Here is a 57,465-nt window from a genome sequence, read left to right on the forward strand (position 1 = left end):
CTCCTATCCATCTCTTACATGTTAGCGAAATCATAAATATTTGACAAATGTTTAAGACTCAGTTTGCTTGTTTCTCTCCCATACCATATAATATTATCGCTGTCTAAGCAAAAAAAGGAGTGATCTCTTGCTAAAAGAAATTCGTCTTAAAAATATCGTATTTATTTTAATAGGATCTGCGATTTTTTCTTTCGGTCTTGTTCATTTTAATATGCAGAACAATTTGGCGGAAGGCGGATTTACAGGTATTACACTGCTTTTATATTTTCTATTTCACATTGACCCATCTATTTCAAACCTTGTCTTAAACATTCCGATCTTTTTTATTGGCTGGAAAATGCTCGGCAGAACGATGTTTACTTATACAATTGTAGGCACAGTCAGTCTTTCTGTCTTTCTTGCCATCTTCCAGCGCTTTCAAATACATATGCCTCTCCAGCACGATTTAGCCTTAGCCGCCCTCTTTGCAGGTGTGTTTATCGGAACAGGCCTCGGGATCATCTTTAAATTCGGCGGTACAACAGGCGGTGTAGACATCATTGCAAGGCTGATCAACAAGCATTATCAGGTGGCCATGGGACGAACAATGTTCATCTTCGACGCATGCGTCATTACCATTTCTCTTACCTACTTAAACTATAAAGAAGCGATGTATACACTTGTCGCAGTATTTGTTGCTGCGAAGGTCATTGACTTCATGCAAGAAGGCGCTTACGCTGCCAAAGGCGCCATGATTATCTCTGAAAAAGATGACATCATTCAAAAGAAAATCACGGATGAAATGGAGCGCGGTGTCACCATCTTAAAAGGGGTCGGTTCCTATACGAAGCAGGAGCGCAACGTCCTTTATTGCGTCGTTCCGAAAAACGAGCTTGTCCACCTCAAAAGCGTCGTAACCTCAGTCGATCCTCATGCGTTCGTATCAGTCAGTGACGTGCATGATGTACTCGGTGAAGGCTTTACATTAGATGAACACAAAAAGCCGCTCAATCCACATTAAAAAAGAAGCACCAGTTTTGGGCTTCTTTTTTTATGATTTAGGATAATCAGCCTGACGTTTTTGCTTCTTTTCTTTTTCAGCACGATATTTCCGAAATCCAACATACGTTAACGTTAGTAAAATGATACTCCCAGTTGTTAAGATGACCCATAAAAGGGATGGATCAGCTTCATCTTCATCGACGTGAGCAAACACACTCGATAAATCCTCTTCCAGCTTCGTGAGACGTTCAAGCTTTGTCCCACTTGATGCTTTTAAAAATTCACCTTGCTCAATCACTTCCATATGCTGCTTAATCGTCTGGAGCTTTTCAGGCGAAATATCAATGGTTAAGCTCGGATAGATCATATCGTATAAAGAAACCAGCTCATTCCAAGTTTCATAAAATGTCGTCGATTCTGGATCTTTCACTTCTTTTTTCAAAGTAGGAAAAGACCCCATAATGGGCTTCTCGAGCGAACCCCAAAGAGGCTCAGAATCCGACTGGATCGCATCAAGCAGCATTCTAAATTGAGAAGCATAACGAAGCTTTTCGCGCTCATTCAATTCTTCCTGCGGCAGCCCTTTTATCATATCTTGATAGCCAAGTGTAATTTGCCGAATCTGCGTATTCGTCAAAGTTCCACGCCAATTCTCAGCTTTAAATGTCTTTTCAACATACAATGCGACTTGTAATGCCTCATCATATTTAGCTTGTCTCGTTAATTGAAAGATGGAATCTGATAGTTCCGTTAATTCTTGCAGCGTGTTAGCAGCTGTTTCCTCACCTTTGGCAACAGCCGGATGTAATACGAGAAAAAATAATAGAATCATCGCGATTGGCTTTCGTTTCATGCAAGTCCCTCCTAGCCCTTCTCCTTACAGCGTATGAAGAAAAGGACAAGGTTAGACCAACATTGTTAAGGGAGTTCCAGCTTGACCGATTTTTTCGATAGAACGAGATAATACGAAACAAGAAGAACCGCGATACTTAACCAAAACGTCGCATAGCCGATCTCGTTTGAATAGGCAGACAGCATAGAATAACGCGGCATCATACCAAATACATAATCAATCACATCGTTATGTAAAATCCAAATTCCCGCTACCACGAGATGACGCATTTGAAAACGATAATACGGCGCAAACAATACAGCCTGAACCGCCATCGCAAAGTGAGACCCAATCAGCATGTAGCCTTCCCACGGAAAATCATCAACAGATAAAAGCACAAAGATATTCATTCCTACCGCCCATAACCCATATTTAATCAAGGTCACAAGAGCAAGTGCTTCAAAATAAGGAGCATTTCGTTTCATCAAAAACGCAAGTAATACAAATAAAAAGAAAAAGCTGGCCGTTGGACTGTCTGGTACAAAAGCTAAAAAGACAGCCGGCGTCTCTACGAGCTGCGGAATATACCAATAGTATCCGTACACAGTGCCAAGGAAATTGATCATAAGCACCAGCACAAGCAGGTAGCGCGTCGCTAGCAAATATTGAATCCATCTCATATGTCTCTTCACTCACGATCTGTTAAAATCAGAAAAAAGCTGACAGCGCCAGCTTTTTCTCTTTTGAGTATATCCTTGTACTTGCATTTAAACAACTGAATTATTTTGATTTGACCTCAGATAAATATTTAGAGAGCTTCTCGAGTTCTTCATCACTGCCTTTAAAGACACCCTTAGGCATGTTGCCTTTTCCTTCTACAGCGATTTTAGCGATCTCCTCAGGCGAAAGACCGTTGTCAACGAGTGACGGTCCGGCTGCTCCGCCCTGCATGTTATCCCCGTGACAGGAGATACATGTCTGCTCTTGATAAATTTTATACTCTTCAGCTGAAGTATCAATCTCTGCTTCTTTCTTAATCTCACCTTGTTTTGCCGCTGCTTCCCAATCATGGGTTGCAACAGACTCCCACGTTAAATATGTTGCTGCGCCGACTGCAAGGATCATCATCCCGACTGCAATTGGTCTTCTATACGGTCTGCGTTCTGGACCTGAATCAAGAAATGGTGCGAGCAAAAGTGCACCAAACGCGATTCCAGGCATAATCATCGCGCCAACGACAGTGAAGCTACCTGCAGCAAATTCATATTTTAATAACTGGTACAAAAATAGGAAATACCAGTCTGGCAGCGGAATATAGCCAGTATCTGTTGGATCGGCCATCCGCTCAAGCGGAGGCGCATGAACAACAGTTAGGACAAGAAATCCAATTAAAAAAACGGCACCTACAAGCCATTCCTTTAAAAGAAAGTTCGGCCAAAAGGCTTCTGTTTTTCCCGGATATTCGGAATAGTCTTTAGGTATGTTAGGTTTTCTTTCTGCCGGTATTCTGGAATCTCCGACAAACTTCATCCCTTTTCCCCTATGCAAAGTCATCCCCTCCTCATTGAACATTCATCAAACGCAACATTTTATAGCGGTCCAGAAATTCCTTGCTTACGAATCATAATAAAGTGGGCAGCCATCAGCCCAAATAATGCCGCTGGCAAGAAAAAGACGTGGATAGCGAAGAATCTCGTCAGCGTTTGTGCCCCTACAATGTCAGGATGACCTGCAAGCAGCGTTTTGATCTCTTTACCAATGAAAGGTGTTGCTTCTGCTATTTGAAGACCAACCTTCGTCGCAAACAGCGCCTTCATATCCCATGGTAAAAGATAACCTGTAAAACCAAGTCCAAGCATCACAAAGAAAATGAGCACACCAACAATCCAGTTCAGCTCTCTAGGCTTTTTATACGCCCCTTGGAAAAAGACCCTTAGCGTATGTAAAAACATCATCACAATGACTAAACTCGCACCCCAGTGATGCATCCCTCTGACAATCTGGCCAAATGCCACTTCATTTTGCAAATAATAGACAGATTCCCAGGCATTTTTAATATCCGGCACGTAATACATCGTTAAAAACATGCCCGACAGGACTTGTATGACTGTCACAAAAAACGTTAAACCGCCAAAACAATACACAAAAGCGGAGAAATGATGTGCTGGATTGACGTGCTCTGGCACCTCGTGATCCGCAATATCTCTCCATATCGGTGTAATGTCTAGCCGCTCATCTACCCAATCGTAAATCTTGTTAAGCATCGTTACCCTTCCCCTTTCGGCACAGCTTTTCCAAGATAGAGGTATCCGTCCTTCACTTGCTGCTTATAATGGTCAAGCGGTGCAAGCGGTGGAGTTCCGGGTACGTTTGTACCATCCTTGTCGTACAGCCCATAATGGCACGGGCAGAAAAATTTGTTTGGATTTTTCGGATCACTGTTCCAGTTCACTGTACATCCTAAATGTTTACAGATTGGCGATAAAGCGACAATTTCATCCCCTTCTTTGTACACCCATGCTGACCTAGATTCCTTTGACTCATACCATGCATCTACTTGATCAATTTTAAAGTCAAAGCGCTTCGGTTCCTTTGTCAGTTCATCTACACTGACAACTTGAACCATATCCTGATCCTCTGTTCCTTTTAGCACAGGGTCAAGCGCAAAGCGAACCATAGGCATGAGCATTCCAGCGGCCATAAATCCCCCCACGCCGGTCAACGTGTAATTCAAAAATTGACGCCTGGACACTCCATGTCTCTTCTCGCTCATTTTTTTCTCCCCCCCTCAGGTCGTCAGCTACTTTATAACTGAATTAGAAAAAATTTCATAAAACTAGGACACCCTCATAATATATCAATCTATTCACAAGGTCAACATCCTAAAAAGCTATGTACAATGCAAATGTAAGGGTTTTTATGAAGGGTTCCATTTTTGTAACAAAAAGTTCAAAATTTGTTCTACACTGTCTTGAATGACTTTTTGCTTTAATTCAACCTTCAAATGCTCCAGCGGAACCGGCTTGAGCAATAATAGCGATTCGCTAATCTCAGCATGCTCTTTCCACTGGTGATCAGATGTGATCAGTGCGACATGCTGAAAATGATCTTTGAGCGACTGCTTCATTGTGAATATGTCTTCTTGTTTCCGGTCACTCACTTCTAAATATGTATGTGGTGGAAAAAGAAAAACCCGCCCTTTTAATTGTCTTTCAAGTTCCTCTGCTACAAGAATAGTAAACTCTCCTAAAGACACGGTTTGTTTCATTTGATCTGCGTTAATCCCAACTAATGGAATGATAGCGGTATCAATGTAAGCTTTAGATTGCAAAAAGCGATCTGCGTCCTCTGCTTGAAACTTCATCAATTTCCCCTCTTTCATGACATAAGCCCTGCCTGTATAGGGCAAGGCTTATTCGTTCAGTTTATGACAATAGGCTTAATTCTTTTGCCAGCTTATTAAATGTTTCTTGATCATGACGGTCGAGTGCTTCATCTATCTCTTTCATGAGCCGTTCTTTTTGGAAAGTTGCGATTGAGTGCTCAAGCACTTTTTCAGCAAGATCCTTATCTTTTTCGTTCTCATAAAGATCCTTTGGAATATGGGGATTTGTTTCAAGAACAGCTGCATATTCCGGCGAACGATAAGCAGAACGGAAATTCAATTGAATAAACAAATCCTGCTGTTTATTCAAACGAATATCATGAAATGACTTTTCAGCATCTGTCGTCATGATGTTTTCTTTATAAAATCTAAAGGGAACTTCATCCACACAGTGTGTTGACATGATGATTCCCCTTGGGCAAAATTCTGCTTGCTCTACAAAATGAACCTTTTCCATCAAAGAGTCGTGACTCATTAAATAATTTAATATCCAAACACACTCTCTTCGCTTCAGCTGATAATGGTTTAAGAACCACCGGATAAATTCCTTCTTTTCATTGACAGAAACAGGGGTCTGCATGTTATTCCCTCCTCTATCGTAAATTAAATTGCTATACATGAATTATTCAACAAACCAGTTCTTCATTCCTGCAAACTATAAGGAAATTTCGTCTTCAATTCTTAAAATCGTTTCTTCAATTTCTTCATTCGTGCCATCTTTCTCTAGAACTTTGCGTAATAACGGCAGTGCTTCTTTTTGTCTGCCCTCTTCTAAAAGGAACGAAGCGTATTCATATAAAAAGTCACGTTCCTCATCAAAATCAGGCAGGGCAAGCTTGAAATACTCGGCAGCTTCTTTGTATTCTTCTCGCCCGACAGAAGCAGATGCAGCATACCAATTCCATTTTGGATCATCTTCCCCAAAGCTTTTAACCTCTTTAATAACATCTAGAATTTCATCAAACAGCTCTTCATTTAAATAGATCGCCAGCAATGTTTGAACTGCTTCAATATAACCCGGATCGAGAGCAAGTGCTTCTTGAAGCAGTTTTTTCGCATCTTCTGAATCCCCATTTTTCAAATCAATCTTGGCACCATATAAATATAATTCTTTGTTATACTCATCAACTTTAATACCCTCTTTTACTACCTCTAAAGCCTCGTGATATAGTCCTTCTTCCTCATAACTTTTCGCTAAAGGCATATAAAGTGACGAATAGGATGGATCAATATCTTTCAGTTCTGTAAGCTGCTGAATGGCTGTTTTTGTTCTGCCAGCCCTCATCGCTGTAAATCCGTAGCCAAAAAGAGTGTTCGGGTCTGCTTGATCTTTTACTGCCTTTTCGTACCATTCAAGTGCATCCTCAAATTCTCCAGCTGTACTGAGTGATTCAGCAAGCCGCTGATACACATTGACCCCGCCAACCTCATGCTGTTGATCTGCCACTTTGTAGAAAAAATCAGCCGCTTTCTTTGAAAGACCTTGAGAAAAATACAACTCACCTAATGCAAAATCGATGATAGCTTCATTCGGAAGTAGTTCTTTCGCTTTTAAAAGCTTTTGTTCACTGACTTCAAATAGTCCTTGCATTTGATACAAATCTGCCATTAACAATAAACTCTCTGGGTACGCATCATCATCTTCAGGAATCGTTTCTAATACTGCAATCGCCTTCTCTTCTTCATCAGAGTCAATCAGCAGCTCTGCATAAAAACACGTTAAACCTGTTTCCTCTGGATATAAATCATGTAAATCACTGATGAGATTCCGTGCTTTATCGATATCTCCCCAATCATAATATAATTGAGCCGCTTGCGCCTTTTCTTCATCATGCAAATGCTTCTCTGCTTGAGCAAGTGTTTGGAGTCCTTTTTCAGTCTCACCCGCCTCAACTAATTTTATGGCTTCTTGTAATGAACTATTCAAATCAAACCGTTCCTTTCTGTTTCCAAAAACCTAAACTATTGTTACTTCATATCATAATCGACAGGTGCACATCCAGCAAATATGTTGCTCTTTTAAAATGAACCCATTTTTGTGTTTTAAAGACTGTTTTTCATTTCATCCTATACGAAACTGATGATTTGTAAACTGCAGACACTATTTTTATCGGACAAAATGTTTTTTTCAAGGTTTCACCTTGAGACAAGCTATGCTATATTTCTGACAAATATGCAGAAGGAAAGAAAAAGCCTGAGGACATCCTCAGACTGTTTTCGTTAAATATTCAATGTGTTCAAAGAAATTTGGGTATGAGACACGAACAGCTTCCGTATCTTCAATCTCAATTGCTTGCTTTGTCACACATGCGGCAATTCCCAGCATCATACCGATACGGTGATCTCCGTAGCTTGAAACGACTGCGCCGCCTTGAAGCGTAGTTTTACCATGAATCTTCATACCATCATCTGTTGCTTCAATATCAGCACCGAGTTTTTTAAGTTCTGATACGACTGTATCAATTCGATTGGTTTCTTTTACTTTTAACTCAGCGGCATCTTTAATGATTGTTGTTCCTTCTGCTTGGGTCGCAAGAAGCGCAATAATCGGAATTTCATCGATGAGTCTTGAAATCATGTCACCAGAAATTTCAATCCCTTTTAATGATGAAGTAGAAATGGTTAAATCACCGTACGGTTCTCCGCCTTTGGCATCTACTTCATTGATCTCAAGATTTGCCCCCATAAGTTTCAGTACATCAATAATACCTGTTCTTGTTTTGTTTAGCCCGACATTCTTTAAGACAATCTGGCTATTAGGAACGATTGATCCAGCTACAAGGAAAAATGCAGCTGAAGAGATGTCCCCAGGAACAAATATATCTGTTGCTGTTAATGTTTGGCCGCCTTCAATGGAAACACTTTGTTTATCTTCATCTAGTTTTACACCAAACATTGAGAGCATTCTTTCTGTATGATCTCTTGATTTATGTGGTTCAATTAATGTCGTTGTGCCCTCTGCTTGCAGCCCAGCTAAAAGGACAGCGGACTTAATTTGTGCACTTGCCACTGGAGATTCATAAGTTATGCCTTTTAAATGACCGCCACGTATAGATAGTGGTGTATACTCGCCATTTGCTCTGCCGTCTATTTTGGCTCCTAGTTGTTTAAGCGGACCCGTCACACGTTTCATTGGTCTTTTGGCAATACTCTCATCACCAATTAGTGTACTGTGGAACTCACAACCAGCTAATATTCCCATCAGTAATCGAATGGTTGTACCAGAGTTGCCAACATCGAGAATGTCAGACGGCTCCTTGAGCTCTTTCAGTCCCTTACCATGAATGACAACATCTGTCCCTTTTTGTTCAATTTCAACGCCCATCTTTCTAAAGCAATCAATCGTACTTAAACAATCAGCTCCAGGAAGAAAGTTTTTCACTACTGTGGTTCCATCAGCAATTGCACCAAACATCACTGATCTATGTGAAATAGATTTATCACCTGGGATATGAATTTCTCCATTCATAGGAGCATTTTTATGAATTTTCATGTTTGTCACCTCAGTCAGCATAAAATGTATCGTAATTCGCTCTATTTTTTATACAGATTTCTGCACGCTTGCGGTCGTCATCTGTTTGAAAACTAATGCGTAAAATCCCATTAATGTCTTCCCGCGTCTCAATAATACGGATATTTGTAATACTAATGTTTTCACTTGCTAGATGCCCTGTAATCTCCGAAATGACCCCAGGGTGATCCGGAACATCGACATACAGATCATAAAAAGAAGGAATAGCTCCTTTTTTCCTTAGAGGAAGTCCATCGCGATATTCCTTTGCATCTTGAAAATAAGAGAACAATCCTTCAGCATCTTCTTGCTGTACGAAGGTCTCAATGCGGTTAATCTCTTTTTTCCATTCATGAAAACGGTCTAAAATCTTGTGTTTATTGTGCAGCAGGATATCCCGCCACATTGCAGGATTACTTGAAGCAATTCGTGTGATATCACGAAAGCCTCCAGCAGCAAACCGTTTAACAAGTGGGAATTGTTCTTCAAAATGATGCGCTTGATGCACAAGGCTGGCTGCAACAATATGAGGAAAATGGCTAATGACACTTGTCACAGCATCATGTTCTTCTGGTGTCATCTCGATGAAATGAGCATTTGTCCCCTTTAACAAATCCATCAACCGATCAACAGCTTGACGGTTTGTTTCCTTTGCAGGCGTTAAAATGTAGAACGCATTTTCAAATAAAAAGTCTTTTGCTGCAATAACACCTGACTTATGAGAGCCTGCCATTGGATGTCCACCAATAAATTGGTAATGCTCAGGCAGCGCTTTTTCAGCAAAATGGACGACCTTTTGCTTTGTGCTGCCGACATCAGTGATTGTGAGCTCTCTTTCAATTCCAGAGTCTGCAATATCACTAAGCATCTTTACTGTTTGCTGGACAGGTGTTGCCAAAATAATGGTCGAAGATTCTTCTAAACCCGCTAGAAACGAATCAGCTGTTGCATCAATAATTCCCAGCTTTGTTGCAGCAACCATTTGCTCTTTGGAAACATCAAATCCTACAATTTTTTTATGAGGATACTCTTTTTTAATCGAGAGTGCAATGGACCCACCGATTAAACCGAGTCCAGCGATTAATATTGTTTCGTTTGCATCGTTCATATTCATCACCTGATTTTTCACGAAAATTAAACAACCTATTTCAACAGCTTATATGTATAGGAGGTTGGTACAATGAAAGCCATATCCTGCATTAGGATATGACTTTATGGTTATGCTACGCACGAATGCCTTGCAGTAAATCGGCAAGTGTACTTAGAATTTCTTCATTTTGCTCTTTTGTTCCGACGGTAATACGTAAAGAAGTCGGAAAACCAAGTGCTTTACCGGAACGAACAATGTAACCTTTTTTCAATAATGCATTGAACAATTCATCTGCATCTCGTTTAAAATCAATCAGCACAAAGTTTGTTTGAGATGGATAGATATATAGTCCAAAACGGTCAGCGAAATCTTGGTATTGCTTGAGACCTGCTTCATTTTTCTGTCTGCATGATTGAATGAAGTCTTGGTCTTTTATCGCTGCACGCGCAGCTGCCTGAGCGATACGGCTAGTATTAAACGGCTCTCTCGCTGGTTCAATGGCAGTAATCAGCTCTTCTGATGCAATCCCGTAGCCTACTCGAAGTGCTGCAAGTCCATACGCTTTAGAAAACGTTCGAAGTACAATGACATTTTGATAGGATTGTAATAAAGATAAACTGTCTGGAAAATCTTCTGCACGAACGTATTCAACATACGCTTCATCTAGTACAACAAGCACGTGAGCCGGCACTTCGTCTAAAAACGCCACAAGCTCAGATTCTGACAAATGATTTCCTGTCGGGTTATTTGGATTACATACCCAGACAACCTTCGTGTTTTCATTGATCGCATCCAGCATGCCCTTCAGATCGTGAGCTCCTCCGTCTAAAAGAGGCACTTCTCGAATTTCAGCATGTTCAATCACTGCATTGTGACGGTATTGCGGAAAAGATGGAGATGGGATGACGGTATTTGTATGTTGATCAAGGAATGCTCTTGCAATAATTTGCACAAGTTCATCTGAGCCATTCCCGAAAATTAATTGTTTTTCACTTACTTGAAGAAATTCAGCCAGCTCCGTTCTTAAACTTGCGCTGTATCCATCTGGATAAATCGCTAAATGTTCGAGCTCGGCCTGTATCGCCTCTCTTGCATGTACGGAACATCCAAAAGGGTTTTCATTTGAAGCCAATTTCACAATTTTGTCTAATTGATATTCTTTTTTGACCTCTTCAATTGGTTTCCCAGGTTGATACGGTTTAAGCTGTTTTAATTGATCTTTGATTTGCAAAATGTTTCACCTCATTTGAATGAATAGAGGGGACTAAATGTTTTTGCATATGTTTCAAATTCTCTTAAAGCCTCTTGACGTGTATCACTTGCCAGCAATTGTTCTTGAAGCTCTTCAATTTTTTTCACAAGTGCACTGCCGACAACGACGCCGTCACTCAGTTTATTCATTGAGTCTACCTGCTCTCTTGTTGAGATGCCAAAACCGACCGCAACCGGTATGTGACTCAGCTGTTTCACTTGTTGAATAAAATCTGTAATTGACGCGTCAAAGGATTGTCTGACACCTGTTACACCAAGAGATGAAACACAATACACAAAACCTTCTGCCTGCTCTACAATGTTTACTAATCGTTCCTTGCTTGTTGGTGCAACGAGTGAAATATATGAAATGTCATGTGTTTGACAGTTCTTTTGCAGCTCGCTGCTCTCTTCAAACGGCAAGTCGGGTGTTAGGAGTCCCGAAATATGATTTTTGCGCAGTAAAGCGAAAAAGTATTCTGTGTCTAATTGTAACACAGGATTATAATACGTAAATAGAATTACAGGAATTTTTACACCGTTTTTTTTCATCTTCCCTGCTAATTCTATCGCTTTTACGATATTCATGCCATGATTTAGAGCTCTTTTGGAGGCTCTTTGAATGACAGGACCGTCCGCTAGTGGATCGGAATAAGGAACACCGAGTTCAATCGCATGTGCACCGGCTGCTTGAAGGGAGATAGCTAAATCAATCGTGATATCTTCTGACGGATCTCCTGCTGTGATAAATGGGATGAATAATTTTTCGCCTTGCTCTAATTGAAATCTAATCATTTTGTTTTCCCTCACTTTCAAGCACGTTCATTAATGTATGCACATCCTTATCGCCTCTTCCTGACAGGCAGACAAGGACGATTTCATCTTCATTCATCGTCTTGCTTACCTCAAACGCCTTGACGAGCGCATGTGCAGATTCAATTGCTGGAAGTATTCCTTCTTTTTCAGTCAGCAGTTTTAGGGCATCTAGTGCTTCTTCATCTGTCGCACTCACATATTGAACCCGTCCGCTCGCATGTAAATAGGCGTGCTCTGGTCCAATTCCTGGATAATCTAAACCAGCGGAAATCGAATATGGCTCAATAATCTGGCCAAATTCGTCTTGGATTAAATAGGTCAAAGACCCGTGGATCACTCCTTTGGTTCCTTTCGTGATGGTTGCAGCATGGAGCGGCGTATCGATTCCTTTTCCAGCAGCCTCTACACCAATGATATCTACCTCTTCATCTAAAAATGCCCGGTACATTCCAATGGCATTACTTCCGCCGCCGACACAAGCAATCACTTTATGTGGAAGCCTTCCTTCTTTTTCAAGCAGCTGCTCTTTTGCTTCATCACCAATCATGCGCTGGAACTCGCTGACGATTTGAGGATACGGATGAGGGCCTACAACGGAGCCGATCATATAAAAATGATCACTGCAGTGCTGAACCCAATAGCGAATGGCTTCGTTTGTTGCATCTTTTAATGTACCATTTCCGCTTGTGACAGGTATGACTTCAGCGCCAAGCAGTTTCATTCGGAAGACATTGAGTGATTGTCTTTCCACATCTTCTTTTCCCATAAAGACCGTGCAGGATAACCCGAACTTTGCGGCCACCGTTGCAGCAGCTACTCCGTGCTGACCTGCGCCAGTTTCCGCGATGATGTTTGATTTCCCCATTTTTTTTGCAAGCAGAGCCTGCCCAAGCGCATTGTTAATTTTATGAGCACCTGTGTGGTTTAAATCTTCTCTTTTTAAATAGATCTTTGCGCCGCCGAGGTATGCTGATATTTGATCAGCATATGTAAGCGCAGTTGGTCTGCCTGAATAGTTTCGAAGTAGTGATACATATTCTGCTTGAAAAGCAGGATCTTCTTTTAATTCACGAAATGCCTGTTCAATTTCTGCAAGTGGCTGCATGAGCGTTTCCGGGACAAATTTCCCTCCGAATTCTCCGTATCTGCCAATTTCATTTGGATATGCGTACATCATTAAACATCCTTTCTTCGAGCGCTTCGATCTTAGCGCTGCTTTTCTTTCCGTTTTCTTCTATTCCGCTTGAAAGATCGATCGCTTCTGGACCATAGGCGAGCAGATCTGCTATCGTTTCTGGTGTGATGCCGCCTGCAATTATGCAAGTTTTCTCCAGCCGTTTTGCATGTTTAACGTATAGAGGCACTGCTTCCCAAGCAAAAGCTGTTCCAGAGCCGCCTCTCATCCCTTTTACTTTCGCGTCAATAAGGAAGCCATCGACAACAGGCGCAAATGCCGTCATTTTTTCAAGCGTTCTTGTTACATCAGACTCGTGATGGAACACTTTCCAAACGACAGCCCCTGTTTGTTGTTTGATTTCTTTTACGTCATCCTGCGTTTCATCTCCATGAAGCTGTACGATATCTAAAGGTATCTGTTTTGTGATCTCGCGCACTCTTTGAATCTTTTCATTTACAAATACACCGGCAATCTTTTTCTCACACTTTGTTTGGGTGAGCCATTGTTTCACTTGATCTGGAAGGACTTGTCTTTTACTTGGAGCAAAAATAAATCCGATGGCATCTGCGTGAGATTGCGCAATACATTCCACATCTTCTTGTGATACTGCCCCGCAATATTTTACATAATGCTTCATCCTGTTTATTCTCCAAACAATGTCTGAACGGCTTTTTCTTGTGATTGTTCTCTCATTAATGATTCTCCTACAAGGACTGCACCCGCTCCATGATTCTTCACAAAGGTTAGATCATCAAATGTTTGAATCCCGCTCTCACTCACTAGTAAGACCTCTTTTGGAACGAGGGGGGCGATCTCTTTTGTTTGTTCAACTGTTGTTGTAAATGTATTTAAATTCCGGTTGTTCACTCCAATGATTTCAGGAGTGAACAACTTTAAAATATTTTCCAGTGTATCTGCTGCATGTACTTCGACAAGGACATCAAGTCCATTCTCTTTCGCTTCAGCATAGAGCTCGTGCAGCTTTTGCGGCTCAAGTACTTCTCCAATTAATAAAATGGCATCTGCTCCTATACGTCTTGACTCTTCTACCTGTATGGAGTCAATGATGAAATCTTTTCTTAAAATTGGACGATCTACGTGTTTTTTAATGAGGGATAAGTATTCATTTTTTCCTTGAAAGAATGGTTCATCCGTTAAAACAGATAAGCAATCAGCGTTGGATTTTTCGTAAGCTTTTGCTGTTTGTAAAGGATCAAAATTTGGTTGAATGATTCCTTTGGAAGGAGACGCCTTTTTCACCTCAGCAATTAGACCAATTGAGCGATGAGGATTCATGAGTGCTTCTTTAAATGATCGTCTTTCAAAGTGTTCATCTACTGGTAACTGCAATGTTTGGACATGTTCTTTTTTGCGGGCAATGATTTGATTAAGCATAAATCTCTTCCTCTCTCGTTTTTTGTTTTAAACGAGCCAATTGTTCTTTGGCTGCGCCGTTTTTAATCGTTTCAATCGCTTTTAATGTTCCTGCCATGAGGCTTTCTGACTTCCCTGCGACATATAAAGCCGCTCCAGCATTCAGGGCTGTAATATGAAGCGGCGCTCCTACTGTTTGATGATTCAATATATTCTGAATCAATTTAGCACTCTCTTCCGGTGATTGGACCTGAATATCTGATAAATATCCTTTTTGCAGCCCAAAGTCTTCTGGATTGAGTGTATATTCTGTCATGACATCTTTTTTGAGTTCAATCACATATGAATTTGCTGTAATCGTTAATTCATCAAGCCCATCTTCTCCGCAAACAAACAGCACATGTTCTGGCTCTAATGGCGCAAGGGCTTTTGCCATTAATTTTGCCTTTTCCTTTGAGTAGACGCCGATGATTTGCTTTTTGGCTTGCATTGGATGGCAAAGCGGGCCTAATAGATTAAATACCGTCCGGAAGCCGAGCTGCTTGCGGACTGTGGCTACTTGTTTCATAGATGAATGATACAATGGTGCAAATAAAAAGCCCATGTTTTTCTCTTGTATTTGTCTTCTTGTTTCTTCCGGTGTGGATTGAATGTGAATCCCAAGACACTCTAGTACATCGGCACTCCCGCTTTTAGAAGAAACTGATCGATTTCCGTGTTTGGCGATTTTGGCTCCAGCAGCGGAAGCGACAATCGCAGCGGCAGTTGATATATTAAAGGTTGAGAGTCCATCGCCTCCCGTGCCGCAAGTATCAACAACATCAAGCGATCGTTCCATTGGTGCTGCATTTTGCCGCATGGCTTTCACAAAACCCGTCATTTCTTCAGCGGTTTCTCCTCTATGCGCTAAAATCGAGAGACTTGCAGCGACTTCAGCATCTGTTAAAAAGCCGCTCATCATATCTTGCATGAGTTTATTTGCTTCATTTTCTGATAGAAAGCCTCCATTAACAAGAGCTGATAGTCGGTGATTCATCCTGCACACTCTCCTTTTCTGAGAAAATATGTTCCGCAAGCTGAATGGCTTTCAGAAGTGCTCCTGCCTTGTTACAAGTCTCTTCCCACTCGTTTTCTGGGACAGAATCAGCCACAATGCCGGCGCCTGCTTGTATAGAAGCGGTCTGATTTTTGACGCTCATCGTACGAATGGTAATACAGGAGTCGATATTACCGTCGAATCCAATATAGGCAATACAGCCGCCATACGTTTCCCTTGGCTCAGGCTCCATTTCATTTAATAATTGCATCGCCCTTATTTTCGGGGCACCTGTTAATGTGCCTGCTGGGAAAGCGGACATGAGCGCATCGACTGGATGTGTATCCCGCTTTAGCTTTCCTGTCACAATGGAGATAATGTGCATGACATGTGAAAAATTCACTACTTTTGTAAAGGTCGGTACGGACACACTGCCGTATTCTGCCACACGGCCTACATCATTTCTGGCAAGATCCACTAACATGTAATGCTCCGCTTTTTCCTTTTCATCTTCAAGCAGCTCTTTTGCTAGCTCAGCATCCTCTTCTCTTGTTCTTCCTCTTTTTCTTGTGCCTGCAATAGGATGGATTTCTAGATGCCCGTTTTTGGCATGGATTAATCGTTCTGGCGAGCTGCCGACTAAATCACGATCTTTTAATTTCATAAAATACATATATGGAGATGGATTCACAATCCGAAGCACGCGGTATAACTCAAATGAACTCACTGATACAGGGATATCAAATCGCTGCGAGAGGACACCTTGGAAAATGTCACCCGCTCGAATGTATTCTTTGATTTTTTCTACGTCCTTTAAAAATTGCGCTTTTTCATAGGTTGACGTCACATGTTCAAAAGATGGCGGCTCGTTCATATTCCCTGTTAAAATCAGTTCTTTCATATCAGTCTTTGAATGGAGCTTGTGAATCATCTGTTCAAGCTGTTTTTGATTTTCTTTGTAAGCGCGTATTTTTTCGTCTTCTGCTTCATGTCCGGTTAGCTGGGTGTACTGGATAAAATGAACATGATTCGTTTCATGATCAAAGGCGATCATCGTTTGGCAGACAAATAATGTGCAATTATCTGCCAGCGATGCGTTTCGATGAGGCCTGACAGAAGGTTCAATGTTTGGAATCAGATCGTAGCTTAAGTACCCAACTGCCCCACCTGTAAATGGGATATCAATATTTGGCGCTTTGATTTGATATTGCTCTTTCATCCAATCCAGCAGTTCTTTCAGCTCTTGCTTTTGCATGACTTCCTGCCCCGAAGCGTCACGTGCAATGTATTTGTTTTGGTCATCATGCAAGGTTAAAAACGGGTGCAATCCAATGAAAGAATATCTCGACCAGCTGGAAGACTCATCTTTGCTTTCTAGCAAATACACAATATCTTGTTTGAGTTTTTCAACAATTTGAATCGGTGAGAGCGTATCGACTGTAATGGTTTCAACAATTGGGATTGTTTTGTAGGACTCACTGTCCTTTAAAAATTGGGTCAGGTTTGATTGGGAATTCATAAGCACACTCCTTAAATGGGATTAAGGAGAATGAGGGGACATATAGAGGGTTTGTATGAGTATACGAAATAAGCCTAAAAGAGGGTTTCTCTTTTAGGCAGCATGATTAAATAGAAGTATCGTATCTCTGCTCAACTCTACTCATCTCAACTACCCTAGTCTCATTCTCATCTTCTCTAAGCTTGCAATGCCGTTTACACCTGTGTGTAAACTTCGGCTGTTCATATCGTATTATAATTCCTTGTTTTTTGTCAACTGTAAATCAGGGCGAAGCGTCACAGCTTCTTCCAAGTACACATGCTGTATGTCTTCCTGCTTTGTATCTGTCTGGACAGTCATTAAGACACGAATACATTGCTTTAAACCGCCATCAATGTCTAGTTCCTGCATGCAAGTAACCGGTACATATGTCCATCCTTCAAACTGACGAAGTGCTTTTGCCGGAAAAACGGAGTGAATATCTTGTGTAGCTGAAATCAAGATCTGCACGACACGTTCTGGATCTACTTGGTTTCTTGAAATAATCGCTTCTAACAGCTGTTTCGTTTTGTTTAACACTTCAGTTTCTGTATCTTCTATCACAGTTGTAGCCCCACGTATCCCGCGAAACATCATAGACATCCCTCCTCCCGTTTCCATTCTTCGAGCCAGTAGTGCAGCTCATCTTTTGTGAAAGACTGTAAAGTGACGTCTCCAATCTGTTTTAATAAAACAAATTGAACACTGCCGCCTCTTGCTTTTTTATCACCAATCATCCGGTCAACAAATGTTTTCGTTGAAATATCTGGTGTGACTTGTACAGGGAATCCAAGCTCTTGCATCCACTCTTTTAGTTCCAAACGATTAAGGCTGAGCCCCAGCTGCTTTTCGCTCACATACAGCGCAAACTGCATGCCGATTGCAATGGCATCTCCATGCGTGATGACGCCGTATCCGTATTCTGCTTCAATGGCATGCCCCAGTGTATGGCCTAAATTCAAAAATGCACGCACACCTTGTTCTTTTTCATCTTCTTGAACAATTGACGCTTTGACTTGAATGCCTTGATACAGCATATGTGCCAGCTCACTCTTTGATAAATCCGACAAAGAACGAATGGACATTAGTTCTGCTAAAAAGTCTTCACTAGAAATCAATGCATGTTTGATGACTTCTGCAAAGCCTGATCTTCGTTCAATTTGAGATAGAGTCTCAAGCATACTAGTATCATAGATCACAGCTTTCGGCTGATGAAACGCACCGATTAAATTTTTACCGAGCGGATGGTTGATCCCTGTTTTCCCGCCAACTGCACTGTCATGTGCCAGCAGCGTCGTCGGAACTTGGATAAAGTCAATGCCCCTCATATAAGTGGCAGCAGCAAAGCCAGCCAAATCTCCAATCACACCGCCTCCCAGCGCAATAATGCAGGAGGAACGATCAAGCTGAAATTGAATGGCTTTCGTATGAATATGCTCAAATTCGGCAAAGGATTTTGACTGCTCTCCGCTTGGCACAACCACTTTGTTCACAGGCCACTTCTCTTGAAGTAAGCGAACCATCTCATCACCATAAATGGCATCAACAGCTGTATCTGTGACGATTAAGAGCTTCGTATAGGAATGCCCAGTGGAAGTTATCAAGTCGACGATATTGCGTTTAATCCCATCACCGATAAATACAGGATAAGTGGCTGAAGACGTCTTAACTTCCAGTGTTTTCATTAAAATTCCCTCTGAAGCTGGCGCATTTTTTCAACATTTTCTTTAATGCGGTCGATTTGGTCAAGGCCAAACTGCTCCACAACTGCATTGGCAATTTCCCATGCCACAACTGCTTCTGCAACAACACTTGCGGCAGGAACAGCGCAGCTGTCAGAACGTTCAATACTTGCTGAGAAAGGTTCTTTTGTTTCAATATCAACGCTTTGAAGCGGCTTATAAAGCGTTGGGATTGGTTTCATAACCCCTCTTACGACAATTGGCATTCCAGTTGACATTCCGCCTTCAAGACCACCTAGGCGGTTTGTTTTTCTCGTATAGCCCTTTTCTTCATCCCAGATGATTTCATCATGGACCTCACTGCCATTTTTAGAGGCTGCCTCGAAGCCAATACCGAATTCAACCCCTTTAAAAGCGTTGATACTAAGTACAGCGCCTGCAAGCTTGCTGTCCAATTTACGGTCGTAATGAACATAGCTGCCAACCCCAACCGGCATTCCTTCAACGATGACTTCAACAATTCCGCCAATTGAATCGCCATTTTTCTTCGCTTCATCAATTGCATCCATCATTTTCTGACCTGCTTCACTGTCATAGCAGCGAACAGGTGATTCTTCTGTTACCTTTTTCAAATCTTCAATAGACTCATATGCTGTATGAGCTGCTTTCACTCCGCCAATTTCAAGGACGTGGCCAGCTACTTTAATCCCTAGATGCGCCAAGATTTGTTTGGCAACTGCGCCTGCTGCTACGCGAACAGTTGTCTCGCGGGCTGACGAGCGCTCTAATACGTTTCTCATATCACGGTGTCCGTATTTAATCGCACCATTTAAATCCGCATGTCCTGGTCTTGGACGAGAGATTTGACGCTTCATTTCACTTTCTTCTTCTTCTGTGATCGGCTCTGCCCCCATCACCTTTGTCCAGTGCTTCCAGTCGTTATTTTCAACAACAAGAGCGATTGGCGAACCTAATGTTCTCCCATGGCGAACGCCACTTAACACTTTTGCCTGGTCTTTTTCGATCTGCATTCTTCTTCCTCGGCCATGACCTTTTTGTCTTCTAGCCAATTCATAATTGATGTCATCCTGCTCTATGTAAAGTCCTGCTGGAACTCCTTCAATAATTGTGGTCAATTGTGGACCATGTGATTCACCTGCTGTTAAGTACCTCATTGACTTAATCTCCCTTCATCGCATTAACGCTTTTAAGTAAAAATATAATAACACACTTACTACTAAAAAGTCAGCTACATACCCTTCTTTTGATAAAAGAAAGTATCAGCAGATGTCAGTCCAAACTTTTCAGGATGAAAAATTTGCTCTGTAGAACCAACAAATAATACGCCATTTTGTTTTAAACTACTGCTCATTTTCAAGTAAATTTCTTCTTTCGCCTCTTCAGTAAAATAAATCAGTACATTTCGGCAAACGATAAGGTCAAGCTGTTTTTCATATGGATCAGCTAAAAGGTTGTGCTTCTTAAATTGAATATGCTTTCGAACCTCATTTTTCACAGTGTAAAATGAGGAATCTTCTTTTGTGAAATACTTTTGCTTGATATGATCTGGTACCTCTTGCAGAGAGCGTTCATGATATCTGCCTTTTTGAGCTGACTGCAGAACTTTATCATCAATGTCAGTTGCAATAATTTGAAAATCTTTCACAAGAGGATGGCTTGACAGCAGCATAGAGAGTGTATATGGCTCTTCTCCTGTCGAACATGCTGCGCTCCAAATCTTTAAGGTGCCGCCATTTTTCGAAAGCAGCGGCAGGATTTTTTGATCAAGTACTTCCCAGCGCTGATAGTTTCGGTAAAATTCTGACACATTAATCGTCATGCGGTCCATCGTCTCATCTAATAGTGCTCTGTCCTTTTCAAGCGCGGCCGCGAATGCTTCGAAATCTTTAAATCCTTTTTTATCATAAAGTGATGTTAATCTTCGTTTCATTTGTGCTTCTTTATATAAATTCAGATCAACCCCGGTTAGTTTTTTCCATTTTCCAACAAATACTTGATATGGATCCATCAATGTCCTCTCCTGTCTCATCTATCTTTGTCCTAGTATAGCTGTTTTTATCGAAAATTTGTATCTTCTCATACGAAATTTCGTGTAGAAAGTTCAATATAAAAAAAGCCAAAGTGCTCATTGAATGAACACCTTGGCTTGAACCTTAATAAATCCAGCTTGAGATGGTTTGATCCCAGCTTGTGAGTTCTTCTTGTTTGAAGAATAAGTTAATTTCTCTTTCAGCACTTTCTGGTGAGTCTGACCCATGAATAATGTTTTTCCCAACAGTCAATCCATAGTCTCCTCTTATTGTTCCTGGAAGCGCTTCCTTTGGATTTGTTTTGCCGATAATTTGTCTTGTTACGTCTACTACCTGTTCACCTTGCCATACCATGGCAAATACAGGTCCTGATGTAATAAAGTCAACCAATTCCCCGAAAAATGGTTTTTCTTTATGCTCTCCGTAATGTGTTTCTGCTACTTCCTTTGGTATACTCATTAGTTTTGCACCAACAAGCTGAAGCCCCTTTTTTTCGAATCTTGACACAATGTCACCGATTAATTGTCTTTCTACACCATCAGGTTTGACCATAAGAAATGTTTTGTCCATATACGTTTTCCACCCCGTCGTTATGTATGTATAGGCTTACATTGTTACAAAGTGATCGTATCATTTTTTTTTATAATAATCAATTTTTGACAAAAAATTTCACAAAAAAACCAATCAACATAACGTTGATTAGAATTTTCGTTTCCCAATATATTTTGCAATGGAGGCGAGTGACGTTCTCGCTCGTCCTCGAGGAAGTTTGTCGAGCTGTTCAAAAGCTTTTTTCAAATACATTTCACTCACTCGAATCGAGCGGTCGATCGCATCTGTTTGTTTGAGGCTTTCAATGACAGGCTTCAGCTGCTTCTCCGTCGTTTCACTATTGATCAGCTTCAATTGACCTTCTAGTGTCGGATTTTTCAGTGCATATAAAACTGGGAGTGTGACATTCCCTTGTAAAAGGTCTCCTCCAACAGGCTTGCCCAGCTCTTCTTCTGTTGATGTGAAATCAAGGACATCATCAATGATCTGATAAGACATGCCGACATAGTATCCAAACCAATAAAGGGCTTTATGTGTTTTTTCATCTGTACCTGCTGCAATGGCGCCTAATTGACAGCTGCCCGCAATAAGCAAGGCTGTTTTTCGTTTGATTCTTCTTAAATATGTACGCAGGTTCTGTTCCATATTATATTTATCTTTCACTTGCTCTATTTCACCAAGACAGAGCTCAACGACCATTTTTGACAAAATTTCATGTGCCATTGGGTGATTGATTTTTGTCATGTATTCAAGTGATCTCGCAAACATATAATCCCCTGTGTACATGGCAATTCTGTTATCCCATTTTGCCTTTATCGTTGGTTTACCTCTTCTCAGCTCTGCATCATCAATCACATCATCGTGAACGAGTGATGCCATATGAATCAGCTCGAGAGCAACGGCAACATATTTAATTTTATTAATGTCATAGTCACCAAACATGCCTGAAAGGAGAACAAAAACGGGGCGGATTCGTTTTCCGCCCGCTTGCAGCAAATGAAGACCTGCTTCACTTAATAATGCATAATCAGAGCGAACTGTTTGTTCAAGCTCTTTTTCAATTATATCGATATCATGATTTAAAAAAGAGATCATTGCTTTTAGTTTCATTATCTTCACCCAAATATCGTTTATTCAAAGCTTCTTTCCGATATGTGTTGCTGCTACACCGCCTGTAAATGGATGATACGAGACATCAGACAACCCGGCCTCTTCAAACAGAGCCGCCAGCTCTTTCATGCCAGGGAATGTTTTGGCTGATTCTTGAAGCCATGAATATTCCTGATAACTTTTGGCAAACAGTTTACCAAAGAGCGGCATAATGTATTTGAAATAGATGTAGTAGCCCTGCTTAAAGCCGATCATCTCAGGCTGTGATGTCTCAAGACAAACAACCATTCCGCCGGGCTTCACTACTCGTGTCATTTCCTTTAGCACCGTTAAATAATCAGGGACGTTTCGAAGTCCAAAACCGATGGTGACATAATCAAATGAGTTGTCCTCAAAAGGAAGCTCCATCGCATTGCCGTGAAGCAATTCAATCTGTTTGTAGCCCCCAGTTTTCACCTTCGTTTCTCCAACACTCAGCATGTTTTTACTGAAATCAAGGCCTTTGACCTCGCCTTTTTCTCCAACAGCATCTGCAAGCGCAATTGTCCAATCGGCTGTCCCGCAGCATACATCTAATGCTTTAGAGCCTTTTTGCACATTCATGAGCTTCATTGTTTTATCACGCCATTTTTTATGCTGTTTAAAGCTGATGACAGAGTTCATTTGATCATAGTTTTTATAAATTTTTTCAAATACACCGTGTACTCGCTGTTCTTTTGATTGCTGCATGACTTACCCTTCTTCCACTTTCTGATGGTACGCAGGCTCATTTTTCATATGATCCAAGCGATTTAATAGCTCTTTTTGAACGACCGGAGATGAAACAAGATGCTCCTTGATCGGCCGTTTGGCCTTTTCATAGCCTTCATTCTCAAAGTTGTCAAAACATGAATAGGCGTCCGTATAACTATCGTTCAAAAAAAGTTTTAAATGTTTGTCATTTTCTGCTTGTTTCATGAAACGTTTATAAACAAGAAAACGACTTGCAATCTCATTCCAATGCGTTAATTGAAAATGCTCAGAAATCCTTTGGAAAAGCGCAGATTCAACTGTAGCTACACTTTTGTAAAAGTGCGCTGCATCTTGAATGGACCGGTCATACAGTCTAATTTTATGTTCATTGATCTCTTTGATCGCCGTAGCGAGCGTGCGGATCATATAAATGTCTTTCATGTCAGAGAGAAGAGAATAGTAGAGACCGCTGAAATAGTCTCCTGCCAGGATGGTCAGCTGACGATTTTTAAATTCGTCTTGCTTGATGGCTGCAGCAGTTGTGACTTCGTCATGGGTATCAAGGGCAATTTGCACAAGCATCGCCGTTAAAATATAATTTTCTTTTTTCTCTGCATCAATTTGAGCTTCATCAAACATTGCATGAAAAAGAAGGAGCTTATCTTCATCGATGAGTGGCGCGCGTAAATGCTTCGCCAAATAAGGATGAGAAAGCTTTTTATTTAATTTTATATTTAGATTAGATAAAATTCCGTAGATGTCTTGCAAAGATATCACCCTTGTCCCAAAAATTACAGTTTCATATGTAGACCTGCACATTGTATAGAGATTTATTATACCATATCAGCTCTCACTTTTATGCTATCAAGTGCATACAAGTTCTTTATTTCTTTGCTTCGCTTTGAATTTCACCGAAGCTTGTTTGAATGACAGCATCGCCTCTTACTTTGATCGCTGACGTATGCTCAGTAAATTGTGCAATGATCACTTCACCTTTATCGAGCTTCTCGGAATGGTGAAATCTTGTATCAGAGCCTCTTGTTAGGCCGATGACGTTTACACCATTATCAATGGCTTTAATCACCACAAAATCAGATGCTTTATTTTCACTCATTTTGTTCACCGTCCATCTATTGAATTAGTCGTTTTTAATAAAGGAAAGCACTTCTGCTCTTGCGGCTGCATCATTTGCAAATGTGCCGCGTACTGCTGAGGTCACTGTTTTAGCGCCTGGCTTTTTCACTCCGCGCATCGTCATACACATATGCTCTGCTTCAACGACAATCATCACGCCATGCGGATTAAGTGTTTCCACCATACTATCTGCAATGGTTGATGTAATGCGTTCCTGAAGCTGCGGGCGTTTTGCCACGGCTTCGACTGCTCTTGCCAGCTTGCTAAGTCCCGTTACTTTTCCGCCGCGCGGAATATAAGCAACATGGGCTTTCCCGTAGAAAGGCACGAGGTGGTGTTCACACATTGAATGGAAAGCAATATCTTTTACAAGGACGAGTTCTTCGTGGTCTTCGCCAAAAATGGTTTTAAAATGTTCTTTTGGATCTTCATTTAAACCTGAAAACACTTCTTCATACATTTTTGCGACTCGTTTTGGGGTATCGAGAAGTCCTTCACGATCTGGATCTTCTCCGATTGCTTTTAATATATCGCGTACTGCGTGTTCAATTAATTCTTTATTTATTTCACTCATGTATTATATCCTCCAAAGGCGATTACATTTCATTCAGATTCTAGCACACTTCAGATCCTAAAAGCAAAGGAGAGCGTTCTAAACGAACCTTTTGATTCAAAAGGAAAAGCCCCTTATGAAAGGGGCTTTTCTAGACCAGTGTGAAACTGTATATGTATAACTCCTTCAACAGGATCATTACACATAACGATTATTTACCTGCCACCGCGTCTTTAAGTGCTTTACCTGGTTTGAAAGCAGGTACTTTGCTTGCAGGGATTTCGATCTCTGCACCAGTTTGTGGGTTACGTCCTTTACGAGCTGAACGCTCACGTACTTCAAAGTTACCAAAACCAATTAGTTGGATTTTGTCACCATTTTTAAGTGCATCTAAAATTGTATCAAAAACAGAATCAACTGCTTTTGTCGCGTCTTTTTTAGATAACTCGCTTGCTTCAGCAACCGCGTTAATAAGTTCTGTCTTGTTCATGCCTTTCACCTCCTCCCAAAAATATGCATTCAATAGATTGTTATCATTTCTTCACAATTCATCTTCTTTCTATACCCTTTTTTAGAAAAAAAGAGCGTCCTAGAAAGCGTTATACATGGCTTTTCATTAGAAAACATCTCTTTGAAGGAATGTTTGTCCAACAAAGTGAAGATTTTCTGTAAGTAGATTAACACATATGAAATACCATATCAAGCATTTTAAAGGGAAGAATCCTTATTCGTCAAGGATTAAGGGCACTTTTGCGAACGAATATTCCTAATTTCAACCTGAATCTGACTAATCTTTATACAATTGTCTTTTTATGACTCATTCAATACGCAAAAAAAGACCCCTATCAATGAGAGGTCTCACTTGCTATAAAATAATCGCAATCAAACCGCCTGATCCTTCGTTGATGATTCTTTCAAGTGTTTCCTTCAGCTTATATCTTGCGTTTTCCGGCATGAGAGACAGCTTTGCTTGAATGCCTTCTCTGACAAGGGAGCTGAGGGAGCGGCCAAATATATCTGAATTCCAGATCGAAAGCGGATCATCTTCAAAGTCTTGCATTAAGTAGCGGACGAGCTCTTCACTTTGTTTTTCTGTTCCGATAATCGGTGCAAATTCGCTCTCTACATCTACTTTGATCATGTGAATAGATGGCGCTACCGCTTTTAATCTCACGCCGAATCTTGATCCCTGCCTAATAATTTCTGGCTCATCTAAACTCATATCTGACAACGCTGGCGCTGCAATCCCATAACCAGTCTGCTTCACCATTTTTAATGCGTCTGATACTTGATCATATTCTGTCTTAGCATGAGCAAAATCTTGCATGAGCTCTAGTAGATGGTCTTTACCTCTAATTTCTACACCAACGACTTCTTTTAAAATATGATCATATAGATCATCTGGCGCATACAGGTCAATCTCCGCAATCCCCTGACCCATTTCAATTCCTGCTAACCCCGCTCTTTCAATAAAATCAAATTCACTGAATTGACCAACGACACGGTCGACATCTCTTAATCTTTTAATATCCTTTACGGTTTCCTTCACTGAATCCTGATAACTCTCTCTCAGCCAGTGATCTTCTTTCAGCACCATCACCCAGCTTGGCAGGTTCACATTCACCTCTAGAACTGGGAATTCATATAATGCTTCACGAAGTACACTGAGTACATCTTGCTCTCTCATACTTTCTACGCTCATGGCGAGTACTGGAATATCATACTTTTGGCTAAGTTCCTGCCGGAGCGCTTCTGTTTCAGGATGATATGGCCTCACTGAGTTGATGACCATAATAAATGGCTTTCCAACCTCTTTGAGTTCATCAATCACTCGTTCTTCAGATTCAATATAATCATGTCTTGGGATTTCTCCAATGGACCCATCTGTTGTAATCACTACACCTATTGTTGAATGCTCTTGAATGACCTTGCGTGTACCAATTTCCGCTGCTTCATGAAACGGGATTGGCTCTTCATACCACGGCGTATTGATCATTCTTGGGCCATTTTCATCTTCATACCCGCGCGCACCAGGGACAGTGTATCCCACACAATCGACAAGCCTGATGTTGACATCAAGACCGTCACTCACATGAATAGATGCTGCTTGATTCGGTACAAATTTTGGCTCTGTGGTCATAATGGTTTTTCCTGCTGCGCTTTGCGGCAATTCATCCTGTGCTCTTGCACGATCTGCCTCATTATTGATATTCGGGAGCACCACGAGCTCCATAAACTTTTTAATAAACGTAGATTTCCCTGTACGAACAGCGCCAACGACTCCTAAATATATATCGCCTCCTGTTCGTTCAGCGATATCCTTGAAAATATCGACTTTTTCCAAGTGATCCCCTCCCGGACTTGCTATCCTCGTTTTCAAATTAAATACTCTATTCTTCAATCAAACTGTGCTTGAAAGGTGTCTGGACAATATATGTGTATGACGTTGTCCTATTTGAATATGACACCTTTTTGTTTTGAGAGTATGTTTAGCCATAAAAAAACCTTTCTCCTCATTTATATGCAGAGGAAAAAGGTTCATTCTTGTTTATGACGTCTTTTTTTCTAAAAAGGAAGGCTCACCTTTTTTGTTGATGGTATATGGGACAGAAAACGCGGGTACAAACGGGGTTTCCTGCCAATATACATCTTGAATGTTTTCACCTGGTTTCAGCTTTTGCTTCGAATTCTTCAAAATATGAGCAAAATCACTGCGGTAGTCCACATAGATGTCACCGTTTGATGAAATTAGTAATGGGAGGGAATTCCCTGTCACAGGACTCATGACCGCAGGCGGCGATTTTAATCCTAATTTTTTTTCATTTAACGTATATAAATTGGCTGATACGACTTTGCCGTATGGCGGATATGTATGTTCATCTTGATACATCTTGATCCTAAGACGTAATTCATTGATGGTCTGCGTCATTTTGACATCAAGCAGTTTCACAGTTGGTTTCTTTTCGACGTCTGTGAGGACATAAATATATTCGCCCCCGCCTTCATAAGATGTAGACGGTACGTCGTGTAAATATCTTGGTGACAAGCGCTTAAAGTCGATGACATATTTCTGATAAACCGGCGTGTCTGCTTCTTTCGTTTCTATAGGCAGAAGACCATTTGTTGCTTTTTGAAATTCCTCAATCGCTGTCTGGACACTTTGCAGCTGCTCTTCGTATGGCACCCGGTTTTCAGCTTTGCGATTCTCTGGATACAGACATCCTGTTAATAACATAAGTGCTAACAGCGTGACACTGACTTTTGCTCTGATCATCACATTCTTCCTTTTTCTTTATTCATTGACCGGCCCGCTAAAGACAACTAAAAACACAATGATACCTGATATCAGCATCAAGCTGTATGCGACGGTTGAGGCCGTTATTTTAAGAAATTTGCTTTTCAGCTTAAACCTGCTGAAATAAATGGTTACTACGGCTAAAAACATGAGCCCCATTGAACCAAGCGCAAACCACATCTTGATTAAAGCAAAACTCATCGTGCCTGTCCCCCTTCAAAACGAACGAATTGTAAGCGTTTATATTTCATTCTAAACCAAAAATAAGGTAAATATCAATCATTTTTCCAATCATTCAGAAAAAGCGCATAAAAAAACTGAAGCAAAGAGGGGGACTCTGCTTCAGTCATTGGATCGACTATTTTCCTCATTCTGTAGAGGCAAAGCTCTATTCAAACTTCATTGCTATGTTATGCAAGTCTTCCCCTTCTTGCATCCTCTACATGCCTAAGTTCAGTCTTTCCATTTATTTTGTTTGGTTTTCAAACATGTTCACAAGGTCTTCCATCTCATGTGTTTTCACACGTGCCATTAAAGATTCTACAGCATCGTCAACCTTTTTCCCTTCAAACAGGACGCCGTAAAGAGCCTCTGTAATCGGCATGCTGACCTTGTATTCTTTAGAAAGCTGATAAGCGCCTTTTGTTGTGCGGACGCCTTCGACAACCATCCCCATTTTTTCAAGCACTTCTTCGAGCTTATATCCTTTACCGAGTAAATTCCCGCAGCGCCAGTTACGTGAATGAACACTTGTACATGTCACAATCAAATCGCCAACACCTGTTAATCCGGCAAATGTAAGGGGATTCCCTCCCATTTTTGTGCCAAGACGTGCGATTTCAGCAAGTCCTCTAGTGATAAGCGCCGCTTTTGCATTGTCACCATATCCAAGTCCGTCTGTGATACCAGCCGCAAGAGCAATGATATTTTTCAATGCGCCGCCAATCTCTACCCCAATCACATCAGGGTTGGTGTACACTCTAAAATGATTGTTCATGAACAAATCTTGAACAAATTGAGCTGCTTCAACATTTTCTGATGAGACAGTAACAGTTGTCGGATGACGCAGACCTACTTCTTCTGCATGACTTGGCCCTGATAGGACAACGACAGCTTCTCTTTTCTCAGATGGGACTTCTTGTTCAATCATTTGAGAAATTCTAAGAAGTGTATCTGGTTCGATTCCCTTACTCACATGGACAAACGGCACCTTTGATGAAATCAGCTCATTTGCCTGCTTCAATACCTCACGAATGGCCTTTGTTGGCACAGCGACAATAATCGCCTCTGTTCCCTCTAAAGCCTGCTTCATATCAGTTGTCGCCTGAATAGACGCTGGCAGTTCGACATTTGGCAAGTAATCATGATTTTCATGTTTCTCATTGATTTGATCAATGAGCTCTTGTCTATGTCCCCACATGTGTACATCATGATGATTATCAGCTAATACAAGCGCAAGAGCTGTTCCCCAGCTGCCTGCTCCAAGTACGGAAATTTTCTTCATCCTGCTCACCCTTTTTATTTTCTCGCTCTCGCAAATATTTTAATTGGTGTTCCTTCAAAACCAAATGCATCTCGAATGCGGTTTTCTAGGAAACGCTCATAAGAAAAGTGCATAAGCTCTGGATCGTTTACAAACACAACGAAGGACGGAGGCTTAATGGCCACCTGTGTTGCATAGTAAATTTTGAGGCGCTGTCCGTTATGGGTCGGCGTTGGATTCATCGCCACCGCATCCATGATGATATCATTTAAAATATTGGTTTGAACGCGCATTGCATGGTTTTCGCTCGCTGTGATAATCGACGGCATTAATGTATGAATTCTCTTTTTCGTAAGAGCAGACATAAACAAGACAGGTGCATAATCAAGGAATTGAAAATGCTCACGGATGTTTTGCTCAAATTCCTTCATCGTACGCTCATCTTTTTCAACAGCATCCCATTTGTTCACAATGATGACTACAGCTTTACCAGCTTCGTGCGCATAGCCCGCAATTCGTTTATCCTGCTCAATAATGCCTTCCTCGCCGTCAAGTACAACAGCGACAACATCAGAGCGATCAATGGCTTTTAATGCACGAAGCACACTGTATTTCTCTGTTGTTTCATATACTTTCCCTTTTTTCCTCATACCTGCTGTATCAACAATGACAAAGTCACGCTGATTGTACGTAAACATCGTATCGACAGCATCTCTTGTTGTACCAGCGATGTTGCTGACAATGACGCGGTCTTCTCCCAGCATGGCATTCACTAAAGAAGATTTCCCTACATTCGGGCGGCCAATTAAGCAGAACTGAACAACTTCTTCATCATATTGCGTATCCGGTAAATTCTTAAAATGTTCTGCAACTGCATCAAGCAGATCACCAAGACCTAACCCATGTGTTCCAGAAATCGGAAACGGCTCGCCAAATCCGAGCGCATAAAAGTCATACACGTCGCTTCTCATTTCAGGGTTGTCCAGTTTATTGACAGCAAGTACGACTGGCTTTTTCGTGCGATATAAAATTTTTGCAACTTCTTCATCCGCAGATGTCACGCCATCTCGGCCATTCACCATAAAGATAATGACATCCGCTTCGTCCATTGCGATTTCTGCCTGATGGCGAATTTGCGCCAAGAATGGCTCATCTCCAATATCAATTCCACCAGTATCTATTAAATTAAAGTCATAATTTAACCATTCCGCAGAGCTATAGATTCGATCTCTTGTTACACCAGGTGTGTCTTCTACAATCGATATTCTTTCGCCTGCGATTCGATTAAAAATTGTAGATTTTCCAACGTTGGGCCTTCCAACAATGGCTACGACAGGTTTACCCATAGTACCCTTCCTTTCAATCCAGCCGCGATTCAATATGTTCATCATCATGTTTCAACCGGGATTTATAATTTTCATTCAGTTTTATGAAATAAACCCTTCAAACATGAAGGGTTCAACTTATATATTATATCAATTTTTAATCAGACCACAATGAATAACTTAAAAATGTTTGACAATCAAGTAGAGATCTTCTCCAATGCCGTGTGCAATTCCATCTAAAATGGCCTCTAAATTCATGGCATACATGTCGAGTTCTTCTTTATTTTCACAGAAAAAAACGGCTGTTCCGCCAATGACCCGCTCTTTATTTGTTGTCGCCACAGCCAATATAAATTGTTCAATGGTGTTCGCCATGCCCTATTACCTCACTTTCTTTTTAATGAAATCTGTCGGCATTCGAATGGCATTTTCTAAAATAGGCACCTCTTCTAATACACGGACAGCCAAATCTTCACGATACCATTGCGGTAAAATGAACACGCCAAGTGTGCCGTTATTCAGATCACGTTTTGCGAGCGGACAGAGCGATGGTTCCCCAGAATCGCGATACACGCCAAGCACGTTCGATAAATCAAATAAAATGGCTTGCCGCTGTCCAAGGTTGGCAATCGTTGTAGCAGAGTTGAAATTTTTCGGCGTCAAAATAAAGCCCATCCCATGCTCTAAAATGAGCTTTTGCTTTTCAGGCAGCCCGATATTCATAATGTATATATCATTCACATAAAGCCCTGCCCCATCAAAGCGAAGTTCCCCTTTTTGAATATTGACGATATCCTTTAATTGACTGCCTGACATTAATAGCTTTGCCATGAAAAAACAAAGAATACCGACCACTGTTCCAACAACAAGCGAGAAGAAAATACAGGCTGTCGTTGTAATAAGTGCAGTGAGAATCGCAATATAATTTCGACTTTCAAAGGCAATGGCAATGCCTTCTATATATGTACTGCCTCGTGAGACAAGCTCGTACGAATCCATTTGGGTTAACGTATTTCTTTCCATATTTCTGACATCGCGAAATTGCGTGGCTGCCAAAGTGAGAAAGGTAATCGCCGTAAATTCCTCCTGAATCAGTGCAGGCATAATGATCGCACCTAATCCTGATGCAATAAAACCAAGCGCAATGTGAATCACTTGTCCATGAATATACGTAGGGTATTGCCGGTAATCGGTTCTTAACATGTAAAGTCTGGCCGCCATCCCAAAGATGACACCAATAATCACAGGAAACGTATAGTCTGTCATGTTGATTTTGCAGCCCCTTTTACTGATTTTCTTGATGAACGGGCGTTGAAGAGCTTTTCAAGCTGATCGACACCTAATAGGAAGACCGCTCCTTGCACAACGAAGGAAAGAAAAGAGAGATCCCCTATGACAATTGATGATGTGAGGCGGTGAATCGTCAGCGCATAAAGGGCTTCGCCGAGACATACTGACATCATCCATAGGGTGATTCTTTCCGTTAACGGCTGTCCATATGTCATACACATTAAGATCAGCAAGGCAAATACGACCCAATCCACCTTTATTATCGTGAACCAAACAGGGTCATATAATGCAAACATCATAAAAAAGGCATACGCGCTCACCATTGAGCCCAATTGCATGATCCTCATGAATCGATAACCAGGCCTGAATATGACGAAAGCGGCACATGCATATAAAAGAGTCATCAAGAATCCCGCATTCATGCTCATATCTAAAACGGATATCATGAAATGACTGGATATAATATGGACAAGTACACAGATACCTAGCACGCTGCGCCACAAACTTTTTTCCATGATAAATGTCACCATAATCCAAACGAACCATATAGACCAATAATAGTACAAAGCCTCCAACGCCTCATCACCTCAATTACATTATGGGAAAATCTCCAATTTTTAAACATGCGGATCGTTACCGGCTCTGTATGAAATAAACGAGAGGTGACACCCTAATGATTGAGGAGGGATGAGTGATGGGAAAAGATAGACAGGAAAAGCGTTTAAAGGCGTCAAAAAGAGTAGAATCTGACCGTGATCAATCCATTCATCATAAAGGTGCAACAGCATTAGAAGGTCCAGAAAGCGCTCGAAAAAGAAATCAATAAAAAAAGGCATGTGATATCACATGCCTCTCTTACTATAGTACGTTGTGTCAACGCCTCTTTCTTTGAGCCAATGACTTGTTTCCCCTGAGATCACAACTGGAGCTTGTCTCAGTTCTTCAATCGTCTTCACACCAAGCACTGTCATCATCATCTTGATATCTTCTTGAAGATCCATGATATCTGCGATGAGGCCGCTTTCTCCTCCACTGGTCAATGATTTTAAGAAAAATCCAGCAAGACCAGCAGCAGATGCGCCAAGAGCTAATGATTTGGTTACATCAAGAGCATCTTTGATACCTCCGGAGGCTAAAATCGTTTGATTCTGAAAGGCTGTATGTACTTCAGCAAGACTCGCTGCAGTTGGAATCCCCCATTGATCAAAATAACGAAGGGCTTTTTGGCGGCGGAGATTTTCAATCTTAGAAAAGTTCGTCCCACCAAATCCGCCTACATCAACGGCTGCAACCCCAGCATGGAATAACTTTCTTGCCGTCTCCTTGCTCATGCCAAATCCGACTTCCTTCACGACAACAGGCACACCAACAGATTGAGCGATAGCTGCAATCCGCTCAAGCGCCCCCCTGAAATCGCGATCCCCTTCAGGCATGACAATCTCTTGGATGACATTCAGGTGAATCTGGAGCATATTTGCCTCGAGCATGCTGACTGCTTCTTGAGCATGCTTAATCGTTGCTTCACTGCCTAAATTCGCAAATACAATTCCATCCGGATTGACTTTACGAACGATTTCATATGTTCGTCTTTCTTCTTTATCTTTCAGTGCAGCCATTTGTGATCCAACTGCTACTGGGATATTGGTCTCCTTCGCTGCGATCGATAAAGAGCGGTTGATCTCATAGGTAGATTCTCCGCCCCCGCCAGTCATTGCATTGATAAAAATTGGCGAACCGAAAGTCAGTCCGCCAATTGTCGTATGTGTATCAATTTGTGATGTTGCAAGATCTGGTAAACTGGCGTGAACGAAGGAAACATCTTCTAAACCTGTTGCTGCATGCTGGCCAGTGGACAACGCATGCTCAATATGCTGTTTCTTTCTTTCTGCTCGCGTCAATTTTGATCACCAAATTATTTTAGTTTATTGAGTTTATCGCCGATCAGGTCACCAAGCTGGAATCCGCTTGTGTTTTCTTCTTTCGCCTGATATTGACGATAATCCTCTTCGATTTGTTTTTCAGGATTTTCTTCTAAATCACGAATGCTTAGTGAGATGCGCTCTTCGTCTTCATTCACATCAAGCACTTTCACTTTGACAGTCTGCCCTTCTTCAAGGACTTCTTGCGGCGTGCCGATATGTTTATGAGAGATTTGGGAAATATGCACAAGCCCTTCTACACCTGGCAGAATTTCAACAAATGCACCAAAGCTCACAAGACGTTGAACAGTTCCTTCAAGCACATCACCTTGTTTTACCTTTTCACCAATTTGGCTCCAAGGTCCTGGTAATGTTTCTTTAATAGAAAGTGAGATACGTTCGTTATCACGATCAACAGCAAGTACTTTGACCTGGACTTCCTGTCCTTCTTCTACTACGTCAGATGGCTTTTCAACATGCGCATGGGATAGTTGAGAAATGTGAACTAATCCATCAATGCCGCCAATGTCAACAAATGCACCAAAATCAGTAAGTCTCTGCACTTTACCATCAATCACACTGCCTACTTCAAGCTTTTGCAGGAAGTCTTGCTTTTTGTCTAACTGCTCTTGCTCAACCACTGCACGGTGCGAGAGAATCACGCGATTTTTTTCGCGGTCAAGTTCTACCACGACAAGTGAGAGTGTTTTCCCTTTGTAATCTGTGAAGTCTTCTACATAGTGTGCTTCTACTAGAGATGCAGGAATAAATCCACGCACACCAATGTCAACGACAAGACCACCTTTTACAACGTCTTTTACTTCAGCTTCAAATACTTCTTTTGTTTCAAACTTTTTCTCTAGGTCTTCCCAAGCGCGGTCTGCATCAACAGCACGTTTAGATAAAATCAAAGCATCGTCTTCGACCTTTGTTACTTTAAGCTCTAACTCGTCGCCATCTTTCACGACATCTGATGCTTTTTCAACGTGAAGACTTGATAATTCACTGATTGGGATGATACCAGGTTGTTTCACATTGACGATATCTACATTGACATGCTTGTCCTCAACTTTAGAAACAATCCCTTTCACTACATCTCCAACCTCTGGTACCTGAACATCGATTTGATTCATTTCCTCTGTCATTTCGATAACCTCCTTGGTCCAAACCTACACAGCTTAGTTAAAACGACTGGGCGAATATGTGTCTTAAGCATGATGAATGCCAGCCGAATATGTATTATAGAAACATTCAAATCAATATAATTGCTTGAATGATCAATAAAAATAGTATTAGTATAAACTTCTAATAAAAGACCTTGTTTGTCAAGAGATAAACCTCTAACTTATTAAAGTTTTCTAAAATTTCTTACTGTTTCTCTACGCGGTCTGCTGCATCTAAAATTTTCCCTGCCACCTCTTGTATAGAAAGGGAGGTTGTGTCAATTTCAATGGCGTCGTCCGCTTTCTTTAAAGGTGAAACTTCGCGCTCAGAATCAAGCTTGTCACGTCTTGTAATCTCTTCAATCAGCTGATCGTAATTGACATCGTAGCCTTTTTTCTGATTCTCTTCAAAGCGGCGTTTTGCTCTTTCTTCTACTGATGCAAGCAAGAAAATTTTCACTTCGGCATCCGGAAGTACGTGAGTGCCTATGTCTCTTCCATCCATAACGACACCGCCTCGTTTGCCAAGCTCTTGCTGCCTGCGGACCATTTCTTCCCGAACAGCTCTGTGCTTTGCAACAACCGATACTTGGTTGCTTACGCGGTCTGTGCGAATATCCTCTGTGACATCCTTATTGTTTAGATGGACTTTTTGACCCTCGCCTGTTGTTACTAGTTCAATGACTGTTTTTTTCAGTAATGAATCAAGTGCCTGTTCGTCTTCAAGGTCTACACCTTGATTAAGTGCCGCAAGTGTAATCGCGCGGTACATGGCACCTGTATCAATATAAATATATGATTTTTTGGCTGCGACTATTTTTGCCACAGTGCTTTTGCCTGCTGCTGCAGGACCATCAATTGCAATAGATAATTTCTTTTTCATAATACCTCTCCTTGATTGAATCTCCCTTATGAATTGTAACACGATCACCGCTCAAACGGGGGAATTTTCTATCAATCCTTCTGCTTAAACGTCTCAATCCATTCTTCAATACTCATGTTATTCACACCCTCATACTGCACGACTTTTGACAAAAAAAGTTCTCCTTTCGTCAAATGAAGTGTGATCTGAACAGTTAGCAATAAAATAAGCTGAATGAACACCACTTTCAATAACCATCTTTCCATTGTCTTCATACAAAAAGCCTCCACGCTAGATTCTTTCCTCTCTAGTATGGAAGCTTTTTACACCCTTTATTCTTATGCTTTTTTCACACGTGTTAAAAGCTGCTGCTGGAAGCAGTATTTCATAATGTGCTGTTGGTGGTCATTTGTGATCTCTGAAAACTCCATGATCGCTCTTGTTTTGCCAGACTGTTCATCTTGATATACTCGATTCATCTCTGCAACCGCTTTAATTTTCACGGGCTCTTTTAAGGGAAGTTCAAACTCTGTGGCCACTTCTCCATAATCTTTCAATGACACGCCCTCAGGAACAGCAATCGCCACGCCGCCAGCACTTATATTCACAATAAACGTGTCAAAGGGCTCTTCGTCCGTTTGCATGATGGTGGCTTTGATCATCGTATCCACTCTCAAATATTCTCTTCGCTGAAGCCGGATCATTTTTTCTTTTGGCGGAATGGAAATAACAATCATCGGAATATCTTCTTTTCTTTTTCCAATGACTTCGCTTGTACATTTGTATGGAATTTGATTTTCGTCAAAAAAGAAGACGGTGATTTCTGTTTGCTGATTTAAGTAGATGGTGCGGCCCGTTTCTTTATCTGCTGGATAATTAATGCAAATATCATCGTTATTATTTTCCAAAACCTTCGATTTTGCTGTTTTCACTTCTTTGTTCTCATTGACATATTCAATTGTGATTGCATCCCCTATTTGTAACATTCCTCATCACTCTTTTCATCTGTGAAATCGTATCCTCTCCTATATTAAACCATGTCTAAAACAAAAGGAAAAGACTTATTAGCCTTTTCCTCGCTTCCTTTTCTATAGGTCTTTATATATAGGTTCTGCGTTTTTCAGTTTATCTACCCGTTCTTCTTTTCCAGTATCTGCATTAATGAACATGCGGTACGTATCGTTTTTTATCGTTCCGAGGAACTCATAGCACAGAACTTCCTCTGACATATCATTTTGCACAATCGCCAAATGAGTATCTTCGATCTTTACATGCTGATTCAATGTTTTCTGCGCTTCTTTTTGAGAGATTTTCGGTGCTTTGATGTCTCGAGTTTTATGATTCGTTAAGTAGTCCTTCGCTGAAAACCCAACAACCTCGCCATCATCCAATGCGACTTTCATGCGTATACTATCTGGATAAAGCAATACATTTTTTTGAAGAGGCACATAGGTAAATACACCGATATTATCAAATTGTGCACTTTCATCTAAATGGAACAATTCTGTGTCAAATCCGTGCTTCTTTAAAAAGCTGAGTGCTTTTTCTGATGCAGCATTCAAACTGATTTTTTGTTTTTTCACGTCACGATTCTGAAGAAGGTAGACTGGGTGCCCTCCTTTTTCAGTTAAGTCTAAGTAAAAGTTAGCATGGCTGTCTGGATCAGACATCGATAAGCTATACACGTCACGATTGGTTTTGCTGCCGCTTTTTCTCACTTTAAAATGTTGATTATGGTCAGGTGTGAATTGCTGTGCAATGCGGATCGCTTCTTTTTTTGAAATCTTATCGCCTTTTAGATGATTGTAGCCTTGTGTTTCTTTTTCTGTCGACACATTTGTAGGCCCAAGATCGACATCTGCAAACGCATCTGCATTTCTCTCGACTGTTTTCAGCCCGTCAATGATGGTGTTGTCGTTCTTTCGATCGCCGTCAGCCAGCGCCATTTCAACATCCATCCATTTTAAGTTTTTATTAAGGACGAGGTGCTGCACTTGTCTAAGTTCGTTTTGGATATCTGATGCTTGATTATAAAGGGCTGTAATGGTTTTGTGTGTATCTTTATTTAATGGTTCGTCTGATAAAGTTTTGACTGATGATTTGTAGCTAAAGTCTCCGACATTCGCCAGAAATTCTTCCGTTTTATTAAAAGGCATCAATGTGAGCGGGAGCTGGCTGACATTGTTATGCGCTTCTGATGACATTCTCCATACATCTGCAAGTGCTGGTGAGATGGATGTTTGGCTGTTCATCGCAAGTGTTGCGCCCAGTTTGTCATGCAGCTGATCCACCTGATACGTTAAATCGTGGAAGGCTCTTTGGTAGTTGTTCTCAGCATGAAGCAGCACGGCGTCTTTTTCTTGATGTTCTTTATAGCCCCAGTAACCTGTTGAGATGACAGCAATTCCTAAAATAGCAATCAATATTCCTCTGATCATTTATTTACACCTCTTTTTATTCGCAGAATATATGTTTCCCGATTCGTTTAATTTGTGGTCTTCCCCAAATCCATGGACTTGTTGCTGTATCAGGATTAAAGTAATAAATGGCGCTCTCAGATGGGTCCCAGCCATTGATTGCATCAAACACAGCCTTTTTTGCCGTTTCATCTGGCGTCATATAAAATTGCCCATCTGCTACAGCGGTAAACGCAAGCGGTTCAAAAATAACTCCTGCGATCGTATTTGGAAAGGTCGGATTGTTCAAACGGTTTAAGATGACGGCCGCGATGGCCACCTGTCCTTCATATGGCTCACCTCTTGCTTCACTGTAAACAGCTTGCGACAAGAGCTGAATGTCATTACTAGAAAAACCACCAGGCATGTTGGCTGCTGTTTGTTTCGGTGTTTGATTTCCCTGCTGGCTGCCTGACTGATTGCCAGACTTCGCAGATGATCCACTTTGACTTTTTTGATTTTCTTTTGTACCTTGAGCTGTCTTTTTTTGCGAGCTTCTTTTCGGAGCCTTTGTTTGCTGATCAAGAGGCTTTCCGCCATAATGGGTAAACTGGTTCCCTTGCTGCAGCTGCTTTTGAACAAATTCTTTGTAGTATTTCGTCTTTTGAACTAATAAGCTTTTTGTTTTCTCGCCTACAAGTCCATCGACCTTCTTGATGCCAAATTGGCTTTGAAAGTTACGAACGGCCCAGTACGTCCCCCAGCCATAGACGCCATCAATTTTGCCATTGTAAAAACCATTGTATTGGAGACGCGCTTGCAGTTCGACTACATCTTCTCCTGTTGCGCCCCGCTGGATGACTTGGCTGGTGAAGGCTTCACTTTTACTCTCTGTCAAAAGAGAAGACGCAAGAAGAACGATTGAGAAGATAAGAACGATTTGTTTTATGAAACGAGCTTTATCCATATTTGATCCTCCTGTACTTTTGATGTTTGAATATATGTTTCTTCCGATCCCTATTTTTATACATTCAACACAGGAGAGAATTGGATGGAAAAGACAAAAAACGCCCTATCAACAAATAGGACGTTTTCAAAAATTAAATTTGCACCATTTTTACCGCACGGGCTTTTTTTGCTTTCCTTAAACCAAACCACCATAAAAAAATCATGAACGGCACCATGATATATCCCCAGTTTTTCATCCCTAATAGAATGAAATCATACAGGCCGTGAAACAGCACAGGGAGCGTTAAAGAAAGGATCAGCCATTTGCGCTGTTCTTTTTTATCAGAGAAGCGGGCTTTTCCGATATAAAATCCCATCACAACACCAAATAATGCGTGACTTGATACAGGTAATAAAGCACGGGTAAACGCATATTCGACCCCATGACCGACTAAGTAAAGAATATTTTCAAGTGTTGCAAAACCAAGTGAGACACTCGTTCCATACACAATCCCGTCATAATGTTCGTCAAACTGAGCATGCGCATAAACGCTGACCATTAAAATAAACCATTTTAATGATTCCTCTAAAAAGCCCGACGTCACAAATGAAATCAAGATAGGGTTTGTTGCGATATTTTCCTCTTGAAGGACATATTGAATAAACATGGTTGGAAACACAAGTATGACACCTAGCATAAAAGATCTGATGACCATATGAACCGGCTCATTGTCGTACTGATCTTTCAAATAAAAATAACTTAAAAGTGCGATGCCGGGAGCTAAACCTGCTGAGATGATTGCGATCATAACCAGACCTCTTTCCCTACATTATCCTTCATTATCGTACCATGATTTACCCTTTTTTTATATGACTCGGGCCCATTTTTCTAAAAATAACTTTCTATATAATCCCAATTTATATAAAAAAGAACCGAACCCCTTTTGAAGGATCCAGTTCTTTTTTTATCCGTTGATTCTTTTGTTGATTTCTTCTGCAATGAGTCCGCCATGAAATCTTCCATTTTCGATGAAAATTTCATTTGCATTATTTCCAGCAGCAATGACTCCTGCAATGAAAATACCTTCAACATTCGTTTCCATCGTTTGTTCATCAAATGCTGGACGGCCTGATTCTTGATCTATCGTGACACCCATTTTTTCTAAGAAAGAATGATCTGGATGATAACCAGTCATGGCAAATACATAGTCACTTTTCACTCGATCCGTTTGATTTTGCTGGTTTGTAAAGATCACATCTTCTTCTGTGATTTCTTTCACCTGCGCGCCAAACTCCATGCGAATCGTTCCATTACGGACAAGCGCTTCAAACTCTGGTAAAATCCAAGGTTTGATGCTGGATGAATATTCTGTTCCTCTATAAAGCACAGTGACTCTGCTTCCGCATTTCACAAGTTCTAGTGCAGCATCCACGCTGGAGTTCTTCCCGCCGATCACCGTCACATCTTTATCAAAATATGGGTGCCCTTCTTTAAAATAGTGATACACGTGGGGAAGGTCTTCTCCTTTGACGTTCATATAATTTGGATGATCATAATACCCAGTCGCAATGACGACGTAATCACATGAATAATCGTCTTTTGATGTATTCACCGTAAAACGGCCATCTTGTTTCGTCACGGCGTTTACTTTTTCAAAAGCATGTACACGCAGTTTTTTTCGTCTGACGACCTCTCGGTAATAGGAAAGTGCCTGAATACGAACGGGCTTACGATTCTCAGTAATAAAAGCGACATCACCGATTTCAAGCTTTTCACTTGTACTAAAAAAGGTTTGATGTGTTGGGTAATGATAAATACTGTTCACGACATTCCCCTTTTCAATCACAAGTGCATCAATCCCAATTTGCTTGAATGCGATGGCAGCTGATAGTCCGCATGGGCCGCCTCCTATTATGATCGCTTTTTCTTGTTTCATTTGTTCCACTCCTGTCATTTCACTGCAATAACAATTGCTGGGCTGTTTGATTCTTTGTTCCATTCCATAAAAAAATCTCCTATTTAAGGATAGGAGATTTTAAGGCGCGATGCAAATCAGCCGCTTAAATCCAGCCTCTGAATCGAGAAGCTTCAGCCATTTTACGTACACCGACCATATATGCAGCAAGACGCATATCAATCCGGCGGTTTTGCGCCATTTCATAAATATTATTAAATGATTTCACCATCATATCTTCTAAACGAGTTTCAACTTCTTCTTCAGTCCAGTAGAACCCTTGGTTATTCTGAACCCATTCAAAGTAAGAAACAGTTACACCACCCGCACTCGCAAGTACGTCTGGGACAAGTAGTACACCACGATCTGAAAGAATTTTGGTTCCTTCCAGTGTCGTTGGACCATTTGCTGCTTCAACGACAATTTTGGCTTTAATGTTTGCCGCATTATCTTCTGTGATTTGGTTTTCAATGGCTGCAGGTACTAGGATATCACAATCTAGCTCAAGCAGCTCTTGGTTTGTAATTGTATCGTTAAATAATTTAGTGACGGTTCCAAAGCTGTCACGTCGGTCAAGCAAGTAGTCAATATCTAGACCATCTTCATCGTATAATCCGCCGTACGCATCTGAAATCCCTACGATTTTCGCTCCAGCATCATACATGAATTTAGCTAAGTAGCTTCCTGCATTTCCGAATCCCTGTACGACAACACGAGCCCCGTTAATGTCAATTCCTTTTTTCTTCGCCGCTTCTTTGATGCAGATCGTCACACCTTTTGCTGTTGCAGTATCACGTCCGTGTGATCCTCCAAGAACAATTGGTTTTCCTGTAATAAATCCTGGCGAGTTAAACTCATCAATTCTAGAATATTCATCCATCATCCATGCCATAATTTGAGAGTTCGTAAACACGTCTGGTGCTGGAACATCTTTTGTTGGTCCAACAATTTGACTGATGGCACGAACATAGCCACGGCTAAGTTTTTCAAGCTCTCTGAATGACATTTCTCTTGGATCACAGATAATACCGCCTTTTCCTCCGCCATAAGGAAGATCCACAATTCCACATTTTAAACTCATCCAAATTGAAAGCGCTTTTACTTCTTTTTCCGTAACGTTCGGGTGGAAACGAATTCCGCCTTTTGTTGGACCGACAGCATCATTGTGCTGTGCGCGGTAACCAGTGAAGATTTTCACAGATCCATCATCCATACGTACTGGAATTTTGACCGTTAATAGACGAATTGGCTCCTTCAGCAATTCATACACTTCCTGCGGATACCCTAATTTGTCTAGCGCTTTATGTATGACGGTTTGAGTTGACTTTAAAACATCTAGCTTATCTTCTGCGTTATGAGCGGCGTTTTGATCGGCTGCCATTAAAATAAACCCCCTAGAAATCTTTCATGATCTACTGCTCCCTTTCAAGCAATAGTATACACCTTCGTACTGGTAAAGCAAAGGTAAAAAGCGTTTTTTATCAAAATAAAATATCAGCGTTTATAAATATAAAAAAGGATATAAAAAAATACTGTTGTTTCATCACAACAGTATTAAATATAATAGAAAAAAGTGATTAAAAATACATTTGAATCGTTTTCACAGCATCTTCTTGCATGATCACTTTTCCATACTCTTTTAGCCGGTGAATGGTGAGTGTCGTAGGTGAACCAAACTCTGCTAAAATCGAAATGACTGTATCAGCAGATAGTTCTCCAACATCATCTAGGCTGAGATAATATTGACCTTCATAATGGTAAACTGTACCCCCTAAAAGTCCAATACGACTTAAACTATGGGACAGTTGAATCACATCTTCAAACGAGGCAAATTGATAGAGCACATGCTTGCTCTCGTCGAGCTTGACTTGCATCTCAATGTAATCTTCATCAAACTCATCATCAGCATCTTCCTGCTGACTCTTTGTGACAATGACGACCATCCCCTGCGCCTGAAGAGAAAATACTTCAACAGCAATCGGTCCATTCGCTTCAAAACCGAGCTCCTGATTCGCCTCGTTCATCATGTCTTTAAACAGCTGATGGACTTTGAACGAATCTTTCCAAAGGTCTTCTTTCGTAAGACCTCGGTCTGTCAGGTCATCTAGTGTGAGAAAAATTTTGATTTTATTATAATTCAGACGCTCCAGTCGCATAACGTTCCCTCCTGCCTCTTCTAAACACACATCATACTGTAGTATATGAGATGATGAGTCATAGGTTCTTAATTTTGTATTCAGTTTACACTGTGTCAAGACGGAAGACAAGCATGAAGCTATGCTTACGGTGACTTTTATGGAAAATATTGAGGGTTCCGCAAGTTAACGCGTTTTTAGAGGCATTAAATAGATCAGATGGGTTTCTGGTTCTGCTCCGAGACGCAAAGGAAGTTTTGTTGTACCGTAGCCATTACTAATGAGAAAGAACGCACCTTTGACCTGGCCTGTTCTTCCTTTTTCATACGGTCCAAATTTCCCAATTCGGATCTGTCCCCCATGCGTATGACCGCTCAGGACAAGATCAATTCCTTCCTCTTCACTCATCAAATGATGTACATCTGGATTGTGTGATAAGAGAATATTGACATCTTCTTTCACAAACTCTGGCCGTATCGCTTCATAATCTGCTTTTTCAAGCCGAATATCATCAATTCCTCCGATTTTAATTCGCTGGCCTTCGAAATTCCATACAGCCGTTTCATTTTGCAAAGTCGTGACATCGTATGCATGAAAAATCTCTTTCAACCTTTGCTGGTGCAGCTCATGATCATTATTTCCCCAAACAAAATAAACCGGCGCAATTCTTGATAAACGTTTCACATTTTCTTCAATCCTTGCGTAGGGCACACCTTTTTCTGCTAAATCTCCGCCAATCATAATCACATCTGGCTCTTCCTGTCTGATTTCCGCTAATAAAGTGTCACTGATGAGACGTCTGTGTGTATCAGAAATAAAGAAAATGACAGCAGGCCGGTCTGATTGAAGTGCTTCTATTGTAAAGTAATGCTTTTTGATGTTGTTTTGTTTTGCCGTTTTCACCATTTTTGCCGTTACACACACACCTGTTGTAACAGCCGCAATGGCGGCAGTAAATCCGATGGCATATTTCATCACAAATGGCTCCCTTACATATCTTTCTCTTTCATAAGACGCTTGAATGAAAAAAGACGTTTCAACTGTTAAACGTCTTTTTTTCTCATTTATTTACTTTCATAATAGAGATTAATGTCATATTGCTTCTGCATATAGTGAAAAACCGTCTCGCGCTCTTTCCACTGATTTGATTGCGACCATAAGTCTGTGCTCTTTTGTATAATTTCACATCGAAGCCGATGATATTCATCTTCAGCCTTTTCTTCTTTTTTCTTATAGTAATAAGAGGCATAAAAAGCAAAGACCTCAGCCATGATCCAAAACAGAAAAACTTCATGACCAAGCAGTGTGGCAATCATCGCTTCTGGCTGAAGCGAGCCGCCTCCCGCATTTGCCGTGATCACAAAATAAAACAAAAGAATGGCCAGCGATAGAAGGGCTGTCCATTGCCACCTTTTGCACTGCTTGGCAAAACCCTCATATTTATGCTTTCTTTTGATCAATGTTTCCATCATCTTCTGTGTTGGCTGATCCATATATCGGCTGATTGCGTGCAATGTCATCACATACACCCTGTCCCTTTTTTCTACATATGTATGTGCGTGCTTCTTCATTCATGTCAGATGATTAGTTTTCTAGTGGAATATTCAGCACTTGACCACTGTACACGCTGTTACCTTTCAAATGATTATAGGCTCTAATTTTCTCTTCACCCGAACGGTTTTTGTAATACTTCATTGAAATTCGATACAGGTTTTCCTCTGGACCAACAGTGTGCTGCACGACACGAACTGGCTTTTCTTCCTGCTTCTTTTTCTCTTCAGCTTCTTTTCGTTTTTTCTCTTCCTGTTGCTTTTGCAGGGCTAGCTGCTGCTGTTCACGCTTTTTGGCAGCTTCAGCTCGCTCCCGCTCTTTTTCTTTCGCTGCTTGTTCACGCTCTTCTTTCTCTTTAGCAGCTTTTTCTTTTTTCTTCTGTTCAGCTTTTTCTTTCGATCGCTGTTTTTCTTCATCTTTCTTTTGCTTCTCATCATCAGACGCATCTGCTTTATCAGCGCTTGAGTCATTTTTCGTTTCGGCAAGTGCTGACGGGACTGGGTCTGTGTCAGCACTTGATGTAGAATCAATATTATATACATCTTGATTATTATTATGGTTAATTTCCTTTGACGTGTAGTAGATCAAAAGGAAGAACACCGTGACGACGATAATAGGAAAGATAATAGCCAGTGTTGTAAACAATGGATTGCGAACCTTTTTCGTGCGCTGCTTTTTATATTCATGAAAATCTTCTCGTGTAGGAAAGTGAGAGTCATCTGAAGGCTGTACTTCTTCTTCAAAAATCTTCTCAACCTCATCGTCATGGATGTTTGTCAGCTGCTCCTTCTTTCTCTTCATTCTCGACATTTCTTCCATGTTCATCCCTCCCCCTATATTTCAAACGAATTTGACAAGCAAAGACTAAGTCAATGACAAAATGGGTCATGACAGGAACAAATAAATTCCCCGTCCACTCGTATAAAAGTCCTAAAAAAATACTAATGGAAACCACAAGGATAAACAAGAGTATTTTTGATAAGTAGCGAAAGTGAAGGAGCGCAAACACGATACTAGCAATCTCCAATCCAAATTGCTGCTGGACGATCCCTCGGAATAGAATTTCCTCTGAAAAGGCGATGAGCAGTGTTAACCAAACAATATGCGGGATGCTGCGGTTTTTGAACATTTTTTCATTTAATCCGCCATCATCATACATATGAGCAGGAAACACCTTCATGACAATTGCATCAACAATGATTACAAGCACAGCGCCGCCAATTCCATAAGTCAGTATCCGCACATCATGGATCTCCCACAGGGATGTGAAATCTGTCCAATGATCGAACATAAATATCCCTAGTAAAAAAGAAATAACCAGCATCAGCAGCTGCGTAAAATACAGCTGTTCTACGACTTGTCGATCGGTTAATTTTTCAATGATTCGGCGATGTTGTTCGATCAATGCTGCGCCTCTTTTGTCAGATGAAACATACGATCCAGCACGGTCTTCCAGTGTTTCATTTCATTCAGCTCCAATGGTTGTTCTTTTTTTTCATAATGAGACAGGTCAAGTCCGCAAGAAGAGCAGCAATTGCCAGAGGATGCGGCCTCCGTTTGATCAAGCTGTTCGTAAAAGTATGATAACAGAGATTGTCTAAAGCAGCTATGATCTGTGATCCGCTCCTTAAATTGCCACACTTTTCTCAGTTTTTCTGTTTGTCTGTCCTGCAATTTCTCTTTCAGTTTCATCAGGAGCACACGCGGCTGTTCAGACTGATACATCCTGTAATAGTGGATCAGCATTCTTGCCCGTGTCTCCTGAAGCCCTGATTCCATCAATTGTTCACGTAATTTTTTTTCATCATTTGTCTGCGTTTGTGTCAGTCTAGCTAAGAAAAAATCAATTTCTGGATCATCAAAGCCCTCGGCTTGTATTAAATGCTGTTGAATGTCCGCATCCTCTTCTGTATATAAAAGAATGCTCACACTGTTTTTCCCGTCCCGTCCTGCTCTTCCAATTTCCTGCATAAATGCTTCAATTGACTGCGGCGGGCTCATATGAATAACAAATCGTATATCTGCTTTATCAATTCCCATTCCAAAAGCACTTGTACAACAAATGAGATCAAGCTGTCCGCTGATAAATTGCTGCTGAATCAGCATGCGGTCTCCTGCATCCATTCCGCCATGGTAATACTCTACACGCTGATGGGTTTTTTGTTTCATAAAAAGCGCCATATCTTCTGTCATTTGCCGGGTCGGGCAATAAATCAGACCGGGGCCTTGCAGGAATTCCACAAGCTCAATAGCCCGTTTTTCTTTTGCTTCTTTCGTTTCGTGCGCTTCTTTAACTAAAGCGATGTTTGGCCGGTTGACAGAATGAATATGAAAATCCGGATGCTGCAATCTTAACGTTTGCACGGTATCTTTAAGTGTTTGTTTTGTTGCAGTTGCCGTCAGTGCTAAGGCGACAGGATGACCTAACGCTTCTCTCCATTCTCCCAGCTTTGAATATTCCGGACGGAAATCATGCCCCCATTCGGATATACAATGGGCTTCATCGACGACGAACAGACCAATATGCATCGATTTGAGCTGTTCTAGCAGCACCTCTGACATTAATGCCTCAGGCGCGACAAATAAAAACTTATATGATGGCAAATGCCGAATGATATGCCGTCTCTCCTGAAAAGACAATGTGCTGTTCAGCGCCGCCACTCGTTTTTCTCCGCGCATTTTCATTCGTTCGACTTGATCCTCCATAAGCGATAACAGCGGCGAAATAATGAGAACTAACCCATCTGACATATAGCCGGGAATTTGATAGCAGATGGATTTCCCGCCGCCAGTAGGCAGCATGGCAACCGTATCCTTTTGATTCAGTACACTTTGAATAATGTCCTCTTGACCTGTTTTAAATGAGTCGTAACCAAAATATCGCATGAGCGTCTGATGAAGCTTATCCATTTGCTTTCACCATCCTTGTCAGAGCCAATCGTATTTGAAAATAAGTAAATGAATGTTCGAGTTTTTCTTTAATCAGCTTCATTTTATTTGTTTGAAGCTCTCTGGCTACTGCATGAATGGCCTGCTGCGCTTCTTCGCTCACATACGGCTCTATTGAGAAGTTCGGTTCATGTATGGAAAGCTCGACAATATGGTCTTCGATCGTTGCCTTTTTTAATGAACGAATATGAGCAATCTGATCAATATCAAAGCCTTTTTGCACAAGTTCGAGCGTTTTGTGAGTAGAGGTTGTTAGCACGCGTTTGAATTCAAGGTCACCTACGAGCTTTTGCATGAGCTGCGTCTCACCTTTTTGGGCAGCATGAATAAAATAATGGAGGACATTCCAAAAAAGCAGGTACACATACCACACATCTTCTTTTAGCCACTCTGCCATTTGCTGATACGTACGCCCGATTCTTTCATTTGACGTCAATGAATAAACAAAAATCAGCGCCTCTTGATCACTTATACGGCTAAGGAGCGTTTCTAGTTCATGATGCAGCTCTTCTGAAAGTTTATTCTTCTCGTGATGCTGTTTTAAGAAGGATTTCGTCCAGCTTTGTACGGATACATCTCTTTGTATTGGGACATATTGATACGATCCAGCCATATGGTGAGAAAGCACTTGTACAAGTAAAGAGAGCCTCATCCATAGCACCTTTGCTTTATCATGATATTTTGCACCATGAAAATAAACGGGCATCGGTTTTTCTAAAAAATACTGGTTTAGCATACGCTGTCCTGCATCTGTAACAGTGAATGTCTCCCCCGTTTTTTTGATGTAGTGCTCTTCGTCAAGTTTTAAAGTAGAGCGATTCAGCTGATCCCTCGTAAACCCCGGGTAACAGCCAAAGTACTTTGAAAGCTGAAATAAACTTGCATCCTGTATGGTTTGTGATGATTTTTTTCCTTTAAAAAGATGGTAGACAGCACTTATGGAGCGTTCGCCGTTCAATTTATATACGCTGTCCATTAACATGACATCCAAATAATGAAGAGTCATTCGTCAAAGCACCTGTCTTCCTGACAAAATTCGAATATTTTCTCCCTTTATTTTAACAGATTTCATAGAAGAAGAAATGTTTAAACTCAATTTGTGGGGGAAAGTTATGAACAAACCCTTATGTGATAAGCATTCTCAATCACTTTACAGTTGAAATGTGAAATTAAAATCATTACAATAAGGTTTGAGGAAATTGTTTTTTATCGGTGAAACTAAAAAGGTTAGACCATTTGTTCCATCGAACAATCTGGGAGGTATTTTTTTAACATGGCAAAATATACAATTGTAGACAAAGACACATGTATTGCTTGCGGCGCATGCGGTGCAGCTGCTCCAGACATTTATGATTATGATGATGAAGGCATTGCATTTGTTACGCTTGATGACAACCAAGGAACTGTAGAAGTTCCAGAAGTACTCGAAGAAGATATGCTTGATGCATTTGAAGGATGTCCAACGGATTCAATCAAAGTTGCGGACGAATCTTTCGAGGGTGACCCACTTAAGCATGAATAGTATAAAAGCCCCTTATGCAGGGGCTTTTTTTATATTAACTATTTTGAAGTCGGCGTTTATTTTCAAACCATGGACGCATTTTCACAAAAATGAGGCTAAACACGATGGTAAGGATGATGCCTTTAATAAAGTTAAATGGTAAGATCCCTGCTGTAATGGTCGTCTTGAGCGCATGATCGGATAGTTCTGGCGCGTTTAAGAACCATGTGTAAGCTGGCAGGAATAAGAAGTAATTTAAAATGCTCATCATCACAGTCATAAGCAATGTACCCGCGATCATAGACCATGCCATCCCTTTTGCTGATTTTATTTTTTTGAACATAAAGGCGACTGGCAAGATAAATAATGTGCCTGCAATGAAGTTCGCGACTTGCCCAACTGGAACGCCGGACATACTGCCTTGAATGAGGTAATGCAGTACATTTTTTAATGCCTCAACAGCAATACCTGCACCCGGTCCATAAATTAAAATTGCAATAATCGCCGGGATATCACTGAAATCAATTTTCAAATACGCTGGAAGACCCGGGAAAGGGAAATCCAATAAAATTAATACAAACGAAATACTGCTGAGCATACTGGTAACGACTAAACGCTTTACTTTACTTTGATTCAATATTCTCTCTCCTTTTCGATCAAATCTTTCGAAAAGAGGATTGTTCCATTTTAGCCACAAAAAAACCGCCCTTGAAAACAGGAGCGGGGAAATTGGGCTAGACAAATAAACGTGTAAACATCAATGTTTTCAACGTTTATGAACCTCCATCTTCTCCCATCCAGACTATACTGTCGGCTTCGGAATCACACCGAATCCTGCCAAAAAGGCTCGCGGGCTTAGAGACTATGCTCATCACCGCCGGTAGGGAATTACACCCTGCCCCGAAGATTGATCATTATTCAATTCGACATCATTATATATGATATATGAGCATTTGTACAGATAAAAATCCTGAGCAAATTCATCAGTTTTAAGAAATCGTAAAAAACACAAAAATTCTAATGACAAATGCGCAAAAATTGGTTATCTTTTGTTTAAAGGTGTTCATTCTTTATAAAGACACAAAGAAATGTTCGTGTTTTCTTTTTTACTTTACTGCTTTAATTTGATTGACACAGTGAAAAGGAATATGGTAAATTATCAGATATTTATGACGTTTATTTTAGGAGGAAATCTTACGATGTTTCGAGTATTAGTCTCAGATAAGATGAGCAATGATGGTCTTCTACCACTTTTAGAATCAGATTTTGTTGAAATTGTCCAAAAAAATGTAGCAGAAGCAGAAGATGAATTACACACGTTTGATGCCTTACTTGTCAGAAGTGCCACGAAAGTAACGAAAGAGCTTTATGAAAAAATGACTTCATTAAAAATTGTCGGCCGTGCCGGTGTAGGAGTAGACAATATTGACATTGATGAAGCAACCAAGCATGGCGTCATTGTGATCAATGCACCAAACGGTAATACGATCTCGACAGCTGAGCATACGTTCGCCATGATTTCATCACTTATGCGTCATATTCCGCAAGCCAATATTTCTGTCAAATCAAAAGAATGGAACAGAGGTGCATATGTTGGTGCTGAGCTTTACGGAAAATCTCTTGGGATTGTCGGCTTAGGCAGAATCGGAAGTGAAATCGCCCAGCGTGCAAGAGCGTTTGGCATGACAGTCAACGTGTTTGACCCATTTCTCACAAAGGAACGTGCAGAAAAAATTGGCGTCAATGCGAAATCACTCGATGAAGTACTCGAAGTATCAGATATCATTACTGTACATACGCCATTAACAAAAGAAACAAGAGGACTTCTCAATAAAGAAACGATTGCAAAAACGAAAAAAGGAGTTCGCCTTGTAAACTGTGCACGCGGCGGCATTATTGACGAAGCTGACCTTCTTGAGGCACTTGAAAGCGGCCATGTCGCAGGAGCTGCACTCGATGTATTCGAGGTAGAACCTCCAACTGATAATCCGCTTGTGGATCATCCACACGTCATTGCAACTCCGCATCTTGGTGCCTCTACAAAAGAAGCACAATTAAATGTAGCAGCGCAAGTATCTGAAGAAGTCCTTCAATTTGCAAAAGGTCTTCCTGTCATGTCATCTATTAATCTACCAGCGATGACAAAAGACGAATTCAAAAAGATTCAGCCTTATCATCAGTTTGCAGGAAAACTTGGACGTCTTGTCTCTCAATCAATGAGAGAACCTGTAAAAGAAGTAGGCATTTCTTATGAAGGCTCTATTTCAAAACTCGAAACATCTTTTATCACAAAAAGTCTCCTCTCAGGCTTTTTAAAAGAGCGCGTTGATTCGACTGTGAATGAAGTAAATGCTGGAATGGTCGCAAAAGAACGCGGCATTAGCTTTAGTGAGAAAATTTCTTCCAGCGAATCTGGTTACGAAAACAGTATTTCTATTGAAGTCAAAGGTGATCTTTCAACCTTTACTCTAAAAGCGACTTACATCCCGCATCTAGGGGAACGCGTTGTTTCTATTAATGGATTTAATATTGATTTTTATCCAGATGGACACCTTGTCTACATCCAGCATACAGATGCACCTGGTGTGATTGGAAAGGTTGGACAGATTTTAGGCGACCACGATGTCAACATCGCAACAATGCAGGTAGGACGTAAAGAAAAAGGCGGCGAAGCCATTATGATGCTTTCTTTCGATAAGCATCTAGAGGATGAAATTGTGAAAAAATTAACGGAAGTACAGGATATTCTGTCTGTCCGCCTGATTGACCTTTAAAAACAGTGATAAACCTCATGCAAAAGCATGAGGTTTATTTTTTTGAAACCATTAACCGGTCTCCTGTTCGAATGAGGTGAGTGGTCAGCTCATTGATCTTTTTCAATTGTTCCACAGTCATTTCATGCGCCTTTGCTATTGACCAAAGAGTGTCCCCTTTTTGAATGACATATGTATTTTTTTCATGTCCATTTACATGAAGAGCTGGCTCTTTGAAACGTTCCTCTGCAATCATTTTGAGCGGATCTATCGCATCCTCTTTGCTGACTGACCAATTGCCACGATGTACCTCAAAATGCAAATGAGTGCCTCTAGAGGCTCCTGTGTTGCCAATGATGCCAATTGGCTCTCCTGCTTGTACTTGGTCACCCTTTTTCACAAAACGCTCGTGTAAATGAGCATAGACGGTTTCGTACCCGTTTGGATGCTGAATAAACACAACCTCTCCATATGTAGCCGATACATACGAACGCGTAACCACACCTTCACTTGCAGCAAAAATGGATTCTCCTTCTGGCGCAGCTATATCTAATCCCTTATGCGAGCCGCCCCTTGTCCCAAACAAGTCAGTGACTTCTCCTTTCACTGGCTCCACCCATTCGTTTGTCTGCTGCGCATGGGCAAATGGTGCTAAGATGAAGAACAAAAAACAGCTTGCACCTATGAAGCAATACCTTTTCATCAGTGACTCCCCTTCTTTGAGGTTCTTTTCATGACAGCTTAGTATACAGCAAGAAGGCCATTTTATATACATTAAAAAAGAACGCAATGACTTACTTGCGTCCTTTAACGATCTTTGATGACAACTGGATTCGGCAGAGCCGGTACCTCTATTGGTTCGTTTAATTCATAAGGTCCTACTTGATCTGTTCCTGCATATTGGATGGTGACATCTGTAAAACCAAAATCTTTCGCTGTGAGCAGCAGACCTTCAATGAGTAGAATATGATCAATTGAGTCCGATAATTTTGCTGATGCTCCAAACGTGATGGTCACATGCTTACCTTTTGATGTCACTTCTTTAATGGATTCTTCTTTAATTAATGGTTCGAGCCCAGAATCACTCGACCGTTTCATGGCCTCTACCGCCTCTTCATAAGAAGAATAATGCGTTTTTGAGGGCACCAAAAAAGTCCCGCTCTTATTTTCTAATACGTAATAAGCTTGCTTTGTTTGTTTATCAATCGATACCCTGCCGATGCTTCCACTTGCCCCTAATTGAAGCTGAGAGCCTTTGACAGATTTGACTTCCACTTGCTTATACCTGCTCCATTTCAGCGTTTCTTTTACCATATCTTTAAACCGATTGGCTTCCTTTATCGTATCAAGGGACAAATCATTTTTTAACTGAAAGACAAGTGTATTCCCTTTTTCACGAAGGTCCACCATCTCAAGATAAGATTGAAGCGGCTTTGTCATTTCAGGCAACTGCACCTGTTCATATGTGTTCATTATTTCCTGCAAATGGTCATGTTCATTCTCTTTTTCAATACTAATGGGAACCACTTGAGATGTTGATTCATCTATGTATGCAACCGTCATATATTTTTGCTTGTCTTCATGAGAAACAACGTGCGCGGTACCATTTGCCTGTTTCACCGGCTCTAATGTGGCATTCGCCTGTCCTTTGTCAGCACTTGAGTCCATTTTCATCTGTTGATGCTGTTCTTGAGCTGCCGGCTGAAATAAATGAGGAGAAATTAAAAACGCCATAAATAAAACCACAACGGTTGCCACCGCTGGACCGATCCATCTGACACTTTTCTTTTTCTTCCCGCTTGCCATCAGCATCTGCTGGTATATCTGCTTAGATGAACGGTTGTCCTCCACTTTTGGAAGCTGACTTAGTAACACCTTGATTCGTTCTTCGCTCCAATCGGACCTGTTCGTTTTCATTCACTAGCTCCTCCTTCAAAAGCTCCATATGTTTTCGGAGCACTTTCAGGCCTCGGTGCTGCGTTGTTTTGACTTTGCTTTCCGAGAACTTTAGCGCCTTTGCCGTCTCCATGATTGAGTAGCCCTGGATAAACCTTAAAATGATGACAGCTCTTTGATCAATCGTACAGTGATCAAGTGCGGCATAAATTTCTTTTGTATTTTCATCCTGTACAGCTAGTTCGTCTGGGAGCAAGTCTGGATCTTTTACATCCTGCTTATCCCAATCAAACGTGCCGAGCACCCGTTGTCTAATGGTTTGCTGTTTGCGAAACCAGTCAATCGCCACATGCCTTGCAATTGAAAACAGCCATGTTTTCTCGCTGCTTCTTCCTTCAAAAGTTTTATATGAGTGAAGTACCCGAATGTAAACCTCCTGCACGAGATCCTCTGCCTGATTTTTATCTTTAACCATATAAAATAAAAACTGGTACAAATCTTGATGGTACGAATCATATATTTTTTGAAAGGTTTCATGCATAGGAAACCCCTCCGTTCACTTATTTTTGTCGAGTGACTCTTATAAAACGTTACATTACAACTTTATGACAAATATATTACAAGTTCGACAGTTTGGAAAGGGCTTTTTGTTTAACTTCTCCTTAAAAATTTCAAAATAGAAAAAACACTTCATTTTCTTTCGAAAAGAAGTGTTTCTCATGTAACAAGATTCTTCGTCAAGATTAGACGAGTTCCTGCTTTTTTCTCGGAATATAGAAGGTGAAGTGTGTACCTGCACCCGTTTTGCTGTGAGCATGAATAGAGCCTTGATGCGCTTCGACGATGTTCTTCACAATCGCAAGGCCAAGCCCAGTACCAGAACGTCCTCTTGTTCTTGCTTTATCAGCTTTATAGAAGCGCTCGAAAATAAAGGGCAGATCCTCTTCTGGAATTCCGCTTCCCGAATCTTTCACATCCATTTTCAGCCCGTTTTCCACCGATTGAACCGAAAAGTGAACCTCTCCGCCCTCTGGTGTATGACGAATGGCATTATCAATGAGATTCGTAAACACTTGCTCAATCTTATCTGGATCGAATACAAAGTACGGTTCATCCACTTGAATATTATACGTAAGATCGATTTGTTTTTCTTTCGCAATCCCTAGAAACTTGCGGTAGATCTTCTCAGTCAGCTCTTCCGTATCTGTTGATTCAAGATTCAGTGTAATATGACCTGCTTCCATTCTCGCTAGATCTAGAAGATCATTTACAAGACGTCCCATTCGAAGTGATTCATCGTAGATAATTTGCGCAATCTCTTTCTTTTCCTCTTCTGATCCTGCAATATCATCTACAATCGCCTCACTGTACCCTTGCAGCATGGCAATTGGTGTACGAAGTTCATGACTGACATTGGCTATGAAGTCTTTTCTCAGTTTATCAAGTCTTCGTTCCTCCGTCATATCACGAAGGACTGCAACTGCTCCTCTGACATCCTGCTGATTATAAAGCGGAGACATGAGAAGAACCCACGTACGCCCTTGCAGCGTAACTTCGATCATTTGCTCCTTTTCTGTGCTGACAGCTGTATGAAATAGCTCTCGCGCTTCTGGCGGCAGTTCATCTCCATCTTTGATCTTCATATTTTGCTCATAATACCACGCCTGCAAAAATCGTTCTGCAGGAGGATTTGTCATCAAGATCGTTCCATCAATATTGATGGTGATGACGCCATCGGCCATACTGCTTAAAATATTAGACAAATGTTCTTTTTCTTGATTTAAGGCTGTGATATGGAATTTAAGCTGCTTCCCCATTTGATTAAAGGCGATCGCCAGTTCTCCAATCTCATCTTGCGTTAAAATAGGAATCTTTGTATCAAATTTCCCCTTCGCCAAATCTTGTGCACCCTCTCTCATCTTTCTAAGAGGATAGGTGACACGTGTTGACAAGAAGAAAGCGAATATAGTGGTCAGTACAATCGCAATTCCAGCGGCTAAGAAGATGTATCGCGTCGTATGTTTCGTTGTTTGTTCTACAGCGAGGAGTGACTGAGAAAGAAAGACCATGCCTTTTTTTCCGTTCGCCTCATATGGAACACCGACTACAATTCGTTCATCTTTTTGATTGCCTGCATCAGGTTCTGCACGTTTACTGATTTTTTTACGATCTTTCAGTGCTTGGTTTAAATCGCTGTCCGCTTCAATTTGTTTCTTTGTAATCGCAGGAAGCTTCCCGCCTTTTTCAGACGAATACCACTCTAGCCCGTCCTCTTGGATGATCGCAATACTCGTCAATTTGTCAGCGAGTTCTGATGTTATCGACCTTGCAAGCGATTGATCCTCATGGCTTTCTAAAATGACTGCTACTTTGTTCGCCATTTGTGTTAAATCAGATTTTGCTTCTTCTACATGATAATTCTCAATGAACTCTAAAAGAAGCACAGTTAAAATAGATAAAACGATCAGGACGAGGAAAAGAATGGTTAACCATAGCTTTCCTACAACACTTTTCCACAGTTTCATTCAGCGCCGACCTCAAATTTGTACCCGACACCCCATACAGTTACGATTTTTTTCGCAGCTTCTGGTGACACTTTATTCAGTTTTTCACGAAGTCGTTTGACATGGGTATCGACTGTTCTTAAGTCTCCAAAGAATTCATATTGCCATACTTCTTTTAACAGCTTTTCTCTGTCATAAACCTTATCCGGTGTTTTAGCAAGGAAATATAAAAGCTCATATTCCTTCGGCGTGAGGCTGACTTCTTTGCCATCAGCCGTCACTCTATGTGCATCGTGGTCAATAGAAAGATGAGAAAACACAAGAACATCTTTTGTTGTTGTCCCAGTATTCAGATAAGACGTTTGAGACGATCTTCTGAGCAATGCCTTCACACGTAAAACAACTTCACGCGGGCTGAAAGGTTTGACGATATAGTCATCCGTTCCTGCTTCAAATCCTTGAACGCGGTTGGCTTCTTCTCCTTTTGCCGTCAGCATAATGATTGGAGTCGCTTTTTTGTCTCGAATTTGATTACACACTTCGATTCCATCTGTACCAGGCATCATTAAATCGAGCAAAATAAGGTCATAATCGGTTTGAAGCCCTTTTTGAATCGCCTCATCTCCATTTTCCGCTTCATCGATTTCATAATTTTCACGTTCTAAATACATTTTTAAAAGGCGGCGAATTCTTGCCTCATCATCTACGACTAATATTTTCGTTTGAGTTGTGTGTT

At 41.0% G+C, this 57,465-nt stretch carries 63 protein-coding genes and 1 riboswitch (1 of these 64 cut by a window edge); of the genes, 4 read left to right on the forward strand and 59 right to left on the reverse strand.

Translation table 11 applies throughout. From position 1 onward, the window contains the following. Positions 1 to 127 precede the first annotated feature (127 nt). A complete protein-coding gene (locus NST59_RS10185; protein ID WP_024422789.1) occupies positions 128 to 1,000 on the forward strand; it encodes a YitT family protein in 873 nt (290 codons plus the stop codon). Positions 1,001 to 1,030: 30 nt separating this feature from the next. On the opposite strand, the gene ypjB is transcribed toward NST59_RS10185, so the two are convergent. The 36 genes from ypjB to NST59_RS10365 form a co-directional block, all read right to left on the reverse strand. Then, complete coding sequence (gene ypjB, locus NST59_RS10190; RefSeq protein ID WP_034280441.1) at positions 1,031 to 1,834, reverse strand: sporulation protein YpjB; 804 nt, start codon at positions 1,832 to 1,834, stop codon at positions 1,031 to 1,033. A gap of 65 nt (positions 1,835 to 1,899) precedes the next feature. Then, positions 1,900 to 2,493, reverse strand: a complete 594-nt coding sequence (locus NST59_RS10195) for a DUF1405 domain-containing protein (RefSeq protein WP_039179519.1) — start codon at positions 2,491 to 2,493, stop codon at positions 1,900 to 1,902. A 100-nt stretch (positions 2,494 to 2,593) separates the two neighbouring features. Further along, positions 2,594 to 3,361: a menaquinol-cytochrome c reductase cytochrome b/c subunit gene (locus tag NST59_RS10200; protein WP_039179522.1), complete on the reverse strand. Its 768-nt coding sequence runs from the start codon at positions 3,359 to 3,361 to the stop codon at positions 2,594 to 2,596. Positions 3,362 to 3,402: 41 nt separating this feature from the next. Continuing rightward, complete coding sequence (gene qcrB / locus NST59_RS10205; protein WP_003215804.1) at positions 3,403 to 4,077, reverse strand: menaquinol-cytochrome c reductase cytochrome b subunit; 675 nt, start codon at positions 4,075 to 4,077, stop codon at positions 3,403 to 3,405. 2 nt (positions 4,078 to 4,079) lie between these two features. Further along, a complete protein-coding gene (locus NST59_RS10210) occupies positions 4,080 to 4,586 on the reverse strand; it encodes a ubiquinol-cytochrome c reductase iron-sulfur subunit (protein WP_007500911.1) in 507 nt (168 codons plus the stop codon). Positions 4,587 to 4,730: 144 nt separating this feature from the next. Beyond that, a complete protein-coding gene (locus tag NST59_RS10215; RefSeq protein ID WP_144490272.1) occupies positions 4,731 to 5,177 on the reverse strand; it encodes a YpiF family protein in 447 nt (148 codons plus the stop codon). A 61-nt stretch (positions 5,178 to 5,238) separates the two neighbouring features. After that, entirely contained in the window at positions 5,239 to 5,778 is a 540-nt protein-coding gene (locus NST59_RS10220; RefSeq protein WP_008344562.1) for a ReoY family proteolytic degradation factor, read from the reverse strand. Positions 5,779 to 5,853: 75 nt separating this feature from the next. Next, positions 5,854 to 7,125 (reverse strand): tetratricopeptide repeat protein, encoded by a 1,272-nt coding sequence (locus NST59_RS10225; RefSeq protein WP_039179527.1) that lies wholly within the window; start codon positions 7,123 to 7,125, stop codon positions 5,854 to 5,856. Between the two features lie 279 nt (positions 7,126 to 7,404). Further along, positions 7,405 to 8,691: a 3-phosphoshikimate 1-carboxyvinyltransferase gene (aroA, locus tag NST59_RS10230; RefSeq protein WP_144490273.1), complete on the reverse strand. Its 1,287-nt coding sequence runs from the start codon at positions 8,689 to 8,691 to the stop codon at positions 7,405 to 7,407. A 10-nt stretch (positions 8,692 to 8,701) separates the two neighbouring features. Next, positions 8,702 to 9,817 carry a prephenate dehydrogenase gene (locus NST59_RS10235; RefSeq protein ID WP_144490274.1) on the reverse strand — a complete coding sequence of 372 codons (1,116 nt, stop codon included), beginning with the start codon at positions 9,815 to 9,817 and terminating at the stop codon, positions 8,702 to 8,704. 115 nt (positions 9,818 to 9,932) lie between these two features. Then, on the reverse strand, positions 9,933 to 11,030 hold the full coding sequence (gene hisC, locus NST59_RS10240) for a histidinol-phosphate transaminase (RefSeq protein ID WP_144490275.1): 1,098 nt from the start codon (positions 11,028 to 11,030) through the stop codon (positions 9,933 to 9,935). An 11-nt stretch (positions 11,031 to 11,041) separates the two neighbouring features. Beyond that, positions 11,042 to 11,845 carry a tryptophan synthase subunit alpha gene (gene trpA / locus NST59_RS10245; RefSeq protein ID WP_041109616.1) on the reverse strand — a complete coding sequence of 268 codons (804 nt, stop codon included), beginning with the start codon at positions 11,843 to 11,845 and terminating at the stop codon, positions 11,042 to 11,044. Continuing rightward, a complete protein-coding gene (gene trpB, locus NST59_RS10250; RefSeq protein ID WP_144490276.1) occupies positions 11,838 to 13,040 on the reverse strand; it encodes a tryptophan synthase subunit beta in 1,203 nt (400 codons plus the stop codon). The genes trpA and trpB overlap by 8 nt, the downstream gene beginning before the upstream one ends. Beyond that, the gene (locus NST59_RS10255) at positions 13,021 to 13,680 is read right to left on the reverse strand and encodes a phosphoribosylanthranilate isomerase (RefSeq protein WP_144490277.1); all 660 of its coding nucleotides are present in this window, start codon (positions 13,678 to 13,680) and stop codon (positions 13,021 to 13,023) included. Before NST59_RS10255 ends, trpB begins: the two co-directional genes overlap by 20 nt. Before the next feature lie 5 nt (positions 13,681 to 13,685). Next, a complete protein-coding gene (gene trpC, locus NST59_RS10260; RefSeq protein ID WP_039179548.1) occupies positions 13,686 to 14,438 on the reverse strand; it encodes an indole-3-glycerol phosphate synthase TrpC in 753 nt (250 codons plus the stop codon). Beyond that, positions 14,431 to 15,453, reverse strand: a complete 1,023-nt coding sequence (gene trpD / locus NST59_RS10265) for an anthranilate phosphoribosyltransferase (protein WP_144490278.1) — start codon at positions 15,451 to 15,453, stop codon at positions 14,431 to 14,433. The genes trpC and trpD overlap by 8 nt, the downstream gene beginning before the upstream one ends. After that, complete coding sequence (gene trpE, locus NST59_RS10270) at positions 15,425 to 16,972, reverse strand: anthranilate synthase component I (RefSeq protein ID WP_064497534.1); 1,548 nt, start codon at positions 16,970 to 16,972, stop codon at positions 15,425 to 15,427. Before trpE ends, trpD begins: the two co-directional genes overlap by 29 nt. A gap of 231 nt (positions 16,973 to 17,203) precedes the next feature. Continuing rightward, the gene (gene aroH, locus NST59_RS10275; protein ID WP_024422804.1) at positions 17,204 to 17,587 is read right to left on the reverse strand and encodes a chorismate mutase; all 384 of its coding nucleotides are present in this window, start codon (positions 17,585 to 17,587) and stop codon (positions 17,204 to 17,206) included. Further along, the gene (gene aroB, locus NST59_RS10280; protein ID WP_126681640.1) at positions 17,584 to 18,675 is read right to left on the reverse strand and encodes a 3-dehydroquinate synthase; all 1,092 of its coding nucleotides are present in this window, start codon (positions 18,673 to 18,675) and stop codon (positions 17,584 to 17,586) included. Before aroB ends, aroH begins: the two co-directional genes overlap by 4 nt. Next, positions 18,675 to 19,847 carry a chorismate synthase gene (aroC, locus tag NST59_RS10285; protein ID WP_144490279.1) on the reverse strand — a complete coding sequence of 391 codons (1,173 nt, stop codon included), beginning with the start codon at positions 19,845 to 19,847 and terminating at the stop codon, positions 18,675 to 18,677. The genes aroB and aroC overlap by 1 nt, the downstream gene beginning before the upstream one ends. Positions 19,848 to 19,921: 74 nt before the next feature. Continuing rightward, the gene (locus NST59_RS10290; protein WP_039179563.1) at positions 19,922 to 20,701 is read right to left on the reverse strand and encodes a CheR family methyltransferase; all 780 of its coding nucleotides are present in this window, start codon (positions 20,699 to 20,701) and stop codon (positions 19,922 to 19,924) included. 145 nt (positions 20,702 to 20,846) lie between these two features. After that, the gene (ndk, locus tag NST59_RS10295) at positions 20,847 to 21,293 is read right to left on the reverse strand and encodes a nucleoside-diphosphate kinase (protein ID WP_024422808.1); all 447 of its coding nucleotides are present in this window, start codon (positions 21,291 to 21,293) and stop codon (positions 20,847 to 20,849) included. 129 nt (positions 21,294 to 21,422) lie between these two features. Beyond that, positions 21,423 to 22,385 (reverse strand): heptaprenyl diphosphate synthase component II, encoded by a 963-nt coding sequence (gene hepT / locus NST59_RS10300; protein ID WP_041085904.1) that lies wholly within the window; start codon positions 22,383 to 22,385, stop codon positions 21,423 to 21,425. 24 nt (positions 22,386 to 22,409) lie between these two features. Then, positions 22,410 to 23,114 (reverse strand): demethylmenaquinone methyltransferase, encoded by a 705-nt coding sequence (locus NST59_RS10305; RefSeq protein WP_024422810.1) that lies wholly within the window; start codon positions 23,112 to 23,114, stop codon positions 22,410 to 22,412. Between the two features lie 3 nt (positions 23,115 to 23,117). Further along, positions 23,118 to 23,885: a heptaprenyl diphosphate synthase component 1 gene (locus NST59_RS10310; RefSeq protein WP_041085908.1), complete on the reverse strand. Its 768-nt coding sequence runs from the start codon at positions 23,883 to 23,885 to the stop codon at positions 23,118 to 23,120. Positions 23,886 to 24,000: 115 nt separating this feature from the next. After that, positions 24,001 to 24,231 (reverse strand): trp RNA-binding attenuation protein MtrB, encoded by a 231-nt coding sequence (gene mtrB / locus NST59_RS10315; protein ID WP_008344541.1) that lies wholly within the window; start codon positions 24,229 to 24,231, stop codon positions 24,001 to 24,003. 24 nt (positions 24,232 to 24,255) lie between these two features. After that, entirely contained in the window at positions 24,256 to 24,825 is a 570-nt protein-coding gene (gene folE / locus NST59_RS10320; RefSeq protein ID WP_003215789.1) for a GTP cyclohydrolase I FolE, read from the reverse strand. A gap of 190 nt (positions 24,826 to 25,015) precedes the next feature. Further along, positions 25,016 to 25,294 (reverse strand): non-specific DNA-binding protein Hbs, encoded by a 279-nt coding sequence (gene hbs, locus NST59_RS10325; RefSeq protein WP_003215863.1) that lies wholly within the window; start codon positions 25,292 to 25,294, stop codon positions 25,016 to 25,018. Positions 25,295 to 25,669: 375 nt separating this feature from the next. Continuing rightward, positions 25,670 to 27,148: a stage IV sporulation protein A gene (gene spoIVA, locus NST59_RS10330; protein WP_008344534.1), complete on the reverse strand. Its 1,479-nt coding sequence runs from the start codon at positions 27,146 to 27,148 to the stop codon at positions 25,670 to 25,672. A 204-nt stretch (positions 27,149 to 27,352) separates the two neighbouring features. Beyond that, positions 27,353 to 28,078, reverse strand: a complete 726-nt coding sequence (locus NST59_RS10335) for a hypothetical protein (protein WP_144490281.1) — start codon at positions 28,076 to 28,078, stop codon at positions 27,353 to 27,355. 18 nt (positions 28,079 to 28,096) lie between these two features. Then, positions 28,097 to 28,300, reverse strand: coding sequence for a DUF2768 domain-containing protein (locus NST59_RS10340; RefSeq protein WP_034280421.1), 204 nt, complete (start codon positions 28,298 to 28,300; stop codon positions 28,097 to 28,099). Positions 28,301 to 28,565: 265 nt separating this feature from the next. Then, positions 28,566 to 29,603, reverse strand: coding sequence for an NAD(P)H-dependent glycerol-3-phosphate dehydrogenase (locus NST59_RS10345; RefSeq protein WP_144490282.1), 1,038 nt, complete (start codon positions 29,601 to 29,603; stop codon positions 28,566 to 28,568). A gap of 14 nt (positions 29,604 to 29,617) precedes the next feature. Then, positions 29,618 to 30,928: a ribosome biogenesis GTPase Der gene (der, locus tag NST59_RS10350; RefSeq protein ID WP_041085918.1), complete on the reverse strand. Its 1,311-nt coding sequence runs from the start codon at positions 30,926 to 30,928 to the stop codon at positions 29,618 to 29,620. A gap of 159 nt (positions 30,929 to 31,087) precedes the next feature. Continuing rightward, complete coding sequence (locus tag NST59_RS10355; RefSeq protein ID WP_008344527.1) at positions 31,088 to 31,282, reverse strand: capping complex subunit for YIEGIA; 195 nt, start codon at positions 31,280 to 31,282, stop codon at positions 31,088 to 31,090. A 6-nt stretch (positions 31,283 to 31,288) separates the two neighbouring features. Further along, positions 31,289 to 32,173, reverse strand: a complete 885-nt coding sequence (locus NST59_RS10360) for a YIEGIA family protein (RefSeq protein WP_039179575.1) — start codon at positions 32,171 to 32,173, stop codon at positions 31,289 to 31,291. Then, the gene (locus NST59_RS10365; protein WP_421727355.1) at positions 32,170 to 32,772 is read right to left on the reverse strand and encodes a YphA family membrane protein; all 603 of its coding nucleotides are present in this window, start codon (positions 32,770 to 32,772) and stop codon (positions 32,170 to 32,172) included. The genes NST59_RS10360 and NST59_RS10365 overlap by 4 nt, the downstream gene beginning before the upstream one ends. A gap of 119 nt (positions 32,773 to 32,891) precedes the next feature. Between NST59_RS10365 and NST59_RS10370 the strand changes: the two genes are divergently transcribed. After that, the gene (locus NST59_RS10370; RefSeq protein WP_064497540.1) at positions 32,892 to 33,023 is read left to right on the forward strand and encodes a YpzI family protein; all 132 of its coding nucleotides are present in this window, start codon (positions 32,892 to 32,894) and stop codon (positions 33,021 to 33,023) included. A gap of 16 nt (positions 33,024 to 33,039) precedes the next feature. Here the strand turns inward: NST59_RS10370 and fni are convergent, their stop codons facing one another. The 17 genes from fni to NST59_RS10455 all read right to left on the reverse strand — a co-directional run bounded on the left by fni (position 33,040) and on the right by NST59_RS10455 (position 49,081). Further along, positions 33,040 to 34,095, reverse strand: coding sequence for a type 2 isopentenyl-diphosphate Delta-isomerase (fni, locus tag NST59_RS10375; protein ID WP_144490283.1), 1,056 nt, complete (start codon positions 34,093 to 34,095; stop codon positions 33,040 to 33,042). A gap of 14 nt (positions 34,096 to 34,109) precedes the next feature. Then, positions 34,110 to 35,261 (reverse strand): 30S ribosomal protein S1, encoded by a 1,152-nt coding sequence (gene rpsA / locus NST59_RS10380; protein ID WP_041085926.1) that lies wholly within the window; start codon positions 35,259 to 35,261, stop codon positions 34,110 to 34,112. Between the two features lie 223 nt (positions 35,262 to 35,484). Beyond that, on the reverse strand, positions 35,485 to 36,162 hold the full coding sequence (gene cmk / locus NST59_RS10385) for a (d)CMP kinase (RefSeq protein WP_144490284.1): 678 nt from the start codon (positions 36,160 to 36,162) through the stop codon (positions 35,485 to 35,487). Between the two features lie 71 nt (positions 36,163 to 36,233). Then, on the reverse strand, positions 36,234 to 36,416 hold the full coding sequence (locus NST59_RS10390; RefSeq protein ID WP_099663365.1) for a YpfB family protein: 183 nt from the start codon (positions 36,414 to 36,416) through the stop codon (positions 36,234 to 36,236). A 63-nt stretch (positions 36,417 to 36,479) separates the two neighbouring features. Further along, on the reverse strand, positions 36,480 to 37,127 hold the full coding sequence (locus NST59_RS10395) for a flagellar brake protein (RefSeq protein WP_058837963.1): 648 nt from the start codon (positions 37,125 to 37,127) through the stop codon (positions 36,480 to 36,482). 102 nt (positions 37,128 to 37,229) lie between these two features. After that, positions 37,230 to 38,579, reverse strand: coding sequence for a germination protein YpeB (gene ypeB, locus NST59_RS10400; protein ID WP_144490285.1), 1,350 nt, complete (start codon positions 38,577 to 38,579; stop codon positions 37,230 to 37,232). A 16-nt stretch (positions 38,580 to 38,595) separates the two neighbouring features. After that, positions 38,596 to 39,504: a spore cortex-lytic enzyme gene (sleB, locus tag NST59_RS10405; protein WP_039179596.1), complete on the reverse strand. Its 909-nt coding sequence runs from the start codon at positions 39,502 to 39,504 to the stop codon at positions 38,596 to 38,598. A gap of 133 nt (positions 39,505 to 39,637) precedes the next feature. Next, on the reverse strand, positions 39,638 to 40,294 hold the full coding sequence (gene prsW / locus NST59_RS10410) for a glutamic-type intramembrane protease PrsW (RefSeq protein ID WP_024422824.1): 657 nt from the start codon (positions 40,292 to 40,294) through the stop codon (positions 39,638 to 39,640). A 156-nt stretch (positions 40,295 to 40,450) separates the two neighbouring features. Further along, a complete protein-coding gene (locus NST59_RS10415) occupies positions 40,451 to 41,422 on the reverse strand; it encodes a YpdA family putative bacillithiol disulfide reductase (protein WP_144490438.1) in 972 nt (323 codons plus the stop codon). A 124-nt stretch (positions 41,423 to 41,546) separates the two neighbouring features. Then, entirely contained in the window at positions 41,547 to 42,821 is a 1,275-nt protein-coding gene (locus NST59_RS10420) for a Glu/Leu/Phe/Val family dehydrogenase (protein WP_007500982.1), read from the reverse strand. Between the two features lie 196 nt (positions 42,822 to 43,017). Further along, entirely contained in the window at positions 43,018 to 43,596 is a 579-nt protein-coding gene (locus NST59_RS10425; protein WP_024428080.1) for a genetic competence negative regulator, read from the reverse strand. Between the two features lie 165 nt (positions 43,597 to 43,761). Beyond that, the gene (locus tag NST59_RS10430; protein ID WP_126681637.1) at positions 43,762 to 44,550 is read right to left on the reverse strand and encodes a metallophosphoesterase; all 789 of its coding nucleotides are present in this window, start codon (positions 44,548 to 44,550) and stop codon (positions 43,762 to 43,764) included. 89 nt (positions 44,551 to 44,639) lie between these two features. Beyond that, a complete protein-coding gene (locus NST59_RS10435; RefSeq protein ID WP_151284389.1) occupies positions 44,640 to 45,095 on the reverse strand; it encodes a DUF2663 family protein in 456 nt (151 codons plus the stop codon). Between the two features lie 64 nt (positions 45,096 to 45,159). Further along, entirely contained in the window at positions 45,160 to 45,945 is a 786-nt protein-coding gene (locus NST59_RS10440) for a LysM peptidoglycan-binding domain-containing protein (RefSeq protein ID WP_247544539.1), read from the reverse strand. Further along, positions 45,890 to 46,531: a CPBP family intramembrane glutamic endopeptidase gene (locus NST59_RS10445; RefSeq protein WP_039179606.1), complete on the reverse strand. Its 642-nt coding sequence runs from the start codon at positions 46,529 to 46,531 to the stop codon at positions 45,890 to 45,892. Before NST59_RS10445 ends, NST59_RS10440 begins: the two co-directional genes overlap by 56 nt. Next, on the reverse strand, positions 46,528 to 48,036 hold the full coding sequence (locus NST59_RS10450) for a RecQ family ATP-dependent DNA helicase (protein WP_058837968.1): 1,509 nt from the start codon (positions 48,034 to 48,036) through the stop codon (positions 46,528 to 46,530). Before NST59_RS10450 ends, NST59_RS10445 begins: the two co-directional genes overlap by 4 nt. Further along, on the reverse strand, positions 48,029 to 49,081 hold the full coding sequence (locus tag NST59_RS10455; RefSeq protein ID WP_126681636.1) for a helix-turn-helix domain-containing protein: 1,053 nt from the start codon (positions 49,079 to 49,081) through the stop codon (positions 48,029 to 48,031). The genes NST59_RS10450 and NST59_RS10455 overlap by 8 nt, the downstream gene beginning before the upstream one ends. Before the next feature lie 267 nt (positions 49,082 to 49,348). On the opposite strand from NST59_RS10455, the gene NST59_RS10460 reads away from it, so the two are divergent. Beyond that, positions 49,349 to 49,597, forward strand: a complete 249-nt coding sequence (locus NST59_RS10460; protein WP_003215700.1) for a ferredoxin — start codon at positions 49,349 to 49,351, stop codon at positions 49,595 to 49,597. 34 nt (positions 49,598 to 49,631) lie between these two features. Here NST59_RS10460 and NST59_RS10465 read toward each other — a convergent pair whose 3' ends face one another. Continuing rightward, positions 49,632 to 50,213, reverse strand: a complete 582-nt coding sequence (locus tag NST59_RS10465) for an ECF transporter S component (protein WP_081258390.1) — start codon at positions 50,211 to 50,213, stop codon at positions 49,632 to 49,634. Positions 50,214 to 50,357: 144 nt separating this feature from the next. Next, a riboswitch (FMN riboswitch) is annotated at positions 50,358 to 50,488 on the reverse strand. 287 nt (positions 50,489 to 50,775) lie between these two features. Here NST59_RS10465 and serA point away from each other — a divergent pair. Next, positions 50,776 to 52,350 (forward strand): phosphoglycerate dehydrogenase, encoded by a 1,575-nt coding sequence (serA, locus tag NST59_RS10470; protein ID WP_024422834.1) that lies wholly within the window; start codon positions 50,776 to 50,778, stop codon positions 52,348 to 52,350. 34 nt (positions 52,351 to 52,384) lie between these two features. On the opposite strand, the gene NST59_RS10475 is transcribed toward serA, so the two are convergent. The 5 genes from NST59_RS10475 to NST59_RS10495 form a co-directional block, all read right to left on the reverse strand. Next, a complete protein-coding gene (locus NST59_RS10475) occupies positions 52,385 to 53,032 on the reverse strand; it encodes a M23 family metallopeptidase (RefSeq protein ID WP_058837970.1) in 648 nt (215 codons plus the stop codon). Between the two features lie 104 nt (positions 53,033 to 53,136). Next, positions 53,137 to 54,246, reverse strand: coding sequence for a hypothetical protein (locus NST59_RS10480; protein WP_064497553.1), 1,110 nt, complete (start codon positions 54,244 to 54,246; stop codon positions 53,137 to 53,139). After that, positions 54,158 to 54,766, reverse strand: coding sequence for an RNA polymerase sigma factor SigX (gene sigX, locus NST59_RS10485; RefSeq protein ID WP_039179611.1), 609 nt, complete (start codon positions 54,764 to 54,766; stop codon positions 54,158 to 54,160). Before sigX ends, NST59_RS10480 begins: the two co-directional genes overlap by 89 nt. Before the next feature lie 202 nt (positions 54,767 to 54,968). Further along, positions 54,969 to 56,750, reverse strand: a complete 1,782-nt coding sequence (locus NST59_RS10490) for an ATP-binding protein (protein ID WP_058837972.1) — start codon at positions 56,748 to 56,750, stop codon at positions 54,969 to 54,971. Beyond that, a protein-coding gene (locus NST59_RS10495) for a response regulator transcription factor (RefSeq protein WP_003215596.1) crosses the window boundary here: on the reverse strand, positions 56,747 to 57,465 show its 3' portion. Its footprint extends 4 nt past the window's final position; only the last 719 of its 723 coding nucleotides appear in the window; the start codon falls outside the window, past its right edge; it ends in the stop codon at positions 56,747 to 56,749. Before NST59_RS10495 ends, NST59_RS10490 begins: the two co-directional genes overlap by 4 nt.

The sequence above is a fragment of the Bacillus sp. FSL R5-0439 genome (assembly GCF_038008805.1).
GTDB lineage: Bacteria > Bacillota > Bacilli > Bacillales > Bacillaceae > Bacillus > Bacillus safensis.

Coding starts and splice junctions, on each gene's coding strand:
- mtrB (WP_008344541.1), bottom strand. CDS start 24,231: ATGAGTGAAAATAAAGCATCTGATTTTGTGGTGATTAAAGCCATTGAT.
- NST59_RS10415 (WP_144490438.1), bottom strand. CDS start 41,422: ATGAAACAAGAAAAAGCGATCATAATAGGAGGCGGCCCATGCGGACTA.
- trpC (WP_039179548.1), bottom strand. CDS start 14,438: ATGCTTAATCAAATCATTGCCCGCAAAAAAGAACATGTCCAAACATTG.
- qcrB (WP_003215804.1), bottom strand. CDS start 4,077: ATGCTTAACAAGATTTACGATTGGGTAGATGAGCGGCTAGACATTACA.
- NST59_RS10490 (WP_058837972.1), bottom strand. CDS start 56,750: ATGAAACTGTGGAAAAGTGTTGTAGGAAAGCTATGGTTAACCATTCTT.
- hbs (WP_003215863.1), bottom strand. CDS start 25,294: ATGAACAAGACAGAACTTATTAACGCGGTTGCTGAAGCAAGCGAGTTA.
- NST59_RS10195 (WP_039179519.1), bottom strand. CDS start 2,493: ATGAGATGGATTCAATATTTGCTAGCGACGCGCTACCTGCTTGTGCTG.
- NST59_RS10475 (WP_058837970.1), bottom strand. CDS start 53,032: ATGAAAAGGTATTGCTTCATAGGTGCAAGCTGTTTTTTGTTCTTCATC.
- NST59_RS10305 (WP_024422810.1), bottom strand. CDS start 23,114: ATGCAGCAATCAAAAGAACAGCGAGTACACGGTGTATTTGAAAAAATT.
- ypjB (WP_034280441.1), bottom strand. CDS start 1,834: ATGAAACGAAAGCCAATCGCGATGATTCTATTATTTTTTCTCGTATTA.
- NST59_RS10440 (WP_247544539.1), bottom strand. CDS start 45,945: ATGGAAGAAATGTCGAGAATGAAGAGAAAGAAGGAGCAGCTGACAAAC.
- serA (WP_024422834.1), top strand. CDS start 50,776: ATGTTTCGAGTATTAGTCTCAGATAAGATGAGCAATGATGGTCTTCTA.
- NST59_RS10395 (WP_058837963.1), bottom strand. CDS start 37,127: ATGTTACAAATAGGGGATGCAATCACAATTGAATATGTCAATGAGAAC.
- NST59_RS10420 (WP_007500982.1), bottom strand. CDS start 42,821: ATGGCAGCCGATCAAAACGCCGCTCATAACGCAGAAGATAAGCTAGAT.
- NST59_RS10345 (WP_144490282.1), bottom strand. CDS start 29,603: ATGAAGAAAATTTCCGTACTTGGAGCAGGCAGCTGGGGAACAGCTCTT.
- NST59_RS10360 (WP_039179575.1), bottom strand. CDS start 32,173: ATGACAGACTATACGTTTCCTGTGATTATTGGTGTCATCTTTGGGATG.
- NST59_RS10340 (WP_034280421.1), bottom strand. CDS start 28,300: ATGAGTTTTGCTTTAATCAAGATGTGGTTTGCGCTTGGTTCAATGGGG.
- NST59_RS10480 (WP_064497553.1), bottom strand. CDS start 54,246: ATGAAAACGAACAGGTCCGATTGGAGCGAAGAACGAATCAAGGTGTTA.
- aroA (WP_144490273.1), bottom strand. CDS start 8,691: ATGAAAATTCATAAAAATGCTCCTATGAATGGAGAAATTCATATCCCA.
- aroB (WP_126681640.1), bottom strand. CDS start 18,675: ATGAAAACACTGGAAGTTAAGACGTCTTCAGCCACTTATCCTGTATTT.
- aroC (WP_144490279.1), bottom strand. CDS start 19,847: ATGAGGTACTTAACAGCAGGTGAATCACATGGTCCACAATTGACCACA.
- NST59_RS10455 (WP_126681636.1), bottom strand. CDS start 49,081: ATGACTCTTCATTATTTGGATGTCATGTTAATGGACAGCGTATATAAA.
- NST59_RS10430 (WP_126681637.1), bottom strand. CDS start 44,550: ATGAAATATGCCATCGGATTTACTGCCGCCATTGCGGCTGTTACAACA.
- sleB (WP_039179596.1), bottom strand. CDS start 39,504: ATGGATAAAGCTCGTTTCATAAAACAAATCGTTCTTATCTTCTCAATC.
- NST59_RS10290 (WP_039179563.1), bottom strand. CDS start 20,701: ATGGATCCATATCAAGTATTTGTTGGAAAATGGAAAAAACTAACCGGG.
- NST59_RS10390 (WP_099663365.1), bottom strand. CDS start 36,416: ATGAAGACAATGGAAAGATGGTTATTGAAAGTGGTGTTCATTCAGCTT.
- der (WP_041085918.1), bottom strand. CDS start 30,928: ATGGGTAAACCTGTCGTAGCCATTGTTGGAAGGCCCAACGTTGGAAAA.
- NST59_RS10370 (WP_064497540.1), top strand. CDS start 32,892: ATGGGAAAAGATAGACAGGAAAAGCGTTTAAAGGCGTCAAAAAGAGTA.
- NST59_RS10435 (WP_151284389.1), bottom strand. CDS start 45,095: ATGACATTGCACGCAATCAGCCGATATATGGATCAGCCAACACAGAAG.
- NST59_RS10215 (WP_144490272.1), bottom strand. CDS start 5,177: ATGAAGTTTCAAGCAGAGGACGCAGATCGCTTTTTGCAATCTAAAGCT.
- ndk (WP_024422808.1), bottom strand. CDS start 21,293: ATGGACAAAACATTTCTTATGGTCAAACCTGATGGTGTAGAAAGACAA.
- NST59_RS10210 (WP_007500911.1), bottom strand. CDS start 4,586: ATGAGCGAGAAGAGACATGGAGTGTCCAGGCGTCAATTTTTGAATTAC.
- trpB (WP_144490276.1), bottom strand. CDS start 13,040: ATGTACGCATATCCAAATGAAATTGGCAGATACGGAGAATTCGGAGGG.
- hepT (WP_041085904.1), bottom strand. CDS start 22,385: ATGAAACTAAAAGCAATGATCTCTTTTTTAAATCATGATATCGATATA.
- trpE (WP_064497534.1), bottom strand. CDS start 16,972: ATGAATTCCCAATCAAACCTGACCCAATTTTTAAAGGACAGTGAGTCC.
- NST59_RS10460 (WP_003215700.1), top strand. CDS start 49,349: ATGGCAAAATATACAATTGTAGACAAAGACACATGTATTGCTTGCGGC.
- NST59_RS10220 (WP_008344562.1), bottom strand. CDS start 5,778: ATGCAGACCCCTGTTTCTGTCAATGAAAAGAAGGAATTTATCCGGTGG.
- NST59_RS10450 (WP_058837968.1), bottom strand. CDS start 48,036: ATGGATAAGCTTCATCAGACGCTCATGCGATATTTTGGTTACGACTCA.
- folE (WP_003215789.1), bottom strand. CDS start 24,825: ATGAGTGAAATAAATAAAGAATTAATTGAACACGCAGTACGCGATATA.
- NST59_RS10335 (WP_144490281.1), bottom strand. CDS start 28,078: ATGATCAGAGCAAAAGTCAGTGTCACGCTGTTAGCACTTATGTTATTA.
- aroH (WP_024422804.1), bottom strand. CDS start 17,587: ATGATGTTTCGCGGGATACGTGGGGCTACAACTGTGATAGAAGATACA.
- ypeB (WP_144490285.1), bottom strand. CDS start 38,579: ATGATCAGAGGAATATTGATTGCTATTTTAGGAATTGCTGTCATCTCA.
- prsW (WP_024422824.1), bottom strand. CDS start 40,294: ATGATCGCAATCATCTCAGCAGGTTTAGCTCCCGGCATCGCACTTTTA.
- trpD (WP_144490278.1), bottom strand. CDS start 15,453: ATGAATCACCGACTATCAGCTCTTGTTAATGGAGGCTTTCTATCAGAA.
- NST59_RS10425 (WP_024428080.1), bottom strand. CDS start 43,596: ATGCGACTGGAGCGTCTGAATTATAATAAAATCAAAATTTTTCTCACA.
- rpsA (WP_041085926.1), bottom strand. CDS start 35,261: ATGACAGAGGAAATGAATCAAATCGATGTTCAGGTACCAGAGGTTGGA.
- NST59_RS10355 (WP_008344527.1), bottom strand. CDS start 31,282: ATGGCGAACACCATTGAACAATTTATATTGGCTGTGGCGACAACAAAT.
- NST59_RS10255 (WP_144490277.1), bottom strand. CDS start 13,680: ATGAAGCATTATGTAAAATATTGCGGGGCAGTATCACAAGAAGATGTG.
- sigX (WP_039179611.1), bottom strand. CDS start 54,766: ATGCATGAAACCTTTCAAAAAATATATGATTCGTACCATCAAGATTTG.
- cmk (WP_144490284.1), bottom strand. CDS start 36,162: ATGAAAAAGAAATTATCTATTGCAATTGATGGTCCTGCAGCAGCAGGC.
- NST59_RS10235 (WP_144490274.1), bottom strand. CDS start 9,817: ATGAACGATGCAAACGAAACAATATTAATCGCTGGACTCGGTTTAATC.
- trpA (WP_041109616.1), bottom strand. CDS start 11,845: ATGATTAGATTTCAATTAGAGCAAGGCGAAAAATTATTCATCCCATTT.